The organism is Streptococcus parasalivarius (assembly GCF_054785155.1).
In genome coordinates, this window is sequence record NZ_BAABOB010000005.1 from 57,672 (window position 1) to 114,466 (window position 56,795).

Below are 56,795 nucleotides of genomic sequence, written 5' to 3' on the forward strand. Positions count from 1 at the left end.
GCACCTTGATTTCCTATGGAACCTAACTGGTTTTGAAGCTTACCAACAAGAAGATTCATATAAATTCCACGGAGCTAAGACACGTACAACCAACGTTCGTATCAATGGTAAGATTGCCGAAAATCCTAATCATCCTTTCTATCGTGACTTTGAATATCTTAAATCAGTGACTCCTGAAGGAATTACTCCAAAAGTAACTATTCCAAGTCCATCACTCATCATTAACCGTGACCACCGTAGTGATCTTTATGCAGATTACTATGATTCATGGACAGATTTTCTTGATGATTTGGCAAAAGCTTACCATGATACCATCCAACATCTCTACGATTTGGGTGCACGTTATGTGCAGTTGGATGATACGACTTGGGGTTATTTGATTCAACAGTTTGAGAATGAAAAAAATAATCCTGAGAAAACAGCTGAGTTGGTAAAAATTGCTGAGGATGATGTATACACTATCAATAAAGCCTTGGAAGGTCTTCCAGAAGATTTGACTTTGGCTACTCATATTTGTCGTGGAAACTTTAAATCAACTTATCTTTTTGAAGGTGGCTATGATTCAGTAGCTAAATATCTTGGGAAATTGAATTATGATATCTTCTTCTTGGAATACGATGATGCGCGTTCAGGTAGCTTCGCACCACTTCCAACGATTTGGAATAACCGTGACCATGTTGAATTGGTGCTTGGTGTGATTACTTCTAAGGATCCAGCTTTGGAAGATGTAGATGCTGTCATCGCTCGTATTCATGAAGCGGCTGAGCTTGTACCACTTAAGAACCTTGGTATCTCAACTCAATGTGGTTTTGCATCAACTGAAGAAGGCAATATCTTGACTGAGCAAGACGAGTGGAATAAATTACAATTGATTAAAACAATTACTGATAAAGTTTGGTCATAATAGAAAAATGTAGAGGACAGGCTCAGCTTGTTCTCTCTTTTTATGAATATAGAAAGGAAGTGTCATGAATTATCAAGAGATAGGGCCGAAAATTTTAAAAGCTGTAGGAGGAAAGGAAAACATTCATAATCTAACTCATTGTGCTACACGTTTACGTTTTACCTTAGCAGATGATTCTAAAGCTGATGATAAAGTTGTTCAAACTATCTAAGGTATTGTGAGTTTGGCTAAGAGTGGTGGCCAGTATCAAGTTGTTGTTGGGAGTGATGTACCAAATGTATACCGTGCTTTGGAAGGCTTATTAGACCTAGATGAAGTGTCTAAGGAATCATCGGAAAAACAAGACAGAACTCCTCTTCAAAGCTTTTTAGCCCTTATTTCTGGGATTTTCACACCAATCTTACCGGTAATTACAGCAGCAGGGATGATCAAAGCCGTTTTGTCTCTTTTGGTTGTCTTTAAGGTAGCAGCTGTAGATGATGTTAACGATCAAGTTCTTAATTTTATTGGTGATGCTGAATTTTATTTTTTACCTGTATTTTTAGGTGCTTCAGCAGCTCGATATTTTAAGACAAACACTCAATTGGAGATGTTGATTGGTGCTATTTTATTACACCCAACTTTTACGCCGATTGTGACAACTGCCAAGGAATCAGGTCATGGCGTCTCTTTCTTTAGTATTCCTCTTACATTAACTTCTTATTCATCAACGGTTATTCCTGTTATTTTGGCAGTTTGGTTTATGAGTTATGTGGAGCGCTTTGCAATTAAAATTTCACCAAAGGCTGTTAAATTTTTCTTGGTGCTTATGATTACGACCTTGATCACTGCAATTTTAACACTTTTGATTTTAGGTCCAGTTGGTACTGTCATTGGTAACTGGTTGGGTGATTTCTTTAAGTGGTTGGAAAACTTTGGTCCATGGGTTGTTCCAACAATTGTAGGGGCAACCTTCCCATTAATGGTTACTACAAGAACTCACTATGGCTTAGTATCCATTGGAATTAATAGCCGTATGACTATTGGGTATGATACGATTGCACAGCCAGGTGCTTTGGCTTCGAATGTGGCTCAGGGGGGAGTAGCCCTTGCTATTGCTTTAAAAACTAAGGATACCAATAAAAAAGCTCTGGCTTCATCTGCTGGAATTACTGCAATTTGTGGGATTACGGAACCGGCTCTTTATGGGGTAACTTTGCAAAATAAAGCTGCCCTCATAGGATCTATTGTTGCAGGGGGAGTAGGTGGCTTCTTCCTTGGTATTTTAGGGGCGAGAAATTTTGCAGGTGGTTCCCCAGGTCTCTTGACGATTGCAGCCTATATCGGTGAAGATACACTTAAATATTTTACACAGCTATTGCAGGTCTTGTAATTTCTGTTGTGGTCTCTTTTATTGAGATCTTCGTTCTTTATAAAGAAGATTAATGATTGTGGCAGGCCGAGAGGTCTGTTTCTTTCTTACGTTGAAAAAACCTCTACCATTTCCCAAAAGCTATGTAAATTATGATAGAATAGAGTGATTATATCTGTAATAACGGAAAAGGAGGGCAGGTCTATTTGAGATCTGTATCATCATTATGAAACTTCAAAAACCTAAGGGAACGCAGGATATTTTACCTGCTGATAGTGCTAAATGGCAGTACGTAGAAAATGTTGCACGTGAAACATTTAAGAAATACAATTATGGTGAAATTCGTACACCTATGTTTGAACATTACGAGGTCATTTCACGTTCAGTAGGTGATACAACTGACATCGTTACTAAGGAAATGTACGATTTTCATGATAAGGGAGACCGTCATATTACACTTCGTCCAGAAGGAACAGCACCGGTTGTACGCTCTTATGTAGAAAATAAACTCTTTGCGCCAGAGGTTCAAAAACCCGTTAAAGTTTATTATATTGGATCAATGTTCCGTTATGAACGTCCTCAAGCAGGACGCTTGCGTGAGTTCCACCAACTTGGTGTAGAGTGCTTTGGATCAAAAAATCCAGCCACAGATGTTGAAACCATTGCTATGGCCTACCAACTCTTTAATACGCTTGGCATCAAGGAAGTTACCCTTCATTTGAATAGCCTTGGAAATACTGAGAGTCGTCTGGCTTATCGTCAGGCCTTGATTGACTACTTGACACCAATGCGTGATACTTTATCAAAAGATAGTCAACGCCGTTTGGATGAAAATCCTTTGCGAGTACTCGATTCAAAAGAAAAAGAAGATAAGGTTGCAGTTGAAAATGCACCCTCTATTCTTGATTATTTAGATGACGAAAGTCAAGCGCACTTTGACGAAGTGCGTGCCATGCTCGATAATCTTAACATTCCTTATGTGATTGATACTAATATGGTACGTGGTCTTGATTACTACAACCACACGATTTTTGAATTTATTACCACTATTGATAAGTCTGAATTGACAATCTGTGCGGGCGGTCGTTACGATAGTTTGGTTGAATACTTCGGTGGTCCAGAAACAGCTGGTTTTGGTTTTGGACTTGGTTTAGAACGCTTGCTTTTGGTTCTTGATAAACAAGGTATTGAACTTCCGGTGGAAGAAAGTCTAGATGTTTACATTGCAGTACTTGGTTCAGGTGCTAATGGTAAAGCTCTTGAATTAGTTCAAGCTATCCGCTATCAAGGATTTAAAGCTGAACGTGATTACCTTGGACGGAAGATTAAGGCACAATTCAAGTCAGCAGATACCTTCAAGGCCAAGACTGTTATCACTTTAGGTGAGAGTGAAGTGGAGTCAGGTCAAGTTAATGTCAAAAATAATTCTACTCGTGAGGAAGTTACTGTAAGTTTCGAAGAGCTAACTAAGAACTTTGCAGCAGTCCTCAAACAGTTAGAAAAGTAGGGGACATATGATTAGTATAGTTGATATGCTCAAACGGAGTGAAAAGTTTAGTTTGGCTTTTGATCGTAGTATGCCTATTCGTTTCCAACAACAGTTTTGGCAGTTGATTGCTTTTCTTGATAAGCATGAAATTACTTGGTTTAATGATGAGCCTGCAAGTGATCATGCGATGTGTCAGCAATTACTTGGTCAAGTTTGGCGTCAAGATTGTCAAGATGTAGTCTTGAGTTTTGAAACTCAGGAACGTTATTTGGGATGGCAGGTAGACGAGGAAACTGATGAACTTAGTGTTATCATTGAAGATGTTTACGGTTTCCGCTGGAATAGTTTACTTGACTTAGAAACAGCTGATTATCGTTTTGAAGATTTTGAAGAGTTTGCTGAAGATTACGTGGATACTAGTGATTTGTTGAAACAATTTGGCAAATAGTTTGATAAAAAAGAAAGTCTATTAAAATTCTAACCTGAAATGGGTGGGGTTTTGATGGGCTTTTTGCTATAATAGTTAAGACTAAAAAATTAACGAAAGAAGTGTATTTATGGAACGTTCTATGTATGCCGGACGTGTTCGTAGTGAACACATCGGAACTACTATTACTTTGAAAGGTTGGGTATCTCGCCGTCGTAACCTCGGAGGTTTGATTTTCATCGATCTTCGTGACCGTGAAGGTTTGATGCAGTTGGTTGTTAACCCTGAGAATGCGGATGCAACTGTGGTTGAAACAGCTGAGAGCTTGCGTAGCGAATTTGTTATTGAAGTAACAGGAACTGTTGAAGCGCGTGAACAAGCTAATGATAACTTGCCTACAGGTGCTGTCGAACTTAAAGTTGAAGACCTTAAAGTCCTTAATACTGCCAAAACAACACCATTTGAAATCAAAGATGGTGTTGAGGCTAGTGATGATACACGTATGCGTTACCGCTACTTGGATCTTCGTCGTCCAGAGATGTTGGAAAACTTTAAGCTCCGTGCAAAGGTAACTCATGCCATCCGTAATTATCTTGATGACTTGGAATTTATCGATGTTGAAACACCAATGTTGACAAAATCTACACCAGAAGGTGCTCGTGATTACTTGGTTCCAAGCCGTGTTAGCCAAGGCCATTTTTATGCTCTTCCGCAAAGTCCCCAAATCACTAAACAATTATTAATGAATGCTGGTTTTGACCGTTATTATCAAATTGTTAAGTGTTTCCGTGATGAAGATTTGCGTGGAGATCGTCAACCTGAGTTTACACAAGTTGACTTGGAAACCTCATTCCTTAATGAGCAAGAAATCCAAGATATTACAGAAGGCTTGATTGCTAAGGTTATGAAAGAAACTAAAGGAATTGAAGTTACACTACCATTCCCACGCATGTCTTATGATGATGCCATGAATAACTATGGTTCTGACAAGCCAGATACACGCTTTGACATGCTTTTACAAGACTTGACAGAGGTTGTCAAGGGTGTAGACTTCAAAGTGTTTGCTGAGGCACCAGCTGTTAAGGCAATTGTTGTCAAAGGAAATGCAGACAAATACTCACGTAAAAGCATTGACAAGTTGACAGAGTTTGCCAAACAATTTGGCGCTAAAGGTCTTGCTTGGGTTAAGATGACTGACGGAGTTCTAGCTGGTCCAGTTGCTAAATTCTTGACAAGTATTGAAGAAAAGTTGACAGATGCTTTACACCTTGAAGAGAATGATCTAGTTCTTTTTGTAGCAGATACTCTTGAAATCGCTAATAACACACTTGGTGCTTTGCGTAATCAGATTGCTAAAGAACTTGACATGATTGACAATACTAAGTTCAACTTCCTTTGGGTTGTCGATTGGCCAATGTTTGAGTGGTCTGAAGAAGAAGGACGCTATATGTCTGCTCACCACCCATTTACTTTGCCAACAGAAGATTCTGTAGCAGAGCTTGAAGGTGATCTTTCCAAGGTTCGTGCTGTGGCTTATGATATTGTCTTAAATGGTTATGAGCTTGGTGGGGGTAGTCTACGTATCAATCATAAAGACCTACAGGAACGTATGTTGAAAGCCCTTGGCTTCTCTGAAGAATCAGCCTACGAGCAATTTGGATTCCTTCTTGAAGCTATGGACTATGGTTTCCCACCACATGGTGGTTTGGCTATCGGTCTTGACCGTTTTGTTATGCTTCTTGCAGGTAAAGATAATATCCGTGAAGTGATTGCCTTCCCTAAAAATAATAAGGCATCAGATCCTATGACTCAGGCTCCAAGTCTTGTGGCTGATAAACAGTTGGAAGAACTTGCCCTTCATGTAGATTTAGAAAATGAATAAAGCACCTCTTCATAAACATGTTAAATTTGTAGCGAAAAAGTCTGCGAAGAGAATGGGCGTTTTGCAGGCTGTTCGTAGTATTTCCCGTGAAAAGTATACTGAAAAAGTCTCAGCGTCTTTACTTTATGGGCTCTTATCGTCAATCGCCGTTAATTTCTTTTTTCAACCTGGACATGTTTACTCCAGTGGAGCGACAGGTTTGGCACAGGTTTTATCGGCATTGAGTGTTAGAACTTTGGGCTTTGAGATACCAGTATCATTGACTTTCTACGCGATTAATATTCCTCTCTTGATTTTGGCTTGGTATAAGATTGGCCATAAATTTACTATCTTTACCTTCATTACAGTAACGATGAGTTCCCTTTTTATTCAGGTGATGCCACATGTAACCTTGACAGAGGATCCTTTGATTAATGCTATCTTTGGTGGTTTGGTCATGGGAACAGGGATTGGTTTCGGTTTAAAATCTCGTATCTCTAGCGGAGGAACGGATATCGTTAGCCTCACTATTCGTAAGAAAACAGGACGTGATGTTGGTAATATCTCCTTGATTGTCAATGGGATTATCATGGTTTTTGCGGGCATTCTTTTTGGTTGGAAATACGCTCTCTATTCAATGGTTACGATTTTTGTTTCTAGTCGAATAACGGATGCGATTTTCACTAAACAAAAGAAAATGCAGGCTATGATTGTTACAAGTAATCCAGATCCAGTTGTACGAATGATCCAGAAGAAACTCCACCGTGGAGTAACGTTGATTAATGATGCGGAAGGAACATATAATCACGAAAAGAAAGCCGTATTATTGGCGATTATTACGCGTGAAGAGTATACTGACTTCAAGCATTATATGAGAAAAGCAGACCCTAAAGCCTTTGTCTCCATTGCAGAAAATGTACATATTCTAGGTCGTTTTGTTGATCTAGATGACTAATAAAAAAGGAAGTTGACGAATGTTAGCTTCTTTTTTGTTGGAGAGAATTCTTGACGAAATGCTTGCTTGACTTTACAATATCAGTATGATTAGATTTTTAATTCCAACCGCAAAAGAAATGAAGGCCAGTAAGGAAGTTACATCTCAAAAATTATCCAAAAAAAGTGCGGCTATCCTAACTGAAATGGCAAAATTATCCACAGATGAATTGTCCACAGCTTATAAAATAAAGCCTGAGCAGGCTGAGAAAGAAAAGCAGCGCTGGGCTGCGATTTTGTCTGGAGAAGCGAAGAACTATCCGGCTATCGAGCTTTTTAATGGACTGATGTATCGTCACATCAAACGTAGTGACTTATCCACATGTGAAAAAGATTTCTTAGGTCAACAAGTATTTATCACATCTTCTTTTTATGGAATCATTCCCGCTTTTTACCCGATTCAAGAACATCGTCATGACTTTCATACGAAGATTAAGGTTAATGGTCAGTCCTTAAAAAACTATTGGCGTGCTGAATATGATCAATTTTTAGAGGAGAGTCAAGCTCCAGTTGTTTCTTTACTTTCAAGTGAATTTGAGGATGTTTTTAGTCCAACTCTTCGTAAGCAGTTATTCACGGTTAGCTTTATGGAAGACCGCAATGGGGTTCTTAAGACTCACTCTACGATCTCCAAAAAGGCAAGAGGGGCTTTTTTGACAGCTGTTATGGAGGAGAATTGTCAAAGGATTAATGCTTTGCGAAAATTGTCTTTTGATGATTTTAACTATCGTGAGGATTTATCCTCTAACAATGAGCTAGTTTTTGTTAAAATCATTTAAAAAAGTCTGAGTTATCAACTCAGACTTTTTCTTATAGCATATCTTTACGATCGACTTGTTCATAGTTAGTTTGACCGTCATTTAGTTTGTCCCAAATAACGACTGCTCCTTGATCAAGAGATTTTTTGACATCAATAATACGTTGATTAGATGATCCTCTAAACTGGAGCATAAGGTTTTTTTTAGTGATGTCAAAGCGGCCGTCAACGAGAATATCAACGAGTTGAAGAAGTTCTAGTTTATCAGGGGGTTCAAGCATCAACTCCTCCCAAGTATACCCAGTCCAAGACCAGATATCTTTTTCCGGGAGTTCCTTACGAATGCGTTTGACTAGGGGAATGAGAATTCCTGTGTTTAGGAAGGGTTCACCACCAAGTAGCGTGAGACCTTGTACGTAAGGTTGAGCTAGATCCTTCATGATTTGTTCTTCAAGTTCTTTAGTATAGGGAATTCCTGCCTTAAAGGACCAGGTGGCAGCGTTATAGCATCCCTCGCAATGAAACATGCAACCAGAGACGTAAAGGGAGTTACGTACGCCTTCACCATCAACGAAGTTAAAGGCTTTGTAGTCAATAATGCGTCCTTGGCTAAGTTCTTCAGACTTCCATTCTTGTGGTTTTGGTGTATTCCATGTCATGATTCTACTCCAAATCTATCCAATAGCGCTCAGTTTCATGGCGAATGTCCTCCAACTGACCACCGTTGGCTAATATAACAGCTTGGCTAGCAGGATTCTTGATACTACAAGTGACCAGAACACGATGAATATTCTTTTCTTTAGCTATTTGTAAGCCTTGACGGAGAGATTCTTTCGCATAACCCTTTCCTCGTTCGGATGGACGGATAGAGTAGCCGATATGGCCCCCTTTTTCTAGTAAGTAGTCATTTAATCGGAGACGAAGGTTGAGAAAGCCAAGAGCCTGGCCTGCTACGTCAAAACTAACCAGCTGGATAGCAGGAACCCAGTTTTCAGGAATATTGAGTCCCGCTTCCGCTTGAAGATTTTCTTCTAGCCACTCTTCATAAACAAAATTGTCGGGGTTCCAAAATCCACCATCATGAGCAGCTTGTTCCCTTTCAAATTCAACCATCATCTCTAAGACAGCTTCTTTATCTGTTTGACTTGGTCGGCGTAAGATCATATTATTTCTTCTTTCCAGCTTTTTTCAAAAGGGCTTGGACACGTGCTTTTTTATCGTTTTTGACGGTTGCATTTTTTTCGTGGTAACGTTCCACTTGTTGCATGCCTTTATAATCTAATTGATATTTTCCCATTATATTCCTTTCTAAAAATGAAATAAGCAAAGCAGTTGGAAGGTATCATCCAGCTGCTTCTAGTTTATTATAAAAGTATTCTAGGTCTTATTAAAGGTGTTTACCTTCATATTTTATGGTTGAACCGTTCATGTGTTTGACTCGAGCAGAGATTTCTTTGTGGCGTCCTTTAACCATTGGGCGTGCCTGTGGATTTCCTAGATAGCCGCAAGTACGTTTGACAACATCAACTGTTTTAGGATCTGTGTTGCCACAGTTAGGACACATGAATCCACGTTCTGTTGGGGTGAAGTCCCCTTCAAAGTCACACTTGTAGCATTTATCTATTGGAGTATTCGTTCCAAGATAACCGACACGGTCATAAGCAAAGTCCCAGACAGCTTCGAGTGCTTTAGGGTTTTGCTGGAGGACTGGATATTCACAATAATGGATGAATCCACCAGTTGCGCCAGCTTCTGGGTAAGCTTTTTCGAATTCTAATTTTTCAAATGGTGTTGGATTTTTACGAACATCGTAGTGGAAAGAGTTGGTGTAATATTCTTTATCTGTGATATCAGTCACGACACCGAATTTTTCAGTATCCAAACGACAGAAGCGATCAGTCAAACTTTCTGATGGTGTTGAATAAACAGAGAAATGATAATCATATTCGTCAGACCAACCTTCACAAGCATTTTTCATAGCTTTTACGATATTTAAAGTAAATGCCTTGGCTTCTAGATTTGTCTCCCAGTCACTACCATAAAAAACAGATGCTACTTCATAAAGCCCAATATAACCAAGTGATACGGTTGCACGACGATGTTTGAAGAGTTGATTTACATTGTCGAATTTACCTAGACGTTGGCCAAAGGCCCCATACTGATAAAGTATAGGCGCGTTAGCAGGTGTTGCTTCTTTGACACGTTCAACTCGATAGACGAGTGCATCTTTGGCAATTCCCATTCTTTCTTCAAAAATTTCCCAAAATTTATCTTGGTCTCCCTTAGATTCTAGGGCAATTCGAGGAAGATTAAGGGTTACAACCCCCAGATTCATTCGTCCAGAATTAACTTCAACACCATTTTCATCCTTCCACCCCTGTAGGAAGGAACGACATCCCATAGGAGCCTTGAAGGAACCCGTCAATTCAATGACTTTGTCATATGATAGGACATCCGGGTACATACGCTTTGTTGCACATTCAAGAGCTAGTTGCTTAATATCGTAGTTAGGTGAGCTAGGCTCTAAGTTAAGTCCACGTTTTAAGGTGAAAATCAGTTTAGGGAAAATAGCTGTACGGTGTTCGGAGCCAAGTCCTAAAATACGAACTTGTAGGATAGCCTTTTGGATTTCACGCTCAAACCAGCTTGTTCCCAAACCGAAACCTAGAGAGGTAAAGGGAGTCTGTCCATTTGAAGTGAAAAGCGTATTAATCTCATATTCAAGAGATTGCATAGCATCGTAGATATCTTTACGCGTTTTGGCGCGTGCATAATCTTCATGTTTTTCTTCAGCTACCCACTCTTTAGCATCAGCTAAGTGTTTTTTGTAGTTAAGTTCTGCGTAAGGAGCTAAAAACTCATCGATACGGTCTGCAGTACAGCCACCATATTGACTAGAGGCAACATTTGCGATGATTTGTGAAATTTGTGCTGTTGCAGTTTGAATGGATTTAGGACTTTCAACTTCAGCGTTACCAATTTTAAAACCATTTGCCAACATGCCTTTGAAATCAATCAAACAACAGTTGGTCATAGGTGTGTAAGGGCTGTAGTCTAAATCGTGGAAATGGATATCTCCTTTTTGATGAGCATTTGCCACGTGTGGAGGAAGCATCTTAAGTCCTACAGATTTTCCGACAATTCCTGCGGTTAAATCACGTTGTGTATTGTAAAGGTCGCTATCTTTATTAGCATTTTCATGAACAACAGCTTGATCTTTATTAACAAGTTTACTTATGGTGAAATTGATGTCAGTAGCCTGAGAACGCTCAAAATCACGTTTGGTACGATAGTTAATATATTCTTGAGCGATAGTATATTCGTTAGCTTCGAGTAACTCGTGCTCTACAATGCTTTGGATTTCATATATTTTGATATTTTGACTGAAGCGGTCATTGATTTCAGCAACAATACGGTTGGCAATTCCTTCCAACTTTGCTTCAATTAAGGGTGTGATAGGTGTAATAGCCTCACTTGCTTTGAGAATAGCTTCATATATTTTACTTGAATCAAAGACAACCATACGCCCATCGCGTTTGATGACTTTGATATCAGGGTTGATTGTAACCTTTTCTTTTTCTAATGTAATCATCTAAAAATCACCTCGTTACTAATTATAGCACTAGGCAAAAAAAAATCAATATATTGTGGTATATTTTTATTCCAACCACTATATATTGATTTTTCGACCTATTTTAGGACGTAAACAGTATATCGTTCAACGCCTTTTACAGGGGCTTTTTTATAGTTTTTTGAAAGTGTAGATTTAACATCAGAAGGTAGTTGTGTATCCTGTTGGACAACGATATATTGTGCTGAATCTTGGATAATAGTATCAGAAAGAGCTTTCTGATGACTAGATTTAGCTGTGTTAAGTTCTGGAAGAACAAATTGTGAGGCTGCTTTACGACCACTTTCCAGATAAATTTTTGCTGAAGAATCGTAAACGTAGATAGTCTCATCTTTCTTGGTATTTTTAGTGATATAATTTGCGACAGTACTACGTTCAGTATTATTTCCTAAATTAAATAGGAACATAATGATTGGCATCGCAAAAGCGAATGCAAAGACTGCAATAGGTAAGAAGTAATTACGACTAAGGAAGATACCAAAAACTTTAAGTGTGTGAATCTGGTTACCATTACGACGTCGGTGAGAAGTTCGCTCTACTCTCTTTTTAATAGCATCATCTAAAGAAAGTGCTGTTAAGACTAGACCATAAGGTACGATATTGAGCATACTGTAAAGTCCAAAGCTTTGAGAGAACAAGCTGTAAACCACTGTAAAGATAAAACTAAGGAGCAGTACCCACTTGATGCTCTTATCTTTAGCCTCGCCAAGAAGGTGGTTGCTTGTAGTAAGTGCACCAATAAGTAACCCAGAGCCTAAAACAGCAAAGCTTTGATAGGCTAATGTAAGTAGAAAGTCATTTTTTTCTACAGCGAGTTGTGTAAAGTTGTAAACCAAAACTTGGTTAATATAGTCCGATGTAATTTGTAAATTAAGGATAAAGTAAAGACATAGATACAATACTAGAATATTACCAAAAACAATACAAAGAACTTGATAAAAACCACGAGCAAAGTGTTTGTTGACAAGGTTGTAAACGAAGATTGTCACAAGTGACAATATCCAGAAAATAAGAGTTCGAGCTTCAAATAGGGCCCCGGCAGTTCCAGCAAAGCCGTAAAGAATAAAGGCTTCGTCACGACTATGACCCGCAAAGTAACGAGTTAAGAAGAAGATTGCACCTAGGACAAAAGGCATAGCAAATTGGATAGGGTAAAGCCCACCAAAACCAAGTGTTCCATTAGTGACATAGAAAATAATACTAATTAGAGTGGCAATTTCCTTCTTACTTGTCATGTGCATGACAGTCTTGTAAAGGTAACTACCAGAAAGATAGTAGGCGAGGAATTGTATAGGAATTAGCCAAAGAGTTGATCCTAAACGGAAAGCCAGAGAAACCAGGAGGTAATAAAAGAATCCACCTGTCGCAAAAAAGTCAGAGTAAGGTAAGCTACCATTGGCAAACATTTTTGCAATATAAAGGTTTTGAGACTGTATATTATTGGCAAAGTCTGTAAAGCAGGGAACTGATATACTAAAAATACTTAAGATCAAACTGAAAATCAGGATATGACCTTTATGCTTCCATGGAAGTGAGATCTTAGTTTTTTTCTCTATTTGAGAAGAATCTGATTCTTCGGTATGTCCTTGAATTGTCACTTCAATCTTTTCGGATTGACTATCTTGTGTATGAGATCGATGGTGGCTTCGATGATAACCTTGGTAGCCACTTGAATCTACAGTATTGTCTTCGTTGTATGGACTCACAATTAAACTCCTTTGTTGACATTTGGAAAGTTATAAATAGAAGGGTCTTGCCTCCTAATTGTCTTATTTAAAGTATATCAGATAATACCATTTAGTCAATTTTCCTCTAATTTCTTACATTTAATAAAAAATATCTAAAAAAGAGACTGAGATACAATATCCCAATCTCTTTTTAACAAGCCATTTCTTTGCCTATGGCATTGAATATTTTTAGTTTTCGTCGATAAAGCTATTGAAAACTTCTTCGATCATATCCCATTCAGCATCTGAATCTTCAGGGATTGGTTGAAGGTCGCCTTCAGTACCGTCTTCATTTTCAGTGAATGAGTATGCTTGTATTTCGATTTCTCCATTAGCATCTTCTTCAGCACCAGCTGGTACTAAAAGAACATAGTTTTTACCAAATTCTTCGCGTCCATCAATAGTCAACAAGATTTCAAAAAGTGTTTCATTTCCTTGTTCGTCTACTAAAGTGATGACTTCATGATTATGGTTGTGGTCGTGATTGTGTGACATATTGTTCTCCTTTTTGAAGAGAGCGCTGAATAGTGAGGAAAATCTAGTATATTTGCTTGTCAGTTTACTAGATTGTCACTTGACTATTAGGTCTCTATTACACTTTCTTAAAACATTCGATCGAGGTAGTTTTGTAGAATAAGTTGGGCAGCTAATTTATCAATAACTTTTTTACGTTTACCACGGCTGACATCTGCTTGTTCAACTAACATACGCTCGGCTTGAACAGTTGTCAAGCGCTCGTCTTGGTAATCTACAGGAATTCCAAAGATTTCCTTGATTTTGTCACCATAGGCTTTGCTTGCCTCAACACGTGGTCCTTCAGTGTTATTCATGTTTTTAGGAAGACCAACAACAAATTTTTCTACCTTATATTCTTTAACGAGCTCGCCTAGTCGGTCGAAACCAAACTCTTCAGCCTCCTCGTCAATTTTGATAATTTCAACGCCTTGGGCCGTAAAACCGAGGGGGTCACTAATCGCAACTCCTACTGTTTTTGAGCCAACATCAAGTCCCATTACTCGCATTAGAGGTCAATTCCATTTCCTTTAAGATAATAGCGAACGAGTTCTTCAACGATTTCATCACGTTCGTATTTACGAATCTGGTTACGGGCGTCATTATAACGCGGAACATAAGCAGGGTCACCGCTCAGAACATAACCGACGATTTGGTTGATAGGATTATAACCTTTCTCAGCCAACGAACGGTAGACATTTGTCAAAGTATTACTGATTTCATCTTTGCTACCGTCGTCTAGGTTGAAACGAACAGTTTCATCTGTAAATCCCATACTGACACCTTCTTTCTATAAGAATTATCTGTTAGTTCTTTATTATAACATAAGTATACCCAAAAGGGAAAGACGATGAATAAAAAAAGAGATGACTAAAGTCATCTCTCTTAATATCCAATAAGATTAAACGCGTTCAACTTTACCAGATTTAAGCGCACGAGCTGAAGCCCAAACTTTTTTAGGTTTACCATCAACAAGGATAGTAACTTTTTGAAGGTTAGGTTTAACGGCACGTTTAGTTTTGTTCATAGCGTGTGAACGGTTGTTTCCAGAAACAGTTTTACGTCCTGTAAAGTAACATACTTTAGCCATTTCGTGTTTTCCTCCTAGGTAGAATTTATTACGGATGTGCTAGCACCACATACCAAAACATTCTATCATAAGAATTTAGGTTTGACAAGAACTATTTATGATTTCTTTTTGTAACAAAATAGTATATGCTTATTCTAATAAGAAAAAATCAGTTAAAAAAGGAGAGAAGATGCCAGATAATCTTGCTCTACGCATGCGTCCACGTACAATTTCAGAGGTGATTGGTCAGAAGCATCTGGTTGGTGAAGGTAAAATTATTCGCCGTATGGTAGAAGCGAATATGCTATCGTCAATGATTCTCTACGGGCCACCAGGAATCGGGAAGACCTCAATAGCTAGTGCTATTGCAGGAACAACAAAATTTGCTTTTAGAACCTTTAATGCTACAGTTGATAGCAAGAAACGCCTGCAGGAAATTGCGGAAGAGGCTAAATTTTCAGGTGGCTTAGTTCTGCTCCTAGATGAGATTCATCGTTTAGATAAAGCTAAACAAGACTTTTTATTACCACTCTTAGAGAATGGTAATATTATCATGATTGGGGCTACAACGGAGAATCCGTTTTTTTCTGTAACACCAGCCATCCGTAGTCGTGTACAAATATTTGAGTTGGAACCACTCTCTAACGAGGATATTAAGGAAGCTATCCTAGGTGTTTTAGAGGACAAGGAGCGTGGTTTTGACTTTGATGTCCAGTTAGATGATGATGCTCTAGATTTTATTGCTACGGCTACTAATGGTGATTTACGTTCGGCTTATAATTCGTTGGATCTAGCTGTCATGTCGACGCCAGCTTCAGAAGATGGGCTTCGCCATATTACTTTAGATACAGTGGAAAATAGTTTACAACGTAGCTATATCACCATGGATAAAGACGGTGATGGACACTATGATGTGCTCTCTGCTTTGCAAAAATCTATTCGAGGCTCTGATGTTAATGCCAGTCTTCATTATGCAGCGCGTTTGGTTGAAGCAGGAGATCTCCCTAGTCTAGCGCGGCGCTTGACTGTGATTGCATACGAGGATATTGGTTTAGCTAATCCTGATGCGCAAGTTCACACGGTTACAGCTTTGGAAGCTGCACAGAAAGTAGGTTTCCCAGAGGCGCGTATTTTGATAGCCAATGTAGTTGTTGACTTAGCTTTATCTCCTAAGTCGAATTCGGCTTATATGGCTATGGATGCTGCCTTGGCAGACCTTAGAAAATCAGGAAATTTACCGATTCCTCGTCATTTGAGAGATGGGCACTATGCTGGAAGTAAGGAACTGGGCAATGCACAAGATTACAAGTATCCCCATGCTTATCCTGAAAAGTGGGTCAAGCAACAATACCTTCCGGATAAATTAAGAGGTGTGAATTATTTCCACCCCAATGAAACCGGGAAATATGAAAGAGCTCTTGGAGCTAATAAAGACCGAATCGATAAGTTATCTAGATAATGCGAGAGGAATCAACGAAAACGATTGCAAAAAAATTGATTTTTCCTCTTGCAATAATTTTCAAAAGTGGTATTATAAAAACAGAGAAATTGCTGTGGTATACGAATCCACATATAAGTGTTGACCGACTAATTTTTGTATTATCGGGAGACAGAGGTCTATTAACAGTGTGCAGGCTGGCTCACCCAGAAGCAACTGAAGTTAGTAGCGAGTCGCCCACCTGCTTTTTTACGTCGCGGGTTCAATACAAACCGTGGATCATCGGTACCAATACAGCATCCAGCCTCCTTAGCTCAGTTGGTAGAGCAGTGGACTCTTAATCCATGGGTCACAGGTTCGAGCCCTGTAGGGGGTATATTAATATCGGAAAGAGACTTGCTTGTAAGTCTCTTTTTTATTTTTCTAAGAAAGAACTCACTTTAAACAGAACTTTACGTGCTTGTTTGTCTAAACGAGAGTTGTTCCCAATGATAATTTCTTCTAAATATATGCTTTGTGTTATGATAATAGTCAAGAAACAGAATTGAAAAAGGAGACATAAGTTGAAAATTGTAATCATTGGCTATAGTGGTTCTGGAAAGTCGACTTTGGCAAATTTTTTAGGACAACACTATAATTGTCAGGTACTTCATTTAGATAAAATTCATTTCACATCAAATTGGCAAGAGCGAACAGTTGATGAAATGACTGGCGATATATCAACATTTATGCTACAAAGTGATTGGATTATTGAAGGGAATTACTCGGCCTGTCTTTATGAAGAACGTATGAGGGAAGCTGACTGTATTGTATATTTCAACTTTAACAGAGTTAATTGTCTCTATCGGGCGTTTAGGCGTTATTTAACATATAGGGGAAAGACACGTCCTAGCATGGCAGATGGCTGTAATGAAAAATTTGATTTTGCATTTGTGAAATGGATTTTATTAGACGGACGTTCTAAAAAATATGTAGAGCGATATAATGCAGTTATTAAAAATTATTCGGACAAGACAATTATTTTAAAGAATCAAAGGCAGTTAAATGATTATATGAAGCAGGTTAAATAGCTACTAGAACTATTTAGTCGTTAAATAGCTGATAGTTATACATAAGAAGCAAGGTTAAAAGATATAGTAAATAACGAGTTGCAATCTTAGCTATAACTGTCAGAATATTTTGTAAGAAGCGCTTTCAACGTTGAACAAATAGACTTTTTTCTGCTATAATAAACTGTAACGCAAAACTTGTGGGTGAAATTCCCACCGTGAAGTTTTTCAAGAAAGGTGGGGGCAGCCTCGTAAAGGTGGAGCTGTCCGTTATCAAAATAATATGACATCAGTAGTTGTTGTGGGTACCCAGTGGGGTGATGAAGGTAAAGGGAAAATTACAGATTTCCTAAGTCAAGATGCCGAAGTGATCGCACGTTATCAAGGTGGAGACAATGCAGGTCACACGATTGTTATCGATGGTAAGAAATTTAAATTGCACTTGATTCCATCAGGTATTTTCTTCCCAGAGAAAATCTCTGTTATCGGGAACGGTGTAGTGGTCAATCCTAAATCACTTGTCAAAGAGTTGGAATATCTTCATGCAGAAGGTGTGTCGACAGAGAGCCTTCGTATTTCTGACCGCGCACACGTTATTTTGCCGTACCATATTAAACTTGATCAACTGCAAGAAGCCGCCAAAGGTGACAATAAGATTGGTACAACTAACAAAGGTATTGGTCCTGCCTATATGGATAAGGCTGCGCGTGTAGGTATCCGTATTGCAGACCTTTTGGACAAAGAAATCTTTGCTGATCGTTTGAAAACGAACTTAGCTGAGAAAAACCGTCTTTTCAGTAAGATGTATGAAGCTGAAGAATTATCATTCGATGAGATTTTTGAAGAATACTACGCTTACGGACAACAAATTAAGCAATATGTCACAGATACATCCGTTATCTTGAATGACGCTCTTGATGCAGGTAAACGTGTCCTCTTTGAAGGAGCTCAAGGGGTTATGCTTGATATTGACCAAGGTACTTACCCATTTGTAACGTCATCAAACCCAGTTGCGGGTGGTGTTACAATCGGTTCTGGTGTTGGTCCATCTAAAATTAATAAGGTAGTTGGTGTATGTAAGGCCTATACGAGTCGTGTTGGTGATGGTCCTTTCCCAACTGAGTTATTTGATGAAGTGGGTGAACGCATCCGTGAAGTTGGTCATGAATATGGAACAACAACTGGACGTCCACGTCGTGTAGGATGGTTTGACTCAGTGGTGATGCGCCATAGTCGTCGTGTATCAGGTATCACAAACCTCAGCTTGAACTGTATCGATGTTCTCTCAGGTCTTGACACTGTAAAAATTTGTGTAGCTTATGATCTTGATGGTGAGCGTATTGATTACTATCCAGCTAGTCTTGAGCAACTGAAACGTTGTAAACCAATCTATGAAGAATTGCCAGGTTGGGAAGAAGACATCACAGGTTGCCGTAGTTTAGATGAGCTTCCTGAAAATGCTCGTAATTATGTTCGTCGGGTTGGTGAATTGGTAGGTGTACGTATCTCTACTTTCTCTGTAGGACCAGGACGTGAACAAACAAACATCCTTGAAAGTGTTTGGTCAAATATCTAAAGCAAACAAAAGGAGAATCTAGGAAACTAGGTTCTCTTTTCTCACGCCTTAAATATATAGATTAATAGGAATGTTGCAACTGTTAAAAAAGGTTACTAATTTTTCGATATGATTAGGAAAGAAACCTTTCTATTTGATTAGTTTTTCGGTATAATATGGATTGATTAAATGAAAATTAATGAGAACCTACTTTCATGATTTAAAAGTGTGTTCATAATTTTGACGAAGAAAATAAGTGAGCAGATCTCTTAATAGTTTTGGGCAAGAGGTGAATAATGAATAAGATTGTATTTGTTTGTCTGGGGAATATTTGTCGTAGCCCAATGGCAGAATTTGTGATGAAAGAGCTGGACCAAGAAAAGTCTTTGCATATCGAAAGTCGCGCGACATCTTCATGGGAGCATGGAAATTCAGTTCATCAAGGGACCCAAAAGATTTTAAGGAAATATGCTATTTCTTTTGACTCTTCCAAGGGCTCACAACAGATTAGTCAGGCTGATTTTGAGTTCTTTGATTTAGTTGTGGGAATGGATGAGTCAAATGTTGAGGATCTTCTACAGATATCTGCAGGGCGTTATGACGATAAAATCAAGCTTTTCAGACCTGGTGGAGTTCCGGACCCATGGTATACAGGTGACTTTGAAGAAACATACAAATTGGTAACTGCAGGTTGTCGAGACTGGTTACAGTGGATTAAGGATAGACAATGAATTTTAAACAACTAAAGGATTTTGATTTTAAAAATATTGATATTGACCGAAATCAATTTGAGCGTATTACAGTAGGGGTTATTATTTTATGCGCCCTGTCCTTGTTTTTGGTGACTATAAAAACGCAACATTCTATCAAGATTGATGGGACTAAGATTGCCTATAAAGGTCAGATGCAGAACCATCGTTTGAATGGTCAAGGAACTTTGAGCTATGATAATGGTGATACCTATACGGGAGAATTTAAGAATGGTTCCTTTAATGGTCAAGGAACCTTCAAATCTCATGAGGGTTGGATTTATCAAGGAGAGTTCAAGTCTGGTCAAGCCGATGGTCAAGGAAAATTGACTACTGAAAATAAGGTTACCTACAAAGGAAAATTTAAACAGGGGATTTTTAAAGGATGAGAATTAACTGGTTTTCTTATATTCGTGTGACAGGACTTCTTTTGGTTCTGATCTATCATTTCTTCCCAAGTATTCTTCCTGGGGGCTTCATCGGTGTTGATGTCTTCTTTACCTTCTCAGGGTATTTGATTACAGCACTTTTGATTGATGAGGTATCTAGGACGCATCGCATTGATTACCTTGGTTTTATGCGACGACGCTTCTACCGGATAGTACCACCACTTGTGCTGATGGTTCTTATCTGCACCCCCTTGGCACTCTTGGTTCGAAATGATTTTATTGCAGGTATTGGACGTCAAATCACCTCTGTTATCGGTTTTGTAACTAACTATTATGAGATTTTGACTGGGGGAAATTATGAGAACCAGTTTAACCAGCATATTTACCTCCATACATGGAGTCTGGCCATTGAGGTTCACTATTATATTCTTTGGGGTGCCTTGCTTTGGTTCCTAGCTAAGCGTGTTAAACATCAAAATCAATTTAGAAGCCTAGTCTTTATGGTATCTCTTGCCTGCTTTATGGTGAGTTTCCTATCAATGTTTATTAGTGCTTTCTTTGTTGATAGTTTTTCTCGCTTATATTTCTCATCAATTACGCATGCTTATCCATTCTTCCTAGGTTCGCTCTTTGCGACACTTTCAGGTGTATATGAAACGACCGCTAGGTTCAAGAAAAATATACGCCTTTGGACTCTGAAAAAGACGGTCCTTTATATGGTAGGAAGTTTTGCCTTGCTCGTATTGTTGGGCTTAGTTCTCCATTTTGAGGAACGCATTACCTATCTATTTGGTTTTGTTTTAGCTAGTTTGTTCACGGCTGTTATGATTTACTCTGCCCGTGTCCTCCATGAGAAATTGCCTGGAAAATCAGAGCCTGCTCTTATTAGTTATTTGGCAGAGATTAGCTATAGTGTCTATCTTTTTCACTGGCCGCTATATATTATCTTTAGTCAATTGACCAATAATATTATTGCAGTCATTCTGACAACGATTCTGTCAATTGTTTTTGCAACACTTTCCTACTATATAATAGAGCCATTTATTGCAGGAAGAAAGGCCAGTCTCTTTGGAATAGATTTAGACTTGACGCCGTACCGACATATTGTGCTTTATGTTTTTAGTGGTCTTACTTTAATTACAGTGCTTATTTCTCTCTTTGCGCCGGCTGTAGGGAACTTCGAGAAAGATTTAGAAGCTAATGGTTTGTCGCAAGCTCAGACTAAGATGAAATTAACGCGTACCAATGCGGAAAACAGTCAGGCTACTTCATTTGGTGTGAATAAGGGAGTGACAGTTTTAGGGGACTCCGTAGCTCTTAGATCAAAAGATCAGCTGGAATCAAGTATTGATAATGTCGCTATAGATGCAGTTGTCAGTCGTAACCTATCAACAATCAATGATTTGCTTAAAGATTACGCGGATAGTAATGCTCTTGCTAAGGATGTTGTCATTGCTGGTGGTGTTAATGAGATTGACGACTATAAAGGCGTTATTAATAAAATCATCAAGAATTTACCTAAGGGTCACCATATTATCTTTGTGACACCATATAATGGTAGTAAATCTGGTAATGAGGCCCAATCTTTGATTCAGTTACGTAAGTATGAGTTAGAGATGGCTAAGAAATACGACTTTGTAACGGTTGCTGACTGGTATCAAGTGGCTAAAGAAAATATTTCTATCTGGAATGGTACAGATGGGGTTCACTTTGGATCTGATAGCGACTCTATTAACCGTGGTGCTAAACTCTATACTAAGACAATTAAAGAAGCTATAGAGAAAGCTGATAAGGCACCAGTTAAGGGTGGTAAGAAATAATCAAAAGAGAAGGCAAGTCTTGTCTTCTTTTTTATGGACAAATTTTGACTGCATTTTTTGTTTTGTGCTAAAATAAGCCTATGGCAAGAATATTAGATAATGATTTACTAGGAGATGAAGAGTATGTTGAGCGTACCCTTCGTCCTCAGTACTTTAAGGAATATATTGGTCAAGATAAGGTTAAGGACCAATTAAAGATTTTTATAGAGGCAGCTAAACTTCGTGATGAAGCATTGGATCATACTCTTTTGTTTGGTCCTCCAGGTTTAGGGAAAACGACCATGGCTTTTGTGATAGCTAATGAGATGGGCGTCAATTTAAAGCAGACGTCTGGGCCAGCAATTGAGAAGGCTGGAGATTTGGTTGCTATACTCAATGACTTGGAGCCGGGTGATATCTTATTTATTGATGAGATTCATCGAATGCCTATGGCAGTGGAAGAAGTACTTTATAGTGCTATGGAAGATTACTACATCGATATCATGATTGGTTCAGGTGAAACAAGTCGTAGTGTTCACCTAGAGTTACCACCGTTCACTTTAGTGGGTGCAACCACACGAGCAGGTATGTTGTCAAATCCATTGAGGGCTCGTTTTGGGATTAATGGTCATATGGAATATTATGAGTTACCAGATTTGAAGGAAATTATAGAACGCACTTCAGAAATCTTTGATATGACTATAACACCTGAGGCTGCCCTAGAGTTAGCACGTCGTAGTCGTGGAACGCCACGTATTGCTAACCGCCTACTTAAGCGTGTGAGAGACTATGCACAAATTATGGGTGATGGCATCATTGATGATAAGATTGCAGACAAGGCGTTGACTATGTTGGATGTGGACCATGAAGGACTAGATTATGTCGACCAAAAAATTCTCCGAACCATGATTGAGATGTATGGTGGGGGACCGGTTGGTCTAGGGACCTTGTCAGTTAATATTGCTGAAGAGCGAGAAACGGTAGAAGATATGTATGAACCCTATCTAATTCAAAAAGGATTTATTATGCGAACACGAACAGGACGTGTTGCAACGGTTAAAGCCTATGAACACATGGGGTACGACTACACTAAAGAAACTTGATAAAAATCCATCGAAGGTGGATTTTTTTGTTTAGTCAAAAAGAAAATAAAGAAAAAAGAAAAAAACTTTAAAAATCCCTTGCAATGAGTGGGTTCTTTTGTTATTATATTATGGTGCTGTAAATACAGCGCTTAGCTATGATACAAGAGGTTGCGACACGCCTGGTTGCACTGCCACGCAATCCGTGTTGGTTTTCTTGAGGAGCTAGCCTATTATCTTAAATAGACGAAAGAGGAGAAAAAATGGCAAACAAAAAAATTCGTATCCGTTTGAAAGCTTACGAACACCGTACGCTTGATACAGCGGCTGAAAAAATCGTAGAAACTGCAACTCGCACAGGTGCGACAGTTGCTGGACCAGTTCCACTTCCAACTGAACGTAGTCTCTACACAATTATTCGTGCGACTCACAAATATAAAGATTCTCGCGAACAATTTGAAATGCGTACACACAAACGTCTTATCGACATCATCAACCCAACTCAAAAAACAGTTGACGCTTTGATGAAACTTGATCTTCCAAGTGGTGTGAACGTAGAAATCAAACTTTAATTTAAAGTTTGATTCAATGAGCATAAAAAACGCTCGTTAAAAACTTTTTTGAGCATAAAAAACGCTCATAAAAAACTTTTTGAAAAAACAATAAAGTAAAGGAAATATTTTCTCATGACAAAAGGAATCTTAGGGAAAAAAGTGGGAATGACTCAAATCTTCACTGAAGCAGGTGAATTTATCCCTGTTACTGTCATCGAAGCTACTCCAAACGTTGTGCTTCAAGTTAAAACTGTTGAAACAGACGGTTACGAAGCAGTTCAAGTTGGTTTTGACGACAAACGCGAAGTATTGAGCAACAAACCTGCCAAAGGCCACGTAGCGAAAGCTAACACAGCTCCTAAGCGCTTCATTCGTGAATTCAAAAACATTGAAGGCTTGGAAGTTGGATCAGAAATCACTGTTGACACATTCGAAGCTGGAGATGTTGTTGACGTAACTGGTACTTCAAAAGGTAAAGGTTTCCAAGGTGTTATCAAACGCCACGGTCAATCACGCGGACCTATGGCTCACGGTTCTCGTTACCACCGTCGTCCAGGTTCAATGGGACCTGTTGCGCCTAACCGTGTTTTCAAAAACAAACACTTGGCAGGACGTATGGGTGGCAACCGTGTGACAATTCAAAATCTTGAAGTTGTACAAGTTATCCCAGAGAAAAACGTTATCCTTATCAAAGGTAACGTACCAGGTGCTAAGAAATCTCTTATCACTATCAAATCAGCAGTTAAAGCTGCTAAATAATAAGAAAGGAGAAATCAGTTAAAAATGGCAAACGTAAAACTATTTGACCAAACTGGTAAAGAAGTTAGCACAGTTGAACTTAACGACGCTATCTTCGGTATCGAACCAAACGAATCAGTAGTATTTGATGTCGTAATCAGCCAACGTGCTAGCCTTCGCCAAGGTACTCACGCGGTTAAAAACCGTTCAGCAGTATCAGGTGGTGGACGTAAACCATGGCGTCAAAAAGGAACTGGACGTGCTCGTCAGGGTTCTATCCGCTCACCACAATGGCGTGGTGGTGGTGTTGTCTTCGGACCAACTCCACGTTCTTACGGATACAAACTTCCACAAAAAGTTCGTCGCCTTGCATTGAAATCTGTTTACTCAGCTAAAGTTGCAGAAGATAAATTTGTAGCAGTTGAAGCTCTTTCATTTGCAGCTCCAAAAACTGCTGAATTCGCAAACGTTCTTTCAGCTCTTAGCATCGATTCTAAAGTACTTGTTATCGTTGAAGAAGGAAACAAATTCGCTGAACTTTCAGCACGTAACCTTGCAAACGTAACTGTTGCAACTCCTGCAACTGCAAGCGTACTTGACATCGTAAACGCAGATAAACTTCTTGTTACTAAAGAAGCTATCTCATCAATCGAGGAGGTTCTTGCATAATGAATTTGTATGACGTAATCAAAAAACCTGTTATCACTGAGAAATCTATGATTGCTCTTGAAGCAGGAAAATACACTTTCGAAGTTGATACACGTGCACACAAACTCTTGATCAAACAAGCAGTTGAAGCTGCATTTGAAGGTGTTAAAGTTGCTAGCGTGAACACTGTAACTGTTAAACCAAAACAAAAACGTGTTGGACGTTACACTGGTTTCACTTCAAAAACTAAAAAAGCTATCATCACTCTTACAGCTGATTCTAAAGCAATCGAGTTGTTTGCAGCTGAAGCTGAATAATCAAAGGAGAAATTAACGTGGGTATTAAAGTTTATAAACCAACGACAAATGGCCGTCGTAACATGACTTCTTTGGATTTCGCAGAAATCACTACAAGCACTCCTGAAAAATCATTGCTTGTTTCTCTTAAGAACAAAGCTGGTCGTAACAACAACGGTCGTATCACTGTACGTCACCAAGGTGGCGGACACAAACGCCACTACCGTTTGATTGACTTCAAACGTAACAAAGATGGCGTTGAAGCAGTTGTTAAAACAATTGAGTATGATCCAAACCGTACTGCAAACATCGCTCTTGTACACTACACTGACGGGGTTAAAGCTTACATCATCGCACCTAAAGGTCTTGAAGTAGGTCAACGTATCGTTTCAGGTCCAGATGCGGATATCAAGATTGGTAACGCTCTTCCACTTGCAAACATCCCAGTTGGTACAGTTATCCACAACATCGAGCTTCAACCAGGTAAAGGTGCTGAACTTATCCGTGCCGCTGGCGCTTCTGCTCAAGTTTTGGGTCAAGAAGGTAAATACGTACTTGTTCGTCTTCAATCAGGTGAAGTTCGTATGGTTCTTGGTACATGTCGTGCAACTATCGGTACTGTGGGTAACGAACAACAATCACTTATCAACCTTGGTAAAGCCGGCCGTAATCGCTGGAAAGGTATTCGCCCAACAGTTCGTGGTTCTGTAATGAACCCTAACGATCACCCACACGGTGGTGGTGAAGGTAAAGCACCAGTTGGACGTAAAGCGCCATCTACTCCATGGGGTAAACCTGCGCTTGGTCTTAAAACTCGTAACAAGAAAGCTAAATCTGACAAACTTATCGTTCGTCGTCGTAACGAAAAATAATTTAGTCGCTTAGCTCATAACATCCGCCAACTCGGTAGCATTTCTTAGTGCAAGCCGCTGTGGTACATTCAATTTAAAGGAGAAAACTACAAAATGGGACGTAGTCTTAAAAAAGGACCTTTCGTCGATGAGCATTTGATGAAAAAAGTTGAAGCTCAAGCAAATGACGAAAAGAAAAAAGTAATTAAAACTTGGTCACGTCGTTCAACGATTTTCCCAAGTTTCATCGGATACACTATCGCAGTTTATGATGGACGTAAACACGTTCCTGTTTACATCCAAGAAGACATGGTAGGTCACAAACTTGGTGAATTTGCACCAACTCGTACTTACAAAGGTCACGCAGCTGACGATAAGAAAACACGTCGTTAATAGGAGGAGGACACAATGGCAGAAATTACTTCAGCTAAAGCAATGGCTCGTACAGTGCGTGTTTCACCTCGTAAAACACGTCTTGTTCTTGATCTTATCCGTGGTAAGAACGTTGCTGATGCAATCGCAATCTTGAAATTCACTCCAAACAAAGCAGCTCGCATTGTTGAGAAAACTCTTAACTCTGCTATCGCTAACGCAGAAAACAACTTTGGTTTGGAAAAAGCTAACTTGGTAGTATCTGAAACATTCGCAAACGAAGGACCAACAATGAAACGTTTCCGTCCACGTGCGAAAGGTTCAGCTTCACCAATCAACAAACGCACAACTCACGTAACAGTAGTTGTGTCAGAAAAATAAGGAGGTAAACTCGTGGGTCAAAAAGTACATCCAATTGGTATGCGTGTCGGGATCATCCGTGACTGGGATGCGAAATGGTATGCTGAAAAAGAATACGCAGATTACCTTCACGAAGATTTGGCAATCCGCAAATTCATTCAAAAAGAACTTGCAGACGCTTCAGTTTCAACTATTGAAATCGAACGTGCTGTAAACAAAGTTATTGTTTCACTTCACACTGCAAAACCAGGTATGGTTATCGGTAAAGGTGGATCAAACGTTGACGCTCTTCGCGCTCAACTTAACAAATTGACTGGAAAACAAGTACACATCAACATCGTTGAAATCAAGAAACCTGATTTGGACGCTCACCTTGTTGGTGAAACAATTGCTCGCCAACTTGAGCAACGTGTTGCTTTCCGTCGTGCACAAAAACAAGCTATCCAACGTGCAATGCGTGCTGGAGCTAAAGGAATCAAAACTCAAGTATCAGGTCGTTTGAACGGTGCAGATATCGCCCGTGCAGAAGGATACTCTGAAGGTACAGTTCCACTTCACACACTTCGTGCTGATATCGATTACGCTTGGGAAGAAGCTGACACAACTTACGGTAAACTTGGTGTTAAAGTTTGGATCTACCGTGGAGAAGTTCTTCCAGCTCGTAAAAACACTAAAGGAGGCAAATAACAAATGTTAGTACCTAAACGTGTTAAACACCGTCGTGAATTCCGTGGAAAAATGCGCGGTGAGGCTAAAGGTGGTAAAGAAGTATCATTCGGTGAATACGGTCTTCAAGCTACAACTAGCCACTGGATTACAAACCGTCAAATCGAGGCTGCTCGTATTGCCATGACTCGTTACATGAAACGTGGTGGTAAGGTTTGGATTAAGATCTTCCCACACAAATCATACACTGCTAAAGCTATCGGTGTACGTATGGGTTCTGGTAAAGGGGCACCTGAAGGTTGGGTAGCACCAGTTAAACGTGGTAAAGTAATGTTCGAAATCGCAGGTGTTTCTGAAGAAGTTGCACGTGAAGCGCTTCGTCTTGCTAGCCACAAATTGCCAGTTAAATGTAAATTCGTGAAACGTGAAGCAGAATAAGGAGAAGACATGAAACTTGAAGAAATCAAAAAGTTTGTTGCTGAGCTTCGTGGCTTGTCTCAAGAAGAGCTTGCTAAAAAAGAAAACGAACTTAAGAAAGAACTTTTCGACCTTCGTTTCCAAGCTGCAGCAGGTCAACTTGATCAAACTGCTCGTTTGAACGAAGTGAAAAAACAAATTGCACGTGTTAAAACTGTGCAATCTGAAATCAAATAATAGATTGGGAAAGGAGCAATTCTAATAATGGAACGTAATCAACGTAAAACCCTTGTTGGACGCGTAGTATCTGACAAGATGGATAAAACAATCACAGTTGTAGTTGAAACTAAACGTAACCACCCAGTCTATGGTAAACGTATCAACTATTCTAAAAAATACAAAGCACATGATGAAAACAACGTTGCTAAAGAAGGCGATATCGTTCGTATCATGGAAACTCGCCCACTTTCAGCTACAAAACGCTTCCGTCTTGTAGAAGTTGTGGAAGAAGCTGTTATTATCTAATAAAACTAAAAGGAGACAATTGAAATGATTCAACAAGAAAGTCGCTTAAAAGTTGCTGATAATAGCGGTGCTCGTGAAATCTTGACTATCAAAGTTCTTGGTGGTTCAGGACGTAAATTCGCTAACATCGGCGACGTTATCGTTGCAACTGTTAAACAAGCTACACCAGGTGGAGCTGTTAAAAAAGGTGATGTTGTTAAAGCTGTTATCGTTCGTACAAAAACTGGTGCTCGCCGTCCAGACGGTTCATACATCAAGTTTGATGATAACGCTGCAGTAATCATCCGCGATGACAAAACTCCTCGTGGAACTCGTATCTTTGGCCCTGTTGCACGTGAATTGCGTGAAGGTGGATACATGCGTATCGTATCTTTGGCGCCAGAAGTACTTTAATCTGAATTAACACAAACTTAGTCCCCTGAAATGTTCAGGGTGCCCATTAGGGCGTAAGAAATAATAGGAGAAATACTCAAATGTTTGTAAAAAAAGGCGATAAAGTTCGCGTTATTGCTGGTAAAGACAAAGGAACTGAAGCAGTAGTTCTTAAAGCTCTTCCAAAAGTAAACAAAGTTGTTGTTGAAGGTGTTGCAATCATCAAAAAACACCAAAAACCATCAGCTGAAAACCCTCAAGGTGCTATCGTGGAAAAAGAAGCACCAATCCACGCTTCAAACGTTCAAGTTCTTGACAAGAACGGTGTAGCTGGACGTGTAGGTTACAAAGTTGTTGACGGCAAAAAAGTTCGTTACAACAAAAAATCAGGCGAAGTGCTTGACTAATCACGAAGGAAAGGAGAAAGTATTAAATGGCTAACCGTCTTAAAGAAAAATACACTAACGAAGTAATTCCAGCTTTGACTGAAAAATTCAATTATTCTTCAGTTATGGCTGTGCCAAAAGTTGATAAAATCGTTATCAACATGGGTGTTGGTGAAGCTGTAAACAACGCTAAAACTCTTGAAAAAGCTGCTGCTGAGTTGGCACTTATTTCAGGTCAAAAACCATTGATTACTAAAGCTAAGAAATCAATCGCTGGCTTCCGTCTTCGTGAAGGTGTAGCGATCGGTGCTAAAGTTACCCTTCGTGGTGAACGCATGTACGAATTCTTGGATAAATTGGTATCAGTATCACTTCCACGTGTTCGTGACTTCCATGGTGTTCCAACTAAATCATTTGATGGACGTGGTAACTACACACTTGGTGTTAAAGAACAACTTATCTTCCCAGAAATCAACTTCGACGATGTTGATAAAGTACGTGGTATGGATATCGTTATCGTAACTACTGCTAACACTGACGAAGAAGGTCGTGAATTGCTTAAAGGCCTTGGAATGCCTTTTGCAAAATAATCTAGGAGGTAAATAAATTGGCTAAAAAATCAATGATTGCTAAGAACAAACGCCCTGCGAAGTTCTCTACGCAAGCTTACACTCGTTGCGAACGTTGTGGACGTCCACACTCAGTTTATCGCAAATTTAAACTTTGCCGTGTTTGCTTCCGTGAATTGGCTTACAAAGGTCAAATTCCAGGTGTTACCAAAGCTTCTTGGTAAAAACAAGGTACATTTAAGTTAGTTTCACCTAATTTGGATGTATTTAACACAATCTGAGCCTAGCTCAATCATTAACTAGCAAGTGAATTATTCAAACTACTAGTAAGAGGAGAAAATATAAAATGGTTATGACTGACCCAATTGCAGATTTCTTGACACGTATTCGTAACGCTAACCAAGCTAAACACGAAGTACTTGAAGTACCTGCATCAAACATTAAAAAAGGTATCGCTGAAATCCTTAAACGTGAAGGTTTCGTAAAAAATGTTGAAGTTATCGAAGATGACAAACAAGGTATCATCCGCGTATTCTTGAAATACGGACAAAACGGTGAACGTGTTATCACTAACTTGAAACGTATTTCTAAACCAGGTCTTCGTGTTTACTCTAAACGTGAAGATGTTCCTAAAGTTCTTAACGGACTTGGAATCGCGATCATTTCTACTTCAGAAGGTCTTTTGACTGATAAAGAAGCTCGTCAAAAGAACGTTGGTGGAGAAGTTATCGCTTACGTTTGGTAAGAAGTTGATACTAAGCACTTATCTCAAATGATTTGTGCGAGTTTCGTTGATTATATTCTATGAAACTCATCCCCGTGAAAACTAGTCACTTTGTGGCTTGATAATCTAACAGGAGAATTAAATACTATGTCACGTATTGGTAATAAAGTTATTACTTTGCCTGCTGGTGTTGAAGTAACAAACAACGATAACGTTGTTACTGTTAAAGGACCTAAAGGCGAACTCACTCGTGAGTTTAACAAAAACATTGAAATCAAAGTTGAAGGCAACGAAGTTACACTTCACCGTCCAAACGACTCAAAAGAAAACAAAACAATCCACGGTACTTCACGTGCAAACTTGAATAACATGGTTGTTGGTGTTTCTGAAGGTTTCAAAAAAGAACTTGAAATGCGCGGTGTCGGATATCGTGCGCAACTCCAAGGAACAAAACTTGTTCTTTCAGTTGGTAAATCTCACCAAGACGAAGTTGAAGCTCCAGAAGGTATTACTTTTGAAGTACCATCTGCAACTTCAATTGTCGTTAGCGGTATCAACAAAGAAGTTGTTGGTCAAACAGCAGCTTACATCCGTAGCCTTCGTTCACCAGAACCTTACAAAGGTAAAGGTATCCGTTACGTTGGTGAATACGTACGTCGTAAAGAAGGTAAAACTGGTAAATAATAGGATTTTATCCTTGTGGCAATTCTTTTTGGATTGTATACTTACCAAAAGCTCTCATGAGCAAGCATTATAATTAAGAGGTGAAAATTGTGATTTCGAAACCAGATAAAAACAAACTCCGCCAAAAACGCCACCGTCGCGTTCGCGGAAAACTCTCTGGAACTGCTGATCGCCCACGTTTGAACATTTTCCGTTCTAATACAGGCATCTACGCTCAAGTAATTGATGACGTAGCGGGTGTAACGCTCGCAAGTGCATCAACTCTTGATAAAGAAGTTTCTAAAGGAACTAAAACAGAACAAGCCGTTGTTGTCGGTAAACTTGTTGCTGAACGCGCAGTAGCTAAAGGTATTTCTGAAGTGGTGTTTGACCGCGGTGGATATCTCTATCACGGACGTGTTAAAGCTTTGGCTGACTCAGCTCGTGAAAACGGATTGAAATTCTAATAGGGAGGACACTTAATAATGGCATTTAAAGATAATGCAGTAGAACTTGAAGAACGCGTAGTTGCTATCAACCGTGTTACTAAAGTTGTAAAAGGTGGACGCAACATGCGTTTTGCTGCTCTTGTTGTTGTTGGTGACCGTAATGGTCGCGTAGGATTTGGTACTGGTAAATCTCAAGAGGTTCCAGAAGCTATCCGTAAAGCAGTTGAAGCAGCTAAGAAAAACCTTATCGAAGTTCCTATGGTTGGTACAACTATTCCTCACGAAGTTCGTTCAGAATTTGGTGGAGCGAAAGTATTGTTGAAACCAGCTGTTGAAGGGGCTGGGGTTGCCGCTGGTGGTGCAGTTCGTGCCGTCATCGAATTGGCTGGTGTTGCTGATGTAACATCTAAATCACTTGGTTCAAACACTCCAATCAACATCGTTCGTGCGACTGTTGAAGGATTGAAACAACTTAAACGTGCTGAAGAAGTTGCGGCTCTTCGTGGCATCTCAGTATCTGACTTGGCATAAGAAAGGAGATAACAATGGCTCAAATTAAAATTACTTTGACTAAGTCTCCAATCGGACGCAAACCAGAACAACGTAAAACAGTTGTTGCTCTTGGACTTGGTAAATTGAATAGCTCAGTTGTTAAAGAAGACAACGCTGCTATCCGTGGTATGGTCAACGCAGTATCTCACTTGGTAACTGTAGAAGACGTTAAATAAAAATTGATTTAAGTCGTGAGGGTTACCTTGCGACTTAAACTGAATTTCATGTATAGGCGAGTTTCTAATCAAGCCACCTTACTTGGTTAGAGGCGCTAGCATTTTACAAAAAGAGGAGAAAATAATAATGAAACTTCATGAATTGAAACCTGCTGAAGGTTCTCGTAAAGTCCGTAACCGTGTAGGTCGTGGTACTTCATCTGGTAACGGTAAAACTTCAGGCCGTGGTCAAAAAGGTCAAAAAGCTCGTAGCGGTGGTGGCGTACGTCCAGGATTTGAAGGTGGACAAACTCCATTGTTCCGTCGTCTTCCAAAACGTGGATTCACTAACATCAACGCTAAAGAATACGCACTTGTAAACCTTGATCAATTGAACGTTTTTGAAGATGGTACAGAAGTAACTCCAGCAGTTCTTAAAGAAGCTGGAATCGTTCGTGCTGAAAAATCAGGCGTTAAAGTTCTTGGTAACGGCGAATTGACTAAGAAATTGACTGTTAAAGCAGCTAAATTCTCAAAATCTGCTGAAGCAGCTATCACTGCTAAAGGTGGTTCAATCGAAGTCATCTAATGAGGGGTAACTCATTATGTTCTTTAAACTATTAAAAGATGCGTTGAAAGTCAAAAACGTTCGTAATAAGATTTTATTTACAATCTTCATTATTTTCGTTTTTCGTGTCGGGACTCATGTAACGGTTCCTGGTATCAACGCTGAAGGTTTGAAACAATTAAGTGATTTACCTTTCTTGAATATGCTTAACTTGGTGTCTGGTAATGCTATGAATAGCTTCTCTATCTTTTCGATGGGGGTTAGTCCGTACATTACAGCATCAATCATTGTCCAACTTTTGCAGATGGATATCTATCCAAAATTTGTGGAGTGGGGCAAACAGGGTGAAGTTGGTCGTCGTAAATTAAATCAGGCGACTCGTTATATTACTCTTGTTTTAGCATTTGTTCAATCGATTGGTATTACAGCTAGTTTCAATACACTCTCATCAATTTCATTGGTTAAGACACCTAATGTTTCAACCTATTTATTGATTGGGACAATTTTAACTGCTGGTAGCATAATTGTGACATGGCTTGGTGAACAAATTACTGATAAGGGCTTTGGTAATGGTGTGTCGATGATTATCTTTTCTGGTATCATTGCTTCCATTCCAAAGATGTTCTCAACAATTTATGAGGATTTCTTTGTCAATGTTCGTTCAGGAGAATTGACACGTTCATATATCATCGTCGCATTGTTGATTGTGGTAGGTTTGGCGATTGTCTTCTTTACGACATTTGTACAACAAGCAGAATATCAAATTCCAATTCAATATACGAAATTGGTTCAAGGGGCTCCAACGAGTTCATACTTACCTTTGAAAGTCAATCCAGCTGGTGTTATTCCCGTTATCTTTGCTAGCTCGATTACGACAATTCCTAGTACGTTTCTTCCATTCTTCTCTAAGGTTACGTGGTTATCACATTTACAAGGACTACTCTCGTATAATACACCTAGTGGAATGATTACTTATGCGATATTGATTATCTTATTCTCATTCTTCTACACATTTGTCCAAGTAAATCCTGAAAAAACTGCTGAAAATCTTCAAAAGAATGGGTCTTACATTCCTAGTGTTCGTCCAGGTCGTGAGACTGAAAAGTACATGTCTTCATTGCTTAAGAGATTGGCAACAATCGGGGCTGTATTTCTCGCGTTTATTTCATTGGCTCCAATTGCGGCTCAACAGTTTATGCACCTTACAAGCTCAATCGCGCTTGGTGGTACATCTCTCTTGATCTTGATTTCAACTGGTATCGAAGGTATGAAACAACTCGAAGGTTACCTATTGAAACGTCAGTACGTTGGATTTATGAATCTTGAAGACTAAGTCTTCTCATGAACAATTGAGAGGGAAAGAAAGGTTACTTTCTGTCCCTTCTCTTTTGTTTTTTGATAACTCTACCAATGTGTTAAAACCTTGATAGAGTTATTTGAAAACAAAAATAAGGAGTTCGTAAGATGAATCTTTTAATTATGGGTCTACCAGGTGCTGGTAAAGGGACTCAAGCTGCAAAAATTGTTGAAGAATTTGGTGTAGCTCACATCTCAACTGGTGATATGTTCCGTGCTGCTATGGCTAACCAAACAGAAATGGGTGTATTGGCCAAATCATTCATCGATAAAGGTGAATTGGTACCAGATGAAGTAACAAACGGAATCGTTAAAGAGCGTTTGGCTCAAGACGACATTAAGGAAAAAGGATTCCTTTTGGATGGTTTTCCTCGCACAATCGAACAAGCTCATGCCTTGGATCAAATCTTGGTTGATCTTGGTTTGGAGCTTGAGGGAGTAATCAATATCGAAGTGGATCCATCTTGCCTTCTTGAACGCTTGAGTGGTCGTATTATTCACCGCGAAACAGGTGAAACTTACCATAAAGTATTCAACCCACCAGCTGACTACAAGGAAGAAGACTATTACCAACGTGAAGATGACAAACCAGAAACAGTGAAACGCCGCTTGGATGTGAATATTGCTCAAGGTGAGCCAATTATTGCACATTACCGTGAGCTTGGTCTTGTATCAGATATTCAAGGTAACCAAGATATCGACGATGTATTCGCTGATGTTAAAAAAGCGATTGCAGCAATTAAATAATTATATAATCTTACTTGCGTATCAGACTTAAGCATGTTATAATATTTTAGTCTGACTTATAATTGTTACCTCTGTGCTCAGAGGAAATCAAATCGAAATTTTAGGGGGTACTTTTGCGTGGCAAAAGAAGACGTGATTGAAATTGAAGGTAAAGTTGTAGAAACTATGCCTAATGCTATGTTTACTGTTGAATTGGAAAATGGACACCAAATTTTGGCGACAGTTTCTGGTAAAATCCGTAAAAACTACATTCGTATTTTGGTCGGTGACCGTGTGACTGTTGAAATGAGTCCTTATGATTTGACACGTGGACGCATCACATACCGCTTTAAATAATCGAAATAATTGGAGGGATTGAAACATGAAGGTAAGACCATCGGTTAAACCAATTTGCGAATACTGTAAAGTTATTCGTCGTAACGGTCGTGTTATGGTAATTTGTCCAACAAATCCAAAACACAAACAACGTCAAGGATAATATAGAAAGGAGAAATCATGGCTCGTATTGCTGGAGTTGACATTCCAAACGATAAACGTGTAGTAATTTCACTTACTTACGTATACGGTATCGGACTTGCAACATCTAAGAAAATCTTGGCTGCTGCAGGCGTTTCTGAAGACATCCGCGTTAAAGATTTGACAAATGATCAAGAAGACGCTATCCGTCGCGAAGTGGATGCAATCAAAGTTGAAGGTGACCTTCGTCGTGAAGTTAACCTTAACATCAAACGTTTGATGGAAATCGGTTCATACCGTGGTATCCGTCACCGTCGTGGACTTCCTGTCCGTGGACAAAACACTAAAAACAATGCCCGCACTCGTAAAGGTAAAGCTGTTGCGATTGCAGGTAAGAAAAAATAAGAAAATAAAATAGGAGGTAAAAACATTGGCTAAACCAACACGTAAACGTCGTGTGAAAAAGAATATCGAATCTGGTATTGCTCACATTCACGCTACTTTCAATAACACTATTGTTATGATTACAGATGTGCATGGTAACGCTGTAGCATGGTCATCAGCTGGTGCTCTTGGTTTCAAAGGTTCTCGTAAATCTACACCATTTGCTGCACAAATGGCTTCAGAAGCTGCTGCTAAATCTGCACAAGAACATGGTCTTAAAACAGTTGAAGTAACTGTTAAAGGTCCTGGTTCAGGTCGTGAGTCTGCTATCCGTGCTCTTGCTGCTGCAGGTCTTGAAGTAACAGCAATCCGTGATGTAACACCTGTACCACATAATGGTTGTCGTCCTCCAAAACGTCGTCGTGTGTAATCTTTAATAACAATAGTACACAAGGTTCGTTTCGAGGGAGTATAATAAATGATTGAGTTTGAAAAACCAATAATAACAAAAATTGATGAAAATAAAGATTACGGCAAATTTGTCATCGAACCACTAGAACGTGGTTATGGTACAACTTTGGGTAACTCTCTTCGTCGTGTACTTTTGTCATCACTTCCAGGTGCTGCCGTAACATCAATTAAGATTGATGGAGTACTCCACGAATTTGATACCGTACCAGGCGTCCGTGAAGACGTGATGCAAATCATCCTTAATATTAAAGGACTTGCTGTAAAATCTTACGTCGAAGACGAAAAGACAATTGAACTTGATGTCCAAGGTCCAGCTGAAGTTACTGCTGGAGACATCTTGACTGATAGCGACATTGAAATTGTTAACCCTGATCATTATCTTTTCACTATCGCTGACGGCGCTTCTTTGAAAGCGACTATGACAGTAGCTACAAACCGTGGTTATGTTCCAGCAGATGAAAACAAGAAAGATGATGCACCAGTGGGAACATTGGCTGTAGATTCAATCTACACACCAGTGAAAAAAGTCAATTATCAAGTTGAACCTGCCCGTGTAGGTAGCAATGATGGTTTTGATAAATTGACAATCGAAATCATGACAAACGGAACAATCATCCCTGAAGATGCCCTCGGTCTCTCGGCTCGCGTTTTGATTGAACACTTGAACTTGTTTACTGACCTTACTGATGTTGCTAAAGCTACTGATGTAATGAAAGAAACTGAAAAAGTGAACGATGAAAAGGTGCTTGACCGTACCATCGAAGAACTTGATTTGTCTGTACGCTCATATAACTGTTTGAAACGTGCCGGTATTAATACCGTTCATGATTTGACAGAAAAAACTGAGCCTGAAATGATGAAAGTCCGTAACCTAGGTCGTAAATCTCTTGAAGAAGTCAAAGTTAAGTTGGCTGATCTTGGACTTGGACTCAAAAACGATAAATAATAATATAGGAGGATAACATGGCTTACCGTAAACTTGGACGCACAAGCTCACAACGTAAAGCGGTTCTTCGTGATTTGACTACAGATCTTATCATTAACGAAGCAATCGTTACAACTGAAGCACGTGCTAAAGAAATCCGTAAAACAGTTGAAAAAATGATCACTCTTGGTAAACGTGGTGATTTGCACGCACGTCGTCAAGCAGCTGCATTTGTACGTAACGAAATTGCATCTGAAAGCTATGATGAAGCAACTGATAAATATACATCAACAACTGCTCTTCAAAAACTTTTCTCAGAAATCGCACCTCGTTATGCTGAACGTAACGGTGGATACACTCGTATCCTTAAAACAGAACCACGTCGTGGCGATGCTGCCCCAATGGCAATCATCGAACTTGTTTAATTTTTATCAATTTTGTTGAGTGTTATGATGATGGAATAGCTTAGCTTTTCTTAGTCTAGCTCTGGTCTACCGCTGGGCATACGCCTAGCGGGAACACTCATCATAAAAATGGGAATAAATAAGCATGTAACGCTTGTTTACGAAAGGTAATACGGTTATTTTTCGTAAGCAGGCGTTTTTTTGTCTATAAATCGTCTGAATATTTTGATATAATGGAATAAGCTTATTTTAAAAAGGGGGACATTATTTTGACAACAGCCAAGGAACTGCTTAAGCAAAGGTACTATGAGCCAATTAAGGAGCAACCCGAATTATTTGTGGGGATTGAGTTGGAATACCCAGTTGTTAATTTGAGTGGTAATGCTACAGATGTCTCTCTTACAAAACAGTTACTAGTCTATCTCTTAGATAATTTTGATTTTCAAGCTGATAAGTATGATTCTGATAATAATCCTATTCAGCTTATTGATAAAACTTCTGGAGACATGATTCTTTTTGAAGTTTCATACAATACGATCGAGTTTGCTTTTGCAAAGGCTGAGAGAATTTCTGAGGTTGAGGAACGTCTGGATACTTACCTCAGTATGATTCAACCCTATCTTCGCGATCATAATCATGAGTTGCAAGGATGGGGCGTGAATCCAAACTGGGCAAAGAATGATAATAGACCTGTTAAATCTCCTCGTTATGAGATGCTTATGGATTTTCTCGAGCTCTCTAAAGCAAAGAATGATTCTTTCTTTCACGATTATCCTGAATATGGCTCTTTTATCTGTGGAAGTCAGGTACAGTTAGATGTATCAAAAACATCCTATTTGAGGGTTCTAAATGCTTTTAATCAAATAGAGGGACCCAAGGCGGTATTATTGGCAAACTCTGAATTTTGGGGTTCTGATTGGGATCTTGCGCTTTCCCGTGATGTTTTCTGGGAGAATTCCATGCATGGTGTGTTTGAGGAAAATGCAGGAGTATTTCCCAAGGTATTTAAGAATGAAGATGACTATTTTTCTTACTTGTCTGAGACAGCCCTTTTTACTGCTAAGCGTGGTGACGAAACCTACTATTTTGAACCAATACGTGCTAAAGACTATCTAAGTACGCCATCTATCAAAGCACACTCTATTCGTGGCGAAGTAGTCACTATTGACCCAAGTGAGGAAGATTTTAAGACTCATCGTTCTTATCAATTCCATGATTTAACGACACGAGGGACTATTGAGTTTCGTAGTGTATGTACCCAACCTTTCTCATCAACCTTTGCGCCAGCAGCCTTTCACCTTGGTCTTTTAGTCAATTTGGTAAATCTAGAAAATATTTTGAATGACTCACCTTTTTTTGAAGCATTTGACTATGATTACCCTAGAATTCGTCGTTTATTTTCGAAAAAAGATATTTCTGCTACAGACCTCAAAATGATTTTACCTTTGACAGAATCGTTATTGTCTTGTGCTGAGGATGGCTTAAAATCACGTGGTTTTGGAGAAGAAGTTTACTTAGCTCCCCTTAGAGAGAAATTAGATAGGCTGAATAAGAGTTTAGCTTAACCTTTGACTAGAGATATGATAGATAACTTTTGCTAAAAAATTTTAAAAAAGTCAAAAAAGTATTGACGTCAGCAAACAATAAATGGTATTATATAATAGTTGTTTCGAAAGAGACAAGAGAAAGTTACTAAAAAACTTTCAAAAAAGTATTGACATGAGTTGTCAATCTTGATATAATAACTAATGTTGTTAGCGGAAATGGCGGAATTGGCAGACGCGCAGGACTAAGGATCCTGTGACCGCTTTAGGTCGTGAGGGTTCAAGTCCCTCTTTCCGCAGAGTAACCAGTCACATGACTGGTTTTTTTGTATTAAAAAATCAAAACGCTTACAAATTGTAGAAAAGCTAGTTTTTTGAGTTCAATTGTGATAGAATAAACTTGTAAACGGGTTCAAACCCAAAAAAATATAGGAGGCCTTTATAATGGCAATCGTTTCAGCAGAAAAATTTGTCCAAGCAGCTCGTGATAATGGTTACGCAGTTGGTGGATTTAACACAAACAACCTTGAGTGGACTCAAGCTATCTTGCGTGCAGCAGAAGCTAAACAAGCTCCAGTACTTATCCAAACTTCTATGGGTGCAGCTAAGTACATGGGTGGTTACAAATTGTGTAAAGTCCTTATCGAAGAATTGGTTGAATCAATGGGTATCACTGTACCAGTTGCTATTCACCTTGACCACGGTCACTACAATGACGCTTTGGAATGTATCCGTGTAGGTTACACTTCAGTTATGTTTGACGGTTCACACCTTCCAGTTGAAGAAAACCTTGAAAAAGCAGCTAAAGTTGTTGAATTTGCACACGCTAACGGTGTATCAGTTGAAGCTGAAGTTGGTACAATCGGTGGTGAAGAAGATGGTATCATCGGTGATGGTGAATTGGCACCAATCGAAGATGCTAAAGCTATGGTTGCAACTGGTATCGACTTCCTTGCAGCAGGTATCGGTAACATCCACGGTCCTTACCCAGAAAACTGGAGCGGACTTCACCTTGACCACTTGCAAAAATTGACAGAAGCTGTTCCTAACTTCCCAATCGTATTGCACGGTGGATCAGGTATTCCTGATGATCAAATCCAAGAAGCTATCAAACTTGGTGTTGCTAAAGTTAACGTTAACACTGAATGTCAAATCGCATTTGCTAACGCAACACGTAAATTTGTTGCTGAATACGAAGCAAATGAAGCAGAATACGACAAGAAGAAACTCTTCGACCCACGTAAATTCTTGAAACCAGGTTTCGAAGCTATTACAGAAGCTGTTGAAGAACGTATCGACGTATTCGGTTCAGCAAACAAAGCTTAATTAGACTATATAAGCTTGAAATGAAAGGGTTTGTCCAATATGGATAAGCCTTTTTCTTGTGTTTTGCCACAGATTTGCCACACTTTCTAAATGTCAGTCCCTTTTGATTATAGATGTAGTGCAAACAAAGCGCAATTAGGCTATTAAAACAAGGTCCTTTCTGGGTCTTGTTTTTTTGTACCCAAATAAATAGTTAGTATCTGCGAATCAATCTGTGATTGAGAGGAAACAAATTTTAAAGATTGGATATCACTTAGGTCGATAGATTCTATTTCCTAACTTTTTAAGATATGCTATAATATGAATATGTTTGATAATTATATTGTACCTGTATTTTTTGGTGGTGGAGCTCTTGCTCTACTAGGTTTAGTATTATTTGGTTGGGCCTTGCCTTCATTTTTGAAGGGTAAGTGGTCTTATTTGATTTCTTTGCTAGGTTTAGGTTTGGTTTCTTTTGCCTATTTTGATGCGGCAATTGTTATCACTTATAAAATTTGGCTTGGATTGCTAGGTGTCATCATGATTGGTTGGGGACTTCCTTTTAACAATCGCAAGGGACGCCGTGCGATGACTATTTTCTGGGCTGTCATGGCAATCGTTGTAGGTATTGCTGCTATTGCATTCACTATTGCTTATGGTGTCATTAACCGCCACTAACATGAAACTGTAAAACATGCTATAATAATGGCATGTTTTATTTTATGACCCTATCATTTATTATCATGCCTGCCTTGGGCTGCTTCTTAATAGGCTTGGCTTTTGCTAAATCAGATCGTTGGGAGTTTTCTTGGATATTATCCTTAATAGGTTTGGTGGCCTTTATTTCTTCTTTTTGGCATATAGCACGTGTAGATTTATGGTTTATGCTAAGTTATAGTGTTGGTCCTTTTTTGATGGGATTTGGTTTCTCCTGGGACCTCAGTAAGAAACGCCGTGGGCAGTTATTATTATTAGGGGTATTTTTCCTTATCTTTTTTGTGATTCTGTACTATCTTATTGTGCGAATCCTGAATACAGCTGTTGTCTAAAGGAGGGCTGTTGTGATGTTGCTAGATTTAGAAGAGAAGACACGTGTGCTTGTAGAAGATATTGTTGAACGTTCCGCTATTGGGCGAGGAGCTATCTTTGTCTTGGGATTGTCTTCCAGTGAGGTCGCTGGTGGGATAATCGGCAAAGCCTCTAGCCGTGAAATTGGCCAACGAATTGTGAAAACGATTCTTGAAGTTTTGGAACCTAAAGGAATTTACTTGGCTGTTCAAGGCTGCGAACATCTGAACCGTGCTTTGGTTGTTGAGCGTGAGCTCGCTATGGCTAAAGATTTGGAAATTGTTAATGTTCTTCCGACCTTGCATGCTGGGGGAAGTGGTCAGCTGGCTGCTTTCGACTATATGAAGGATCCTGTTGAGGTGGAGGAAATTGTCGCTCAGGCTGGTATCGATATTGGGGATACCTCTATTGGTATGCATGTGAAGAGGGTCCAAGTTCCTCTTCGCCCGATTACTCCAGAATTAGGTGGTGCTCATGTGACTGCTTTGGCGAGTCGTCCTAAGTTAATTGGTGGAGCTCGTGCTGAGTATCTAGCAGATCCTATCCGTAAAAACTAAAAAGTATCGGACATTCTTGTCCGATACTTTTTCTGTGAGCAGAGCCCTTTCTTTCAATGACGACGCTTGGCATAATCGACAAATTTGAATTTTTCAAGTTTGTGGCGACTTTCCGTAAATTGGAACTGTTTTCCATTAGTTAAATAAACTTTAGAACGGATACAAACAACGTGCTGGTCTTTACCTAGGTCGATAAGAATCTTATCTTGATCGGTAGCATTATCAATAGTGATTTCTTTAAAGGCGTGGGAAATGCTAAGGTTGAGCTGATTCTCGATGTAGTCGTAAATAGAGTGTTCAGCAATGTTACGGTTTAGTTGAGGAACAAGGCTAGTATCTAGGTAATCAATATCTATAACAGAGGCGCAGCTATCAACGACTCTTTGACGAACAACACGCCAGACCTGTCGGCTATTAGAAAACCCAGTTCTTTCTGAGAGTTTGGAATCAACGATGATTTTATCCAGAGAAATAACGTTGGTTTGCGAATTAAGGCCTTGTTGTACTATTAGCTCCTGGTAACTAGTAAGGTCAGACACAGGAAAGTTGATTTGTTCCTGGTTAATAACCTGGGAGCCAGAACCATGAATCTTTTTGACCAAGCCTTCTTCAACGAGTAAGGTTAATGCTTTTCGTATAGTGTCTCGACTAACCTGGTAAGATTGAACCAGTTCTTGCTCGGTGGGGAGAAAGTCTCCCACTTGATATTTTTGATCATGGATAGCTTTCTCTAAATCCTTATAAATAATCTGATATTTTTTCATTGTTCTCCTCATTTGTAGGTGAAAAAACATACAACTAATGTTTTTTTCAAAAAATATGTTTAAAAAATTCCGGAACACTTGCAGACAAATTTGTAATCGTTTACAATTAGTTTATCAAGTTAATCAGATATTGTCAAAAAAGAAAAGGAGATTCAAATGGGTAAATTTGAACAAGAAGCCAAAGATTTGCTTGCTGCAATCGGTGGTAAAGAAAATGTGACTGCTGTTACTCACTGTGCGACGCGTATGCGTTTCGTTCTTGGTGATGACAAGAAGGCAGATGTGAAAACAATCGAAGCCATTCCTGCTGTTAAGGGGACTTTCACCAATGCAGGTCAATTCCAAGTTATCATTGGTAATGATGTGCCAATCTTTTATAACGATTTCACAGCTGTATCAGGGATTGAAGGTGTTTCTAAAGAGGCTGCTAAATCAGCTGCCAAGAGCAACCAAAATCCAGTTCAGCGTGTTATGACAACCTTAGCGGAGATCTTTACACCTATTATTCCAGCCCTTATCGTTGGGGGATTAATTCTTGGTTTCCGTAATGTTCTTGAGGGTGTGCATTGGTCAATGCTTGACGGTAAGACAATTACCGAGGTTTCGCAGTTCTGGTCAGGTGTGAATCATTTCTTATGGCTACCTGGTGAAGCTATTTTCCAATTCTTGCCTGTAGGTATTACTTGGTCTGTTTCTCGTAAAATGGGAACTAGCCAAATTCTTGGAATTGTTTTGGGAATCTGTCTGGTGTCACCACAATTGCTTAACGCTTATTCAGTAGCATCGACACCAGCGTCTGAAATTGCTAAGAATTGGGTTTGGGATTTTGGATTCTTTACTGTTAATCGTATAGGTTATCAAGCGCAAGTTATTCCTGCCCTTCTTGCTGGTTTATCACTTTCTTATCTTGAAATTTTCTGGCGTAAACATGTACCAGAAGTAGTATCAATGATTTTTGTACCGTTCTTGTCATTGATTCCAGCCCTTATTTTGGCTCATACTGTTTTAGGTCCTATTGGTTGGACTATTGGCCAAGCCCTTTCAACAGTGGTTCTTGCTGGTTTGACAGGTCCTGTAAAATGGCTTTTCGGTGCTGTTTTTGGTGCACTTTATGCGCCGTTCGTTATTACTGGTCTTCACCACATGACCAATGCTATCGATACTCAGTTAATTGCAGATGCTGGTGGAACAGCTCTTTGGCCTATGATTGCTCTATCAAATATTGCTCAAGGTTCAGCTGTTTTTGCTTACTATATTATGCATCGTCATGATGAACGTGAGGCTCAAATTTCACTTCCAGCTACTATTTCAGCTTATCTTGGTGTTACAGAACCAGCCCTCTTCGGGGTTAACGTCAAATATATTTACCCATTTGTTGCGGGTATGATTGGTTCATCTATCGCAGGTCTTCTATCAGTAACCTTTAACATTACAGCGGCCTCTATCGGTATTGGTGGTTTGCCTGGTATCCTATCAATTCAACCTAAATATATGATTTCATTTGCAGCAATCATGCTTGTTGCTATCATTGTACCTATGGTCCTAACTTTCTTCTTCCGCAAGGCGGGTCTCTTTACTAAGACAGAAGATGATACAGAACTTAAGGAAGAATTTGCAGCTCAAGAAGAGGCTGAATTTGCATCACATACTGCAACTCCAACAGTTCTTGCTGAATCAGCAGAGGTTGTTAGCCCACTTGCTGGTCAAGTTAAACCACTTAGCCAAGCAACAGACCCAGTTTTCTCATCAGGTGTCATGGGACAGGGGGTAGTCATCGAACCAAGTCAAGGCGAATTGGTTTCACCAGTAAATGGTACAGTGACAGTACTCTTCCCAACTAAGCACGCCGTAGGCATCGTTTCTGAAGAAGGTATTGAAATGCTAATGCACATTGGTATGGATACTGTTAGCCTTGACGGAAAAGGTTTTGTGGCTCATGTTGAACAAGGTGATAAAGTTGTTGTTGGTCAACAATTGATTAGTTTTGATATGGATGTTATTAAAAAGGCTGGTTTGGTCACTGAGACTCCAGTTATCATTACAAATCAAGATGATTTTCAAGCAGATGTTGAAGGGGATCTTCCACGTGATATCAAACGTGGTGATGCTCTCATAATTGCTCATCGAACAAAATAAGCTAAGGGGTGGAGACGTTACGATTCCACCTCTTCATATAAAGGACAAAAGAGGAAAATTACATGGTATTAGATAAAACAAAGGTTGTATACCAAATTTATCCAAAATCATATAAGGACACTACAGGAAATGGAATCGGTGATTTCAGAGGCATCATTGAAAAAATTCCTTATCTATCAGAGTTAGGCGTGGATATGGTTTGGCTCAATCCTTTCTATCCGAGCCCACAACGTGACAATGGTTACGATATTTCAGACTATACAGCCGTTAACCCTGTCTTTGGAGACATGACTGATTTTGAAGAAATGGTCCGTGTCGGAAAAGAGCACAAGATTGATTTCATGCTAGACATGGTGCTCAACCATTGCTCAACGGAGCATGAGTGGTTCCAAAAAGCTTTGGCTGGAGACCAGTATTATCAAGATTTCTTCTTTATTCAGGATCAACCAACCGACTGGTTGTCTAAATTTGGTGGTTCTGCCTGGGCTCCTTTTGGAGATACAGGGAAATACTATCTTCACCTCTTTGATGAAACACAGGCGGACCTTAATTGGAGCAATCCCAATGTCCGTAAGGAGTTGTTCAAGGTGGTCAACTTCTGGCGTGACAAGGGAGTCAAAGGTTTCCGTTTCGATGTGATCAATTTGATTGGGAAAGATGAAGTCTTAGTGGACTGCCCTGAAAATGAAGGGAAACCAGCTTATACGGATAAACCAATTGTCCATGACTATCTTCGTATGATGAATGAAGCAACCTTTGGTTCTGATGATAGCTTTATGACAGTTGGAGAGATGTCATCGACAACAATTGACAACTGTGTTCTTTATTCAGCACCGGAGCGTCACGAGTTGTCTATGGCCTTTAACTTCCATCATCTTAAAGTAGATTATGAAGATGGTCAAAAATGGACTATTACTCCCTTTGATTTTGAAGAGCTCAAACGTCTCTATCATACCTGGGGTAAGGAAATGAGTGAACGAGGTGGTTGGAGTGCCCTTTTCTGGAATAACCATGACCAACCTCGTGCCTTGAATCGCTTTGTGGATATTAAGAACTTCCGTAATGAAGGAGCGACCATGCTAGCAGCTAGTATTCACCTATCACGTGGAACACCTTATATCTACATGGGCGAAGAAATCGGGATGATTGATCCAAATTATGATTCTATGGCAGATTACGTGGATGTCGAGTCCATCAATGCTTACCAAATGCTCTTGGACCAAGGCAAGTCTCCTGAGCAGGCCTTCAAGATCATTCAAGCCAAATCACGAGATAATTCGCGTACGCCCATGCAATGGGATGCTTCTGAACATGCAGGTTTTTCAACAGGCACTCCATGGTTGAAAGTTGGGAAGTCCTACAAAGATATCAACGTTGAAAATGAAGTGGATGGCCCAATCTTCACCTTCTATAAAGAATTGATTCACTTGCGGAAGGAAATGCCCATCATTTCAGAAGGAAGCTACCTGCCAGCATTGGAGGACAGTCAAGAAGTCTATGCCTTTGAACGCCACTTAGACGGCCAAAAACTCATGGTACTCAATCATTTTTATGGAAGTGAAGTCGAAGTAGCGATTCCAGCAGAATATCAGTCAGGGCGCGTGCTCTTGTCAAACTATGATGATGCAGAGCTTGCTGAAAAGGTAAGTCTTAAGCCTTATCAAACCCTAGCAATCTTAGTAAAATAAGCCAAACTTTCCTCAGTAAATGCTTTTGCTGGGGAATTTTGTTATAATGAAAGCACTTTTAATGTTGATGGAGGAAGTGTAATGACACGCTTACAAGATGATTTTTACCATGCGATTAATGGTGAGTGGGAAAAAACAGCAGTGATTCCCGATGATAAACCACGCACAGGAGGTTTCTCAGATTTAGCAGATGAAATTGAAGACCTCATGCTTGAAACAACTGATCAATGGTTGGCAGGAGAGAATGTTCCTGACAATGCCATTCTACAAAACTTTATAAAGTTTCACCGTATGGCTGCGGACTTTGACAAACGTGAGGCATTGGGTATCGAGCCTGTTAAACCTTGGATTGAAGAATACAAGAAGCTTTCCTCATTCTCAGAATTTGCTTCGAAAATTGCTGACTATGAGATGTTTGGTAAGCCAAATGAGTTCCCATTCGGTGTATCTCCAGACTTTATGAATGCTCAATTAAATGTCCTCTGGGCAGCAGCGCCAAGTATTATTTTACCTGATACAACCTATTACACTGAGGATAATGAGAAGGGCAAGGAGCTTTTAGGAATTTGGCGTGAAATGGAAGAAGAACTCCTTGAGAAATATGGCTTTACAGCTGAAGAAATCAAAGATATCTTGGACAAGGTTATCGCCCTTGATGCTAAGTTGGCCAAGTATGTCCTTTCGAGTGAAGAATCTTCCGAGTATGTGGAACTCTACCACCCATATGATTGGGAAGACTTTACCAAGCTAGCACCGGAACTCCCACTTGATAACATCTTCACAGAAATCTTGGGACAAGTTCCTGATAAAGTTATCGTTCCTGAAGAGCGCTTCTGGACAGAATTTGCGGCGGAATATTATTCAGAAGATAATTGGGAGCTACTTAAGGCGAGCCTACTTATCGATGCTACGACAATTTGGAATGCCTATTTGACAGACGAACTTCGTGTTCTATTTGGAAAATATGGTCGTGCGCTTTCAGGAACACCACAAGCCTGGGATAAGAAAAAAGGAGCCTACTATTTGGCGCAAGGACCTTACAATCAGGCTCTTGGACTTTGGTATGCAGGTGAAAAATTCTCTCCAGAAGCAAAAGCAGATGTTGAAGCGAAGGTGGCAACTATGATTGATGTTTATAAATCACGCCTTCAAACTGCGGATTGGTTGGCACCAGAAACACGTGAAAAGGCTATTACGAAACTTAATGTTATTACGCCTCACATTGGTTATCCAGAAAAACTACCTGAGACATATGATAAGAAGATTATTGATGAAAACTTATCACTTGTTGAGAATGCACAGAAGTTAGTCGAAATTTCAGTTGCACATAGTTGGAGTAAGTGGAATCAACCTGTTGATCGTAGTGAGTGGCATATGCCTGCCCACATGGTTAATGCTTACTATGATCCACAGCAGAACCAAATTGTTTTCCCAGCAGCTATCCTTCAAGCCCCTTTCTATGACCTTCACCAATCGTCATCAGCCAACTACGGTGGTATTGGTGCTGTCATTGCTCATGAGATTTCCCATGCCTTTGATACAAACGGTGCTTCCTTTGATGAGAACGGTAGTCTTAAGAATTGGTGGACTGAAGAGGACTATGCAGCCTTTAAGGAACGTACTGACAAGATTGTGGATCAGTTTGAGGGCTTGGACTCTTATGGTGCCAAGGTCAATGGTAAATTGACTGTTTCTGAGAATGTTGCTGACCTCGGTGGTGTAGCCTGTGCCTTAGAAGCAGCTAAACGAGATAAGGATTTTTCAGTTCATGAATTCTTTGTTAATTTTGCGACAATCTGGCGTATGAAGGCGCGTGAAGAATACATGCAAATGTTAGCTAGCGTGGATGTGCATGCTCCAGCCAAATGGCGCACCAATGTTATCGTGAGCAACTTCGACGAATTCCACAAGGAATTTGACGTTAAAGAGGGCGACGGCATGTGGCGTGCCCCAGAAAATCGCGTGATTATTTGGTAATAATGATGAAATCTGTCCAAAAATGGACGGATTTCTTTATTTTTATCGCTGTAAGGGTTTACATAGTGTCTAGAAAACGATATAATATACTTGTGTTAAATCTTGTGAAGTTTTTAACAAGTATTCAAAGGAGTTTCATATGACTAAACAAACTAAAGATGTTCAAACAGTAATAGATGAATTGGCAACAAAAGGGGTTGAAGCCCTTGATGCTATGGCTAACTTTACGCAGGAGCAAGTGGACCATATTGTTCACCAAGCTGCGATTGCTGCTCTAGATAAACACATGTATTTGGCGAAATTGGCCGTTGATGAAACAGGGCGCGGCGTTTACGAAGATAAAGCCATCAAGAACATGTATGCTTCTGAATACATTTGGAATAGTATTAAATATGACAAAACTGTAGGCGTTATTGCTGAAGATAAAGAACAAGGTTTGGTTTCTATCGCTGAGCCGGTTGGTGTTATCTGTGGGGTTACACCAACAACTAACCCAACTTCAACAACCATTTTCAAAGCCCTCATTGCTCTTAAGACACGTAACTCTATCATCTTTGCCTTCCACCCATCAGCTCAGAAATCATCTGCAGAGGCTGCTCGTATTGTTCGTGATGCCGCTATTGAAGCAGGTGCACCTAAGGACTGCATCCAGTGGATTGAAGAGCCATCTATCGAAGCAACTGGTCTTTTGATGAACCATCCTAAGATTGCCACAGTACTTGCGACTGGTGGACCTGGAATGGTTAAGGCTGCTTATTCAACTGGTAAACCAGCGCTTGGTGTAGGAGCCGGAAATGTCCCATCTTATATCGCTGCTGATGCTAAGGTTAAACGTGCGGTCAACGATATCATCGTTTCAAAAACTTTTGATAATGGTATGATTTGTGCGTCTGAACAAGCAGCTATTGTTGATGCAGCTATTTATGACGAAGTTAAGGCTGAATTTGAAGCACATCAATGTGTCATCATTTCTAAAAAAGCTGACATTGCTAAATTGGAAAAAGTCGTTCTTAATGAAGCGCGTACAGCTGTAAATGGTGCCATTGTAGGTCACTCAGCTATTGAAATTGCTGAAAAAGCTGGCCTTAAAGTTCCTGCAGGTACAAAAATGCTTTTGGCAGAAATTCCAGATGCAACAATGGAACACCCACTTGCCTTGGAAAAATTGTCTCCAGTACTTGCTCTTATCAAATCTGATGGCGTTGAAGATGGATTCAAAAAAGCAGAAGGTATGCTCAATTTGGGTGGTCTTGGACACACTGCTGTTATCCACACTGAAAATGAAGAGCTCCAACTCCAATATGGTATCCGCATGAAAGCCTGCCGTGTCTTGGTTAATAGCCCATCAGCTGAAGGTGGTATCGGTAATATCTACAATAACATGATTCCATCATTGACTCTTGGTTGTGGTTCACACGGTCATAACTCAGTGTCACACAATGTTAGCTCATTTGATCTCTTGAATGTTAAAACATTGTCAAAGCGCCGCAATAACATGCAATGGTTTCGCGTCCCACCAAAAATCTTCTTCGAAAAAGATTCAATAACTTACTTGCGTCACATTGAAGCTGAGCGCGTGATGTTGGTTTGTGACCCTGGTATGGTTCAGTTTGGTTATGCAGACTTGGTTAAACGCCAATTGGAACTTAACCGCCACAGACCGGCAGTAGATGTTTTCTCAGATGTTGAGCCAAACCCATCTACTAATACCGTTTATAAAGGTTTGGAACGCTTTGTAGATTTCCAACCAGATGTAATCATCGCTCTTGGTGGTGGTTCTGCAATGGACGCTGCTAAGGCTATGTGGATGTTCTTTGAACACCCAGATGTAAGCTTCTTCGGTGCTAAACAAAAATTCTTGGATATCCGTAAACGTACTTACAAGATTCCTTACGCTCAGAAGACACAATTCATCTGTATCCCAACAACTTCAGGGACAGGTTCAGAGGTAACGTCATTTGCGGTTATCACTGATAGTGAAACTCATATCAAGTACCCATTGGCAGATTATGCTTTGACTCCGGACATTGCTATCGTTGACCCTGCTTTGGTTATGAGTGTACCTGCTAGCGTTACAGCAGATACAGGTATGGACGTTTTGACTCACGCCATTGAATCTTATGTATCAGTCATGGCTAGTGACTATACACGTGGGCTTTCACTCCAAGCAATTAAACTTGTTTTTGAAAATCTTGAACATTCTTACCGCTTTGGTGATGAAGAATCACGTGAAAAAATGCATAATGCGTCAACAATGGCTGGTATGGCCTTCGCCAATGCCTTCCTTGGTATCAACCACTCACTAGCTCATAAGGTTGGTCCTATGTTTGACATTCCACACGGACGTACTAATGCGATTTTGATGCCTCACGTTATCCGTTACAACGGTCGTGATCCTCAAAAACACGCTATGTTCCCTAAATATGACTACTTCCGTGCAGACAAAGATTACGCAGATATCGCTCGTTTTATGGGATGGGGTACTGACAAGCAATCAGATGCTGAATTGGTTGAAGTTTTGGCACAAAAAGTATACGAATTGGGTATTGCCGTTGGTATTGCCATGAACTGGAAGGGACAAGGTGTTACTAAGAAACTTCTTCAAGACACTGCCTATACTTTGGCCGAACATGCTTATGAAGACCAATGTACAACAGCTAATCCGAAAGAACCACTTATTTCAGAATTGAAAGAAATCATCGAAATTGCCTTTGATTATAAAGGATAAGCGATAGACTAAAGTAGCTCTATAAGGGCTACTTTTTTTGCTAGAAACCTTCTATATTAGAGTGTTTATCCAAATTAAAAATAAAGGACTTTCCCGAATAAGATAGAAAAACGCTTTAAGAATTGTTATAATAACCTTACAGCGAGATAAGGAGATTCCTATGACAAAAGAAGAAGGGCTTAGTTTGGGTGAAACAGCACATCCTCTCAAGTCTCGTGAATTGAGGCCACCAGTGGCTTCTGCAGCAGGGAATAGAGCGACTAATAAGTTTAAAGAGTTTAATGCTGATAGGATGGTTAGTGTTCAATTCAATCCTAGTCAACAAGTAAAAGAATCAAAGGAGCCAGTAACCTCAAAGAATATTGTGGGGATGGTATCAGGTGTGATTGCAGCGATACTCACCATACTTTTGATTGTTTGTCTCGTGATGGGATACCGTTATCGAGCCGCAAGCATTGAGGGTGATTGGACAAGCCCAACCTTTAGTGAGAAAATGTTAGCCACTCTGAAAGATACTGCTAATACTAAGAATAAAGTTAGTAATGCTTTACCACAAGGTCAAGATCTTATCACCGATATCAATACAGTAATGAGTATTACTGACAATAAGGCTCACTTAAAAGTGAGCTTTGTTTACAATCGTAAAGGTCTTTATCAGGCTTACCAGAGTAGAGTTACTGAATTGAAAGGTCAGTACGGCGAGGGGTTCTCGGAGGTTTTTGATAGTTATTCATTGTCAGAAAAAGACTACTATAAACAGTTTGATGAGACAGTGAAGAAAGAGCTTCCAAAGAGTTATACCTACGATGCCAAAACCGGTCGTGTCACAACAACTGCTTTTACGGGTGATATTAACCGTTGGGAGCAAACAATCACTGTGGATAAGGCTGGAGATTCAGATGCTTTTAAAAAAGGTGATGTATTAGATTATACGCCTAACAATGGAGGCTTTACTATTAAGGCACACAGTGAATTTGGTGACATTAGCTTTACAAAAAATAAATAAAAAAGGAAATTAAAGGGGAATATAAATGACAAGAGCAGAATGGTTGGACTATTTTGAAACGGTAAACGGACGTAAGCCGAGTGTTCAGGAAATGGCGGATGCTTTGAAAGCTGGAGAGTTTGTTAATGAAGCACCGGCTAAAACTGAAGATACAGCTACTACTGAACCTATTAAGGTTGAGGCAGAAATCGTCGAGACAAGTACTAGTCCTCTACCAACTGAAACGGCACCAGTAGTAACAGCAACTGCACCTTCTACGGTTCCTTTTCCAGAAGGACAAGCAGCTATGGCAAATTTGGCTCCTAAAAAACCAATGGATCCCAAAAAGAAAAAACGCATCCTAGTCTCAGTTTTGTCAGCAGTAGTCCTTGTTTTCTTATGTATCGGTGGCTTTATGACTTACCGTTATGTGACAGGTAATATTGATGGCAAATGGTACAGTAGTTCTCTAGGTAGAGAGTATAGCTCAAGCATGTCTGAAAGTTTGACAGACTTGGATAGTAAGGAGCTTGAAAAGTACTTTAAAGATACTGCTGTAACCATGAAAGTAAAGGGTAGCAATGCGAAGGTGACTGCTAGCTATACTTTTGATAAGAAAACCTATATCAAGGACTATCGTGAGAGGGTTCAGAAGTCCTTCTCAGCCTTTGGAGATTTATTTAAAGCCTTCTATGGAGATTCTTTTGAAAACTATTATAGCGAGGAAACCATAGAAAAAGAACTTGATGAAGCTCTTGAAAAAGCTGCGAAAGATAATGGTCAAAAGTATGATTCGAAGACAGGCGAAACAACAACAACCCTTTTCAAAGGGAAGGTTAGTCGCTTGGGACATAAGATGACTGTTACTTCTGTCAACAAAGATGTTGATATCGATGGTCTCAATGTGAAAAAAGGTCAAGAGCTAAAAGTGACTAAAAAAGACAAGAAAGTAACGCTTAGTGGTGATGGTAAATCAAAAGATATTACTTTCTCAACTAAGAATGACACCAAAGATAAATTTTAAAATGACATCCGGAATCGCTATTCCGGATTTTTTCATGTCTTTGAGGGAAGAGAATAAGGTGATATCCGAATGATTTTCTCACGAGTCACAATACGTGTAGAAATATTCTGACAATTATGCTACAATAGAGCCACAGACTATCTAAAAAGAGGATTTACCATGACACTTGTATACCAATCAACACGTGACGAAAATAATAAAGTAACTGCCAGTCAAGCTATTCTTCAAGGTTTGGCAACAGATGGTGGCTTGTTCACACCATTGTCAATACCTGAGGTTGCTTTGGACTTTGATCAATTGAAAGATGCTTCTTACCAAGAAGTTGCTAAATTGGTCTTGTCAGCTTTCTTGGATGATTTTACGGAAGAGGAATTAGATTACTGTATCACAAATGCTTATGACGACAAGTTTGATACAGCTGCTATTGCACCAGTAGTTAAACTTAAGAACCACTACAACCTTGAACTTTTCCATGGTTCTACTATCGCTTTCAAAGATATGGCCCTTTCAATCTTGCCTTACTTGCTAACAACATCAGCTAAAAAGCAAGGTGTTGATAATAAGATTGTTATCTTGACAGCGACATCAGGTGATACTGGTAAGGCTGCTATGGCTGGTTTTGCAGATGTTCCTGGAACTGAAATTATTGTCTTTTATCCAAAAGACGGTGTTTCAAAAATCCAAGAATTGCAAATGACCACTCAAACAGGAGCTAACACTCATGTTATTGCCATTGATGGTAACTTTGATGATGCCCAAACCGATGTGAAACGTATGTTTAATGATGTTGACTTGCGTGAGAAATTGTTGGCTCATCATACGCAATTCTCATCAGCTAACTCAATGAACGTCGGTCGTTTGGTACCACAAGTGGTTTACTATGTATATGCCTATGCGCAGTTGGTTAAGGCAGGTCATATCCAAAACGGAGATAAGGTTAACTTCACAGTACCAACAGGAAACTTTGGTAATATCTTGGCGGCTTATTATGCACGTCAGATTGGTGTTCCGGTTGGCAAATTAATCTGTGCCTCTAATGAAAATAACGTCCTCACAGACTTCTTCGCAACGGGTACTTATGACAAGAAACGTGACTTCAAGGTAACGACAAGTCCTTCTATGGATATCTTGGTATCTTCTAACTTGGAACGCTTGATTTTCCACCTTCTTGGTAATGATGCTGCTAAGACTAAAGAGCTCATGGATGCACTTGTGACTAAGGGCGAGTATACTTTGGCTGGTGCAGATAAAGATATTCTTGATCTGTTTGCAGCAGGTTTTGCAACTGAGGATGAAACAACTGCTGAAATCAAACGTGTCTATGATGAAAACAAGTATATCGAAGATCCTCATACAGCGGTTGCCTCAGCTGTTTACGAAGCATATGTTCAAAAGACAGATGACCACACCCCTACAGTTATCGCTTCAACAGCTAGCCCATACAAATTCCCACGTGTGGCTATTTCAGCTGTCACTGGTAAAGACAGTGGGGATGATTTCAAAGCAGTAGAAGATTTGCACCAACTTTCAGGTGTAGCTATCCCAGCTGCTGTAGATGGACTTGAACATGCGGAAGTTCGCCATAAAACAGTTGTTGCGGCAGCTGATATGCAAAAAGCAGTTGAAAGCTATCTTGGTGTATAAGAATAAAAAAATAGGAGCTGAGAAATCAGCCCTATTTTTATCAATATAGAAGAGAATATTATGACAGAAACAAAGAAAATTCTAAACATAGCCTTGCCTGCTATGGCCGAAAACCTTCTACAAATGTTGATGGGGGTTGTCGATTCTTACCTAGTGGCTCAGGTTGGTATTGTCGCCATATCAGGGGTTTCCGTAGCCAATAATATAATCACGATTTACCAAGCTATCTTCATTGCTCTAGGAGCCTCAAGTGCCAGTGTCATTGCTAGAAGTCTAGGGAAGGGAGATGTTAAAGCGACTAACCGAGACACCTGGGATGCTATTATTATTACCCTTGCTCTTAGTCTCATTCTTGGTTTACTTTCCATTTTTGGTGGTGGGGCCGTTCTTAATCTTTTAGGTACTGAGCAATCTGTAACTCAGGCTGGTAGTCTCTACCTTGCTCTTGTCGGTGGAGGAGTGGTTTTCCTAGCCTTAATGACTACTTTTGGTAACATACTACGGGCCAAGGGACGGCCTCGTATTTCCATGGTCGTCAGTCTTTTAACTAATGTCCTTAATGCTATTTTATCTTCTTTAGCTATCTTTGTGGGACATTGGGGGATTATTGGGGTCGCAACGGCTACGGTTTTTTCTCGTCTGGTTGGGACAGTGATACTGTGGCAAGCGATGAAACTGGATGTGAAGCAGCTTGAAGTTACCAAACCTTTCAACAGGGAGTTATTGGGGATTGCTCTGCCAGCAGCAGGTGAACGACTGATGATGCGTGCTGGAGATGTGGTCATTGTGGCTATTATTGTTACCTTTGGTACAGCCGTTGTCGGTGGTAACGCCATTGGTGAAAACCTCACTCAGTTTAACTATATGCCTGGTATGGGAGTCGCCACGGCTACAGTTATCTTGGTTGCCAATAGTCTGGGGCGAGGGGATAAGGCGCAGATGAAGCGTATTATACGAGAGTCTTATTGGATTTCAACCTTCTTGATGGTTCTGGTTTCAGGGGGTATCTTGCTTTTTGGACAAGGATTATCAGGTCTCTTTACAGATAATAAAGCAGCTATTGCGGCTAGTCAGGTAGTTATTCTTTATTCTTTCCTTGGGAATCCTGTGACTTCGGCGACTCTAGTCTACACTGCAGTTTGGCAAGGTCTGGGTAAGGCTAAGATGCCTTTCTATGCGACAACTATTGGGATGTGGATTATCCGAATTTTCTCAGGATATTTCCTTGGAGTGAGTCTGGGAATGGGTCTTGCGGGTGTTTGGATTGCAACCGTTGTTGATAATGTATGGCGTGCGGTCTTCCTCTATGTGATGTACCGTCGTTATCTCATAAAGAGAAAGTTTTAATGATAAATATTGAGGAGATACTCTTATTCAAAGGGTATCTTCTTCTTATTTTTTACAAGTAAGCTCGAATATGGTAAAATAAGCTGATAAAAACTTTTTGAGGTAGTAATTATGACTGTAAAAATCAATACAAAAGATGGTCAAATCGAATTGTCAGATGATGTCATCGCAACAGTAGTTGGCGGTTCAGCAACAGAAATTTTTGGCGTTGTCGGTATGGCAAGTAAGAGTGCTATCCGAGATAATTTTCAAGCACTTCTTGGAAAGGAAAACTACGCAAAAGGAGTTGTCGTGAAATCTACTGATGCAGGTATCACTGTGGATGTTTACACTGTTATGAGTTACGGTGTTAAGATTAGTGAGGTTTCAAAAAATATTCAAGAACGTGTGAAATTTAATCTTGAGAATCAACTCGGTATCAAGGCTGAAACAGTAAATGTTTACGTTCAAAATATTAAAGTCGTAGGAGAAAACTAGTGTCTAAAATTACAACAAGCTTGCTTCAGGAGATGGTCCAAGCGGCAGCAACACGTCTAGGTAAGCAAGCAGAATATGTGAATTCACTCAATGTCTTCCCAGTACCAGATGGAGATACTGGAACAAACATGGGAATGACTATGGATAACGGAGCCAAAGC

68 protein-coding genes, 2 tRNA genes, 1 other RNA gene and 1 pseudogene (2 of these 72 cut by a window edge) are annotated in these 56,795 nt (G+C 39.7%); 62 read left to right on the top strand and 10 right to left on the bottom strand.

What is annotated here, in order from left to right; all coding sequences use genetic code 11:
- The 8 genes from ACYVQ1_RS05715 to yaaA form a co-directional block, all read left to right on the top strand.
- Positions 1–904 carry the 3' portion of a vitamin B12 independent methionine synthase gene (locus ACYVQ1_RS05715; RefSeq protein ID WP_461250132.1) on the top strand. Its footprint begins 209 nt before the window's first position, so 904 of the gene's 1,113 nt are visible here — the last part of the coding sequence; its start codon lies beyond the left edge, outside the window; its stop codon occupies positions 902–904.
- Between the two features lie 64 nt (positions 905–968).
- Positions 969–1,115, top strand: coding sequence for a PTS transporter subunit EIIB (locus ACYVQ1_RS05720; RefSeq protein ID WP_417164259.1), 147 nt, complete (start codon positions 969–971; stop codon positions 1,113–1,115).
- A gap of 12 nt (positions 1,116–1,127) precedes the next feature.
- Positions 1,128–2,276, top strand: a complete 1,149-nt coding sequence (locus ACYVQ1_RS05725) for a PTS transporter subunit EIIC (RefSeq protein WP_461250133.1) — start codon at positions 1,128–1,130, stop codon at positions 2,274–2,276.
- 205 nt (positions 2,277–2,481) lie between these two features.
- On the top strand, positions 2,482–3,762 hold the full coding sequence (gene hisS, locus ACYVQ1_RS05730) for a histidine--tRNA ligase (protein ID WP_461250134.1): 1,281 nt from the start codon (positions 2,482–2,484) through the stop codon (positions 3,760–3,762).
- Between the two features lie 7 nt (positions 3,763–3,769).
- Positions 3,770–4,192, top strand: a complete 423-nt coding sequence (locus ACYVQ1_RS05735) for a hypothetical protein (RefSeq protein ID WP_002892121.1) — start codon at positions 3,770–3,772, stop codon at positions 4,190–4,192.
- Between the two features lie 109 nt (positions 4,193–4,301).
- The gene (gene aspS / locus ACYVQ1_RS05740) at positions 4,302–6,053 is read left to right on the top strand and encodes an aspartate--tRNA ligase (RefSeq protein WP_461250135.1); all 1,752 of its coding nucleotides are present in this window, start codon (positions 4,302–4,304) and stop codon (positions 6,051–6,053) included.
- Positions 6,046–6,987 (top strand): YitT family protein, encoded by a 942-nt coding sequence (locus ACYVQ1_RS05745; RefSeq protein ID WP_461250136.1) that lies wholly within the window; start codon positions 6,046–6,048, stop codon positions 6,985–6,987. Before aspS ends, ACYVQ1_RS05745 begins: the two co-directional genes overlap by 8 nt.
- 85 nt (positions 6,988–7,072) lie before the next feature.
- Positions 7,073–7,804, top strand: coding sequence for a peroxide stress protein YaaA (yaaA, locus tag ACYVQ1_RS05750; protein WP_461250137.1), 732 nt, complete (start codon positions 7,073–7,075; stop codon positions 7,802–7,804).
- A gap of 31 nt (positions 7,805–7,835) precedes the next feature.
- Here yaaA and nrdG read toward each other — a convergent pair whose 3' ends face one another.
- The 9 genes from nrdG to rpmB all read right to left on the bottom strand — a co-directional run bounded on the left by nrdG (position 7,836) and on the right by rpmB (position 14,743).
- Positions 7,836–8,441 carry an anaerobic ribonucleoside-triphosphate reductase activating protein gene (nrdG, locus tag ACYVQ1_RS05755; RefSeq protein WP_461250138.1) on the bottom strand — a complete coding sequence of 202 codons (606 nt, stop codon included), beginning with the start codon at positions 8,439–8,441 and terminating at the stop codon, positions 7,836–7,838.
- Between the two features lie 4 nt (positions 8,442–8,445).
- A complete protein-coding gene (locus tag ACYVQ1_RS05760; protein ID WP_461250139.1) occupies positions 8,446–8,946 on the bottom strand; it encodes a GNAT family N-acetyltransferase in 501 nt (166 codons plus the stop codon).
- A gap of 1 nt (position 8,947) precedes the next feature.
- A complete protein-coding gene (locus ACYVQ1_RS05765) occupies positions 8,948–9,079 on the bottom strand; it encodes a hypothetical protein (protein ID WP_002885877.1) in 132 nt (43 codons plus the stop codon).
- A gap of 90 nt (positions 9,080–9,169) precedes the next feature.
- A complete protein-coding gene (gene nrdD, locus ACYVQ1_RS05770) occupies positions 9,170–11,374 on the bottom strand; it encodes an anaerobic ribonucleoside-triphosphate reductase (protein WP_461250140.1) in 2,205 nt (734 codons plus the stop codon).
- A gap of 98 nt (positions 11,375–11,472) precedes the next feature.
- Positions 11,473–13,119, bottom strand: coding sequence for a hypothetical protein (locus tag ACYVQ1_RS05775; protein WP_461250141.1), 1,647 nt, complete (start codon positions 13,117–13,119; stop codon positions 11,473–11,475).
- A gap of 210 nt (positions 13,120–13,329) precedes the next feature.
- Positions 13,330–13,635 (bottom strand): DUF1292 domain-containing protein, encoded by a 306-nt coding sequence (locus ACYVQ1_RS05780; RefSeq protein WP_002885701.1) that lies wholly within the window; start codon positions 13,633–13,635, stop codon positions 13,330–13,332.
- A gap of 107 nt (positions 13,636–13,742) precedes the next feature.
- Positions 13,743–14,162, bottom strand: a complete 420-nt coding sequence (gene ruvX, locus ACYVQ1_RS05785; protein ID WP_002887078.1) for a Holliday junction resolvase RuvX — start codon at positions 14,160–14,162, stop codon at positions 13,743–13,745.
- A complete protein-coding gene (locus ACYVQ1_RS05790; RefSeq protein ID WP_002885737.1) occupies positions 14,162–14,428 on the bottom strand; it encodes an IreB family regulatory phosphoprotein in 267 nt (88 codons plus the stop codon). The genes ruvX and ACYVQ1_RS05790 overlap by 1 nt, the downstream gene beginning before the upstream one ends.
- Before the next feature lie 126 nt (positions 14,429–14,554).
- A complete protein-coding gene (gene rpmB, locus ACYVQ1_RS05795) occupies positions 14,555–14,743 on the bottom strand; it encodes a 50S ribosomal protein L28 (protein ID WP_002885786.1) in 189 nt (62 codons plus the stop codon).
- A gap of 169 nt (positions 14,744–14,912) precedes the next feature.
- On the opposite strand from rpmB, the gene ACYVQ1_RS05800 reads away from it, so the two are divergent.
- From ACYVQ1_RS05800 to ACYVQ1_RS06015, 44 genes are all read left to right on the top strand, one after another.
- A complete protein-coding gene (locus tag ACYVQ1_RS05800; protein WP_107372413.1) occupies positions 14,913–16,181 on the top strand; it encodes a replication-associated recombination protein A in 1,269 nt (422 codons plus the stop codon).
- Positions 16,182–16,267: 86 nt separating this feature from the next.
- Positions 16,268–16,463, top strand: a non-coding RNA gene (ssrS, locus tag ACYVQ1_RS05805) — 6S RNA.
- Positions 16,464–16,536: transfer RNA gene (locus ACYVQ1_RS05810), tRNA-Lys, on the top strand.
- 187 nt (positions 16,537–16,723) lie between these two features.
- Positions 16,724–17,230 (top strand): DNA topology modulation protein, encoded by a 507-nt coding sequence (locus tag ACYVQ1_RS05815; protein WP_461250142.1) that lies wholly within the window; start codon positions 16,724–16,726, stop codon positions 17,228–17,230.
- A gap of 262 nt (positions 17,231–17,492) precedes the next feature.
- Positions 17,493–18,785: an adenylosuccinate synthase gene (locus ACYVQ1_RS05820; protein WP_002887072.1), complete on the top strand. Its 1,293-nt coding sequence runs from the start codon at positions 17,493–17,495 to the stop codon at positions 18,783–18,785.
- A 275-nt stretch (positions 18,786–19,060) separates the two neighbouring features.
- Complete coding sequence (locus ACYVQ1_RS05825; protein WP_049545228.1) at positions 19,061–19,495, top strand: low molecular weight protein-tyrosine-phosphatase; 435 nt, start codon at positions 19,061–19,063, stop codon at positions 19,493–19,495.
- The gene (locus tag ACYVQ1_RS05830; protein WP_461250143.1) at positions 19,492–19,902 is read left to right on the top strand and encodes a hypothetical protein; all 411 of its coding nucleotides are present in this window, start codon (positions 19,492–19,494) and stop codon (positions 19,900–19,902) included. The genes ACYVQ1_RS05825 and ACYVQ1_RS05830 overlap by 4 nt, the downstream gene beginning before the upstream one ends.
- A complete protein-coding gene (locus ACYVQ1_RS05835; protein WP_014635144.1) occupies positions 19,899–21,722 on the top strand; it encodes an acyltransferase family protein in 1,824 nt (607 codons plus the stop codon). Before ACYVQ1_RS05830 ends, ACYVQ1_RS05835 begins: the two co-directional genes overlap by 4 nt.
- A gap of 80 nt (positions 21,723–21,802) precedes the next feature.
- Positions 21,803–22,804 (top strand): Holliday junction branch migration DNA helicase RuvB, encoded by a 1,002-nt coding sequence (gene ruvB, locus ACYVQ1_RS05840; RefSeq protein WP_461250144.1) that lies wholly within the window; start codon positions 21,803–21,805, stop codon positions 22,802–22,804.
- Positions 22,805–23,046: 242 nt separating this feature from the next.
- Complete coding sequence (gene rpsJ, locus ACYVQ1_RS05845; RefSeq protein WP_002885653.1) at positions 23,047–23,355, top strand: 30S ribosomal protein S10; 309 nt, start codon at positions 23,047–23,049, stop codon at positions 23,353–23,355.
- A 114-nt stretch (positions 23,356–23,469) separates the two neighbouring features.
- Positions 23,470–24,096, top strand: coding sequence for a 50S ribosomal protein L3 (gene rplC / locus ACYVQ1_RS05850; protein ID WP_002885755.1), 627 nt, complete (start codon positions 23,470–23,472; stop codon positions 24,094–24,096).
- Positions 24,097–24,120: 24 nt separating this feature from the next.
- Entirely contained in the window at positions 24,121–24,744 is a 624-nt protein-coding gene (gene rplD / locus ACYVQ1_RS05855; protein ID WP_002885795.1) for a 50S ribosomal protein L4, read from the top strand.
- Entirely contained in the window at positions 24,744–25,040 is a 297-nt protein-coding gene (locus tag ACYVQ1_RS05860; RefSeq protein WP_002887066.1) for a 50S ribosomal protein L23, read from the top strand. Before rplD ends, ACYVQ1_RS05860 begins: the two co-directional genes overlap by 1 nt.
- Before the next feature lie 17 nt (positions 25,041–25,057).
- On the top strand, positions 25,058–25,891 hold the full coding sequence (gene rplB, locus ACYVQ1_RS05865) for a 50S ribosomal protein L2 (protein WP_002887065.1): 834 nt from the start codon (positions 25,058–25,060) through the stop codon (positions 25,889–25,891).
- A 93-nt stretch (positions 25,892–25,984) separates the two neighbouring features.
- Positions 25,985–26,263, top strand: coding sequence for a 30S ribosomal protein S19 (rpsS, locus tag ACYVQ1_RS05870; protein ID WP_000533765.1), 279 nt, complete (start codon positions 25,985–25,987; stop codon positions 26,261–26,263).
- 15 nt (positions 26,264–26,278) lie between these two features.
- Positions 26,279–26,623, top strand: a complete 345-nt coding sequence (gene rplV, locus ACYVQ1_RS05875) for a 50S ribosomal protein L22 (protein WP_002887063.1) — start codon at positions 26,279–26,281, stop codon at positions 26,621–26,623.
- A 12-nt stretch (positions 26,624–26,635) separates the two neighbouring features.
- Positions 26,636–27,289, top strand: a complete 654-nt coding sequence (gene rpsC / locus ACYVQ1_RS05880) for a 30S ribosomal protein S3 (RefSeq protein ID WP_002885727.1) — start codon at positions 26,636–26,638, stop codon at positions 27,287–27,289.
- A 3-nt stretch (positions 27,290–27,292) separates the two neighbouring features.
- Entirely contained in the window at positions 27,293–27,706 is a 414-nt protein-coding gene (rplP, locus tag ACYVQ1_RS05885; protein WP_000960950.1) for a 50S ribosomal protein L16, read from the top strand.
- 9 nt (positions 27,707–27,715) lie between these two features.
- Positions 27,716–27,922 (top strand): 50S ribosomal protein L29, encoded by a 207-nt coding sequence (gene rpmC / locus ACYVQ1_RS05890; RefSeq protein ID WP_002885754.1) that lies wholly within the window; start codon positions 27,716–27,718, stop codon positions 27,920–27,922.
- A 27-nt stretch (positions 27,923–27,949) separates the two neighbouring features.
- On the top strand, positions 27,950–28,210 hold the full coding sequence (gene rpsQ / locus ACYVQ1_RS05895; RefSeq protein WP_002885836.1) for a 30S ribosomal protein S17: 261 nt from the start codon (positions 27,950–27,952) through the stop codon (positions 28,208–28,210).
- 24 nt (positions 28,211–28,234) lie between these two features.
- Complete coding sequence (gene rplN / locus ACYVQ1_RS05900; protein WP_002885711.1) at positions 28,235–28,603, top strand: 50S ribosomal protein L14; 369 nt, start codon at positions 28,235–28,237, stop codon at positions 28,601–28,603.
- Positions 28,604–28,683: 80 nt separating this feature from the next.
- Positions 28,684–28,989, top strand: a complete 306-nt coding sequence (gene rplX / locus ACYVQ1_RS05905) for a 50S ribosomal protein L24 (RefSeq protein WP_002885874.1) — start codon at positions 28,684–28,686, stop codon at positions 28,987–28,989.
- A gap of 26 nt (positions 28,990–29,015) precedes the next feature.
- Positions 29,016–29,558, top strand: coding sequence for a 50S ribosomal protein L5 (gene rplE / locus ACYVQ1_RS05910; protein WP_002887058.1), 543 nt, complete (start codon positions 29,016–29,018; stop codon positions 29,556–29,558).
- 17 nt (positions 29,559–29,575) lie between these two features.
- Positions 29,576–29,761, top strand: a complete 186-nt coding sequence (locus tag ACYVQ1_RS05915; RefSeq protein WP_001085699.1) for a type Z 30S ribosomal protein S14 — start codon at positions 29,576–29,578, stop codon at positions 29,759–29,761.
- A 122-nt stretch (positions 29,762–29,883) separates the two neighbouring features.
- Positions 29,884–30,282, top strand: a complete 399-nt coding sequence (rpsH, locus tag ACYVQ1_RS05920) for a 30S ribosomal protein S8 (RefSeq protein WP_002885642.1) — start codon at positions 29,884–29,886, stop codon at positions 30,280–30,282.
- A 126-nt stretch (positions 30,283–30,408) separates the two neighbouring features.
- Entirely contained in the window at positions 30,409–30,945 is a 537-nt protein-coding gene (gene rplF, locus ACYVQ1_RS05925; protein WP_002887056.1) for a 50S ribosomal protein L6, read from the top strand.
- An 89-nt stretch (positions 30,946–31,034) separates the two neighbouring features.
- The gene (gene rplR / locus ACYVQ1_RS05930; RefSeq protein ID WP_002885810.1) at positions 31,035–31,391 is read left to right on the top strand and encodes a 50S ribosomal protein L18; all 357 of its coding nucleotides are present in this window, start codon (positions 31,035–31,037) and stop codon (positions 31,389–31,391) included.
- 18 nt (positions 31,392–31,409) lie between these two features.
- On the top strand, positions 31,410–31,904 hold the full coding sequence (gene rpsE, locus ACYVQ1_RS05935; RefSeq protein WP_002885626.1) for a 30S ribosomal protein S5: 495 nt from the start codon (positions 31,410–31,412) through the stop codon (positions 31,902–31,904).
- A 14-nt stretch (positions 31,905–31,918) separates the two neighbouring features.
- Positions 31,919–32,101 carry a 50S ribosomal protein L30 gene (gene rpmD, locus ACYVQ1_RS05940; protein ID WP_002885773.1) on the top strand — a complete coding sequence of 61 codons (183 nt, stop codon included), beginning with the start codon at positions 31,919–31,921 and terminating at the stop codon, positions 32,099–32,101.
- A gap of 127 nt (positions 32,102–32,228) precedes the next feature.
- Positions 32,229–32,669 (top strand): 50S ribosomal protein L15, encoded by a 441-nt coding sequence (rplO, locus tag ACYVQ1_RS05945; RefSeq protein ID WP_002885849.1) that lies wholly within the window; start codon positions 32,229–32,231, stop codon positions 32,667–32,669.
- A 16-nt stretch (positions 32,670–32,685) separates the two neighbouring features.
- Positions 32,686–33,981 (top strand): preprotein translocase subunit SecY, encoded by a 1,296-nt coding sequence (gene secY, locus ACYVQ1_RS05950; RefSeq protein ID WP_002887052.1) that lies wholly within the window; start codon positions 32,686–32,688, stop codon positions 33,979–33,981.
- 131 nt (positions 33,982–34,112) lie between these two features.
- On the top strand, positions 34,113–34,751 hold the full coding sequence (locus ACYVQ1_RS05955; RefSeq protein WP_002887048.1) for an adenylate kinase: 639 nt from the start codon (positions 34,113–34,115) through the stop codon (positions 34,749–34,751).
- Between the two features lie 117 nt (positions 34,752–34,868).
- Positions 34,869–35,087 carry a translation initiation factor IF-1 gene (gene infA, locus ACYVQ1_RS05960; RefSeq protein WP_001040189.1) on the top strand — a complete coding sequence of 73 codons (219 nt, stop codon included), beginning with the start codon at positions 34,869–34,871 and terminating at the stop codon, positions 35,085–35,087.
- A 25-nt stretch (positions 35,088–35,112) separates the two neighbouring features.
- Positions 35,113–35,229 (top strand): 50S ribosomal protein L36, encoded by a 117-nt coding sequence (rpmJ, locus tag ACYVQ1_RS05965; protein WP_000868345.1) that lies wholly within the window; start codon positions 35,113–35,115, stop codon positions 35,227–35,229.
- A 17-nt stretch (positions 35,230–35,246) separates the two neighbouring features.
- The gene (gene rpsM, locus ACYVQ1_RS05970) at positions 35,247–35,612 is read left to right on the top strand and encodes a 30S ribosomal protein S13 (RefSeq protein WP_002885820.1); all 366 of its coding nucleotides are present in this window, start codon (positions 35,247–35,249) and stop codon (positions 35,610–35,612) included.
- A 25-nt stretch (positions 35,613–35,637) separates the two neighbouring features.
- Positions 35,638–36,021, top strand: coding sequence for a 30S ribosomal protein S11 (gene rpsK, locus ACYVQ1_RS05975; RefSeq protein ID WP_002885718.1), 384 nt, complete (start codon positions 35,638–35,640; stop codon positions 36,019–36,021).
- 48 nt (positions 36,022–36,069) lie between these two features.
- A complete protein-coding gene (locus ACYVQ1_RS05980; RefSeq protein WP_002885793.1) occupies positions 36,070–37,008 on the top strand; it encodes a DNA-directed RNA polymerase subunit alpha in 939 nt (312 codons plus the stop codon).
- A 17-nt stretch (positions 37,009–37,025) separates the two neighbouring features.
- Positions 37,026–37,412: a 50S ribosomal protein L17 gene (gene rplQ / locus ACYVQ1_RS05985; protein ID WP_002885709.1), complete on the top strand. Its 387-nt coding sequence runs from the start codon at positions 37,026–37,028 to the stop codon at positions 37,410–37,412.
- A 248-nt stretch (positions 37,413–37,660) separates the two neighbouring features.
- Entirely contained in the window at positions 37,661–38,956 is a 1,296-nt protein-coding gene (locus ACYVQ1_RS05990; protein ID WP_461250145.1) for a gamma-glutamylcysteine synthetase, read from the top strand.
- 192 nt (positions 38,957–39,148) lie between these two features.
- Positions 39,149–39,234: transfer RNA gene (locus ACYVQ1_RS05995), tRNA-Leu, on the top strand.
- Positions 39,235–39,379: 145 nt separating this feature from the next.
- Complete coding sequence (locus tag ACYVQ1_RS06000; protein ID WP_002885816.1) at positions 39,380–40,261, top strand: class II fructose-bisphosphate aldolase; 882 nt, start codon at positions 39,380–39,382, stop codon at positions 40,259–40,261.
- Between the two features lie 300 nt (positions 40,262–40,561).
- Entirely contained in the window at positions 40,562–40,918 is a 357-nt protein-coding gene (locus ACYVQ1_RS06005; protein WP_461250146.1) for a hypothetical protein, read from the top strand.
- 32 nt (positions 40,919–40,950) lie between these two features.
- A complete protein-coding gene (locus ACYVQ1_RS06010; RefSeq protein WP_073689700.1) occupies positions 40,951–41,289 on the top strand; it encodes a hypothetical protein in 339 nt (112 codons plus the stop codon).
- A 15-nt stretch (positions 41,290–41,304) separates the two neighbouring features.
- The gene (locus ACYVQ1_RS06015) at positions 41,305–41,865 is read left to right on the top strand and encodes a TIGR01440 family protein (RefSeq protein ID WP_014632528.1); all 561 of its coding nucleotides are present in this window, start codon (positions 41,305–41,307) and stop codon (positions 41,863–41,865) included.
- A gap of 53 nt (positions 41,866–41,918) precedes the next feature.
- On the opposite strand, the gene treR is transcribed toward ACYVQ1_RS06015, so the two are convergent.
- The gene (gene treR / locus ACYVQ1_RS06020; protein WP_002887040.1) at positions 41,919–42,629 is read right to left on the bottom strand and encodes a trehalose operon repressor; all 711 of its coding nucleotides are present in this window, start codon (positions 42,627–42,629) and stop codon (positions 41,919–41,921) included.
- A gap of 156 nt (positions 42,630–42,785) precedes the next feature.
- On the opposite strand from treR, the gene treP reads away from it, so the two are divergent.
- The 10 genes and pseudogenes from treP to ACYVQ1_RS06070 form a co-directional block, all read left to right on the top strand.
- Complete coding sequence (treP, locus tag ACYVQ1_RS06025; RefSeq protein WP_461250147.1) at positions 42,786–44,765, top strand: PTS system trehalose-specific EIIBC component; 1,980 nt, start codon at positions 42,786–42,788, stop codon at positions 44,763–44,765.
- 62 nt (positions 44,766–44,827) lie between these two features.
- A complete protein-coding gene (treC, locus tag ACYVQ1_RS06030; protein ID WP_461250148.1) occupies positions 44,828–46,453 on the top strand; it encodes an alpha,alpha-phosphotrehalase in 1,626 nt (541 codons plus the stop codon).
- Between the two features lie 81 nt (positions 46,454–46,534).
- Complete coding sequence (locus tag ACYVQ1_RS06035) at positions 46,535–48,430, top strand: M13 family metallopeptidase (protein WP_461250149.1); 1,896 nt, start codon at positions 46,535–46,537, stop codon at positions 48,428–48,430.
- A 115-nt stretch (positions 48,431–48,545) separates the two neighbouring features.
- Positions 48,546–51,158 (top strand): annotated as a pseudogene (gene adhE / locus ACYVQ1_RS06040) (bifunctional acetaldehyde-CoA/alcohol dehydrogenase); the annotation flags it as partial.
- 160 nt (positions 51,159–51,318) lie between these two features.
- Positions 51,319–52,164 (top strand): hypothetical protein, encoded by an 846-nt coding sequence (locus ACYVQ1_RS06045; RefSeq protein WP_461250150.1) that lies wholly within the window; start codon positions 51,319–51,321, stop codon positions 52,162–52,164.
- Between the two features lie 25 nt (positions 52,165–52,189).
- The gene (locus ACYVQ1_RS06050) at positions 52,190–53,167 is read left to right on the top strand and encodes a hypothetical protein (RefSeq protein WP_073949455.1); all 978 of its coding nucleotides are present in this window, start codon (positions 52,190–52,192) and stop codon (positions 53,165–53,167) included.
- A 159-nt stretch (positions 53,168–53,326) separates the two neighbouring features.
- The gene (gene thrC / locus ACYVQ1_RS06055) at positions 53,327–54,811 is read left to right on the top strand and encodes a threonine synthase (protein ID WP_461250151.1); all 1,485 of its coding nucleotides are present in this window, start codon (positions 53,327–53,329) and stop codon (positions 54,809–54,811) included.
- A 60-nt stretch (positions 54,812–54,871) separates the two neighbouring features.
- Positions 54,872–56,158: an MATE family efflux transporter gene (locus ACYVQ1_RS06060; RefSeq protein WP_461250152.1), complete on the top strand. Its 1,287-nt coding sequence runs from the start codon at positions 54,872–54,874 to the stop codon at positions 56,156–56,158.
- A gap of 111 nt (positions 56,159–56,269) precedes the next feature.
- Complete coding sequence (locus ACYVQ1_RS06065) at positions 56,270–56,635, top strand: Asp23/Gls24 family envelope stress response protein (RefSeq protein WP_002885694.1); 366 nt, start codon at positions 56,270–56,272, stop codon at positions 56,633–56,635.
- Positions 56,635–56,795 carry the 5' portion of a DAK2 domain-containing protein gene (locus tag ACYVQ1_RS06070; RefSeq protein WP_461250153.1) on the top strand. It continues 1,507 nt past the right edge of the window, so only the first 161 of its 1,668 coding nucleotides appear in the window; its start codon is at positions 56,635–56,637; the stop codon falls past the right edge of the window. The genes ACYVQ1_RS06065 and ACYVQ1_RS06070 overlap by 1 nt, the downstream gene beginning before the upstream one ends.

Coding starts and splice junctions, on each gene's coding strand:
- nrdD (WP_461250140.1), bottom strand. CDS start 11,374: ATGATTACATTAGAAAAAGAAAAGGTTACAATCAACCCTGATATCAAA.
- rpsS (WP_000533765.1), top strand. CDS start 25,985: ATGGGACGTAGTCTTAAAAAAGGACCTTTCGTCGATGAGCATTTGATG.
- ruvX (WP_002887078.1), bottom strand. CDS start 14,162: ATGCGAGTAATGGGACTTGATGTTGGCTCAAAAACAGTAGGAGTTGCG.
- rpsH (WP_002885642.1), top strand. CDS start 29,884: ATGGTTATGACTGACCCAATTGCAGATTTCTTGACACGTATTCGTAAC.
- ACYVQ1_RS06005 (WP_461250146.1), top strand. CDS start 40,562: ATGAATATGTTTGATAATTATATTGTACCTGTATTTTTTGGTGGTGGA.
- ACYVQ1_RS05820 (WP_002887072.1), top strand. CDS start 17,493: ATGACATCAGTAGTTGTTGTGGGTACCCAGTGGGGTGATGAAGGTAAA.
- rpsJ (WP_002885653.1), top strand. CDS start 23,047: ATGGCAAACAAAAAAATTCGTATCCGTTTGAAAGCTTACGAACACCGT.
- ACYVQ1_RS05980 (WP_002885793.1), top strand. CDS start 36,070: ATGATTGAGTTTGAAAAACCAATAATAACAAAAATTGATGAAAATAAA.
- ACYVQ1_RS05720 (WP_417164259.1), top strand. CDS start 969: ATGAATTATCAAGAGATAGGGCCGAAAATTTTAAAAGCTGTAGGAGGA.
- rpmD (WP_002885773.1), top strand. CDS start 31,919: ATGGCTCAAATTAAAATTACTTTGACTAAGTCTCCAATCGGACGCAAA.
- ACYVQ1_RS06065 (WP_002885694.1), top strand. CDS start 56,270: ATGACTGTAAAAATCAATACAAAAGATGGTCAAATCGAATTGTCAGAT.
- rplV (WP_002887063.1), top strand. CDS start 26,279: ATGGCAGAAATTACTTCAGCTAAAGCAATGGCTCGTACAGTGCGTGTT.
- ACYVQ1_RS06000 (WP_002885816.1), top strand. CDS start 39,380: ATGGCAATCGTTTCAGCAGAAAAATTTGTCCAAGCAGCTCGTGATAAT.
- ACYVQ1_RS05765 (WP_002885877.1), bottom strand. CDS start 9,079: ATGGGAAAATATCAATTAGATTATAAAGGCATGCAACAAGTGGAACGT.
- aspS (WP_461250135.1), top strand. CDS start 4,302: ATGGAACGTTCTATGTATGCCGGACGTGTTCGTAGTGAACACATCGGA.
- ACYVQ1_RS06060 (WP_461250152.1), top strand. CDS start 54,872: ATGACAGAAACAAAGAAAATTCTAAACATAGCCTTGCCTGCTATGGCC.
- rpsM (WP_002885820.1), top strand. CDS start 35,247: ATGGCTCGTATTGCTGGAGTTGACATTCCAAACGATAAACGTGTAGTA.
- rplN (WP_002885711.1), top strand. CDS start 28,235: ATGATTCAACAAGAAAGTCGCTTAAAAGTTGCTGATAATAGCGGTGCT.
- rpmC (WP_002885754.1), top strand. CDS start 27,716: ATGAAACTTGAAGAAATCAAAAAGTTTGTTGCTGAGCTTCGTGGCTTG.
- rplD (WP_002885795.1), top strand. CDS start 24,121: ATGGCAAACGTAAAACTATTTGACCAAACTGGTAAAGAAGTTAGCACA.
- rplO (WP_002885849.1), top strand. CDS start 32,229: ATGAAACTTCATGAATTGAAACCTGCTGAAGGTTCTCGTAAAGTCCGT.
- ruvB (WP_461250144.1), top strand. CDS start 21,803: ATGGCAAGAATATTAGATAATGATTTACTAGGAGATGAAGAGTATGTT.
- ACYVQ1_RS06035 (WP_461250149.1), top strand. CDS start 46,535: ATGACACGCTTACAAGATGATTTTTACCATGCGATTAATGGTGAGTGG.
- ACYVQ1_RS05830 (WP_461250143.1), top strand. CDS start 19,492: ATGAATTTTAAACAACTAAAGGATTTTGATTTTAAAAATATTGATATT.
- ACYVQ1_RS06050 (WP_073949455.1), top strand. CDS start 52,190: ATGACAAGAGCAGAATGGTTGGACTATTTTGAAACGGTAAACGGACGT.
- ACYVQ1_RS05955 (WP_002887048.1), top strand. CDS start 34,113: ATGAATCTTTTAATTATGGGTCTACCAGGTGCTGGTAAAGGGACTCAA.
- ACYVQ1_RS05790 (WP_002885737.1), bottom strand. CDS start 14,428: ATGGGATTTACAGATGAAACTGTTCGTTTCAACCTAGACGACGGTAGC.
- secY (WP_002887052.1), top strand. CDS start 32,686: ATGTTCTTTAAACTATTAAAAGATGCGTTGAAAGTCAAAAACGTTCGT.
- ACYVQ1_RS05835 (WP_014635144.1), top strand. CDS start 19,899: ATGAGAATTAACTGGTTTTCTTATATTCGTGTGACAGGACTTCTTTTG.
- rplF (WP_002887056.1), top strand. CDS start 30,409: ATGTCACGTATTGGTAATAAAGTTATTACTTTGCCTGCTGGTGTTGAA.
- ACYVQ1_RS05745 (WP_461250136.1), top strand. CDS start 6,046: ATGAATAAAGCACCTCTTCATAAACATGTTAAATTTGTAGCGAAAAAG.
- ACYVQ1_RS05800 (WP_107372413.1), top strand. CDS start 14,913: ATGCCAGATAATCTTGCTCTACGCATGCGTCCACGTACAATTTCAGAG.
- rplP (WP_000960950.1), top strand. CDS start 27,293: ATGTTAGTACCTAAACGTGTTAAACACCGTCGTGAATTCCGTGGAAAA.
- rplE (WP_002887058.1), top strand. CDS start 29,016: ATGGCTAACCGTCTTAAAGAAAAATACACTAACGAAGTAATTCCAGCT.
- ACYVQ1_RS06010 (WP_073689700.1), top strand. CDS start 40,951: ATGTTTTATTTTATGACCCTATCATTTATTATCATGCCTGCCTTGGGC.
- hisS (WP_461250134.1), top strand. CDS start 2,482: ATGAAACTTCAAAAACCTAAGGGAACGCAGGATATTTTACCTGCTGAT.
- ACYVQ1_RS05825 (WP_049545228.1), top strand. CDS start 19,061: ATGAATAAGATTGTATTTGTTTGTCTGGGGAATATTTGTCGTAGCCCA.
- treP (WP_461250147.1), top strand. CDS start 42,786: ATGGGTAAATTTGAACAAGAAGCCAAAGATTTGCTTGCTGCAATCGGT.
- rpsQ (WP_002885836.1), top strand. CDS start 27,950: ATGGAACGTAATCAACGTAAAACCCTTGTTGGACGCGTAGTATCTGAC.
- treC (WP_461250148.1), top strand. CDS start 44,828: ATGGTATTAGATAAAACAAAGGTTGTATACCAAATTTATCCAAAATCA.
- rplQ (WP_002885709.1), top strand. CDS start 37,026: ATGGCTTACCGTAAACTTGGACGCACAAGCTCACAACGTAAAGCGGTT.
- rpsE (WP_002885626.1), top strand. CDS start 31,410: ATGGCATTTAAAGATAATGCAGTAGAACTTGAAGAACGCGTAGTTGCT.
- yaaA (WP_461250137.1), top strand. CDS start 7,073: ATGATTAGATTTTTAATTCCAACCGCAAAAGAAATGAAGGCCAGTAAG.
- thrC (WP_461250151.1), top strand. CDS start 53,327: ATGACACTTGTATACCAATCAACACGTGACGAAAATAATAAAGTAACT.
- rplX (WP_002885874.1), top strand. CDS start 28,684: ATGTTTGTAAAAAAAGGCGATAAAGTTCGCGTTATTGCTGGTAAAGAC.
- rpmJ (WP_000868345.1), top strand. CDS start 35,113: ATGAAGGTAAGACCATCGGTTAAACCAATTTGCGAATACTGTAAAGTT.
- rplC (WP_002885755.1), top strand. CDS start 23,470: ATGACAAAAGGAATCTTAGGGAAAAAAGTGGGAATGACTCAAATCTTC.
- nrdG (WP_461250138.1), bottom strand. CDS start 8,441: ATGACATGGAATACACCAAAACCACAAGAATGGAAGTCTGAAGAACTT.
- ACYVQ1_RS06015 (WP_014632528.1), top strand. CDS start 41,305: ATGTTGCTAGATTTAGAAGAGAAGACACGTGTGCTTGTAGAAGATATT.
- ACYVQ1_RS05760 (WP_461250139.1), bottom strand. CDS start 8,946: ATGATCTTACGCCGACCAAGTCAAACAGATAAAGAAGCTGTCTTAGAG.
- ACYVQ1_RS06045 (WP_461250150.1), top strand. CDS start 51,319: ATGACAAAAGAAGAAGGGCTTAGTTTGGGTGAAACAGCACATCCTCTC.
- ACYVQ1_RS05735 (WP_002892121.1), top strand. CDS start 3,770: ATGATTAGTATAGTTGATATGCTCAAACGGAGTGAAAAGTTTAGTTTG.
- ACYVQ1_RS05780 (WP_002885701.1), bottom strand. CDS start 13,635: ATGTCACACAATCACGACCACAACCATAATCATGAAGTCATCACTTTA.
- treR (WP_002887040.1), bottom strand. CDS start 42,629: ATGAAAAAATATCAGATTATTTATAAGGATTTAGAGAAAGCTATCCAT.
- ACYVQ1_RS05860 (WP_002887066.1), top strand. CDS start 24,744: ATGAATTTGTATGACGTAATCAAAAAACCTGTTATCACTGAGAAATCT.
- rpmB (WP_002885786.1), bottom strand. CDS start 14,743: ATGGCTAAAGTATGTTACTTTACAGGACGTAAAACTGTTTCTGGAAAC.